Annotated in this window: 40 protein-coding genes and 2 pseudogenes; 18 read left to right on the top strand and 24 right to left on the bottom strand. The window is 59.5% G+C overall.

What is annotated here, in order from left to right; translation table 11 throughout:
* The first annotated feature begins 178 nt into the window (after nt 1-178).
* Nucleotides 179-2164 (top strand): M10 family metallopeptidase C-terminal domain-containing protein, encoded by a 1986-nt coding sequence (locus AA309_RS14650; RefSeq protein WP_047189770.1) that lies wholly within the window; start codon nt 179-181, stop codon nt 2162-2164.
* A gap of 336 nt (nt 2165-2500) precedes the next feature.
* Here AA309_RS14650 and AA309_RS14645 read toward each other — a convergent pair whose 3' ends face one another.
* Nucleotides 2501-3163: a LuxR C-terminal-related transcriptional regulator gene (locus tag AA309_RS14645; protein ID WP_047189769.1), complete on the bottom strand. Its 663-nt coding sequence runs from the start codon at nt 3161-3163 to the stop codon at nt 2501-2503.
* A 159-nt stretch (nt 3164-3322) separates the two neighbouring features.
* Between AA309_RS14645 and AA309_RS14640 the strand changes: the two genes are divergently transcribed.
* From AA309_RS14640 to AA309_RS33135, 10 genes are all read left to right on the top strand, one after another.
* Entirely contained in the window at nt 3323-3616 is a 294-nt protein-coding gene (locus AA309_RS14640) for a DUF6894 family protein (protein ID WP_047189768.1), read from the top strand.
* Nucleotides 3617-5078: 1462 nt separating this feature from the next.
* Nucleotides 5079-5831, top strand: coding sequence for a FadR/GntR family transcriptional regulator (locus AA309_RS14635; RefSeq protein WP_047189778.1), 753 nt, complete (start codon nt 5079-5081; stop codon nt 5829-5831).
* On the top strand, nt 5828-6760 hold the full coding sequence (locus tag AA309_RS14630) for an NAD(P)-dependent oxidoreductase (RefSeq protein ID WP_280136906.1): 933 nt from the start codon (nt 5828-5830) through the stop codon (nt 6758-6760). Before AA309_RS14635 ends, AA309_RS14630 begins: the two co-directional genes overlap by 4 nt.
* A gap of 16 nt (nt 6761-6776) precedes the next feature.
* Complete coding sequence (locus AA309_RS14625) at nt 6777-7460, top strand: amino acid ABC transporter permease (protein WP_047189777.1); 684 nt, start codon at nt 6777-6779, stop codon at nt 7458-7460.
* Nucleotides 7461-7473: 13 nt separating this feature from the next.
* On the top strand, nt 7474-8142 hold the full coding sequence (locus AA309_RS14620) for an amino acid ABC transporter permease (RefSeq protein ID WP_047189766.1): 669 nt from the start codon (nt 7474-7476) through the stop codon (nt 8140-8142).
* A 1-nt stretch (nt 8143) separates the two neighbouring features.
* Complete coding sequence (locus tag AA309_RS14615; protein ID WP_047189765.1) at nt 8144-8911, top strand: amino acid ABC transporter ATP-binding protein; 768 nt, start codon at nt 8144-8146, stop codon at nt 8909-8911.
* A 33-nt stretch (nt 8912-8944) separates the two neighbouring features.
* Nucleotides 8945-9736 carry a transporter substrate-binding domain-containing protein gene (locus AA309_RS14610; protein ID WP_425286883.1) on the top strand — a complete coding sequence of 264 codons (792 nt, stop codon included), beginning with the start codon at nt 8945-8947 and terminating at the stop codon, nt 9734-9736.
* Nucleotides 9737-9805: 69 nt separating this feature from the next.
* A complete protein-coding gene (gene rpiB / locus AA309_RS14605; RefSeq protein ID WP_047189763.1) occupies nt 9806-10252 on the top strand; it encodes a ribose 5-phosphate isomerase B in 447 nt (148 codons plus the stop codon).
* 30 nt (nt 10253-10282) lie between these two features.
* A complete protein-coding gene (locus AA309_RS14600) occupies nt 10283-11194 on the top strand; it encodes a ribokinase (protein ID WP_047189762.1) in 912 nt (303 codons plus the stop codon).
* A gap of 144 nt (nt 11195-11338) precedes the next feature.
* Nucleotides 11339-11587 (top strand): aldo/keto reductase, encoded by a 249-nt coding sequence (locus AA309_RS33135; protein WP_200901990.1) that lies wholly within the window; start codon nt 11339-11341, stop codon nt 11585-11587.
* A gap of 297 nt (nt 11588-11884) precedes the next feature.
* On the opposite strand, the gene AA309_RS14595 is transcribed toward AA309_RS33135, so the two are convergent.
* From AA309_RS14595 to AA309_RS14545, 11 genes are all read right to left on the bottom strand, one after another.
* Entirely contained in the window at nt 11885-16192 is a 4308-nt protein-coding gene (locus tag AA309_RS14595; RefSeq protein ID WP_047189761.1) for a translocation/assembly module TamB domain-containing protein, read from the bottom strand.
* Nucleotides 16192-18171, bottom strand: coding sequence for an autotransporter assembly complex protein TamA (locus tag AA309_RS14590; RefSeq protein ID WP_244470362.1), 1980 nt, complete (start codon nt 18169-18171; stop codon nt 16192-16194). The genes AA309_RS14595 and AA309_RS14590 overlap by 1 nt, the downstream gene beginning before the upstream one ends.
* A 211-nt stretch (nt 18172-18382) precedes the next feature.
* Nucleotides 18383-19780, bottom strand: coding sequence for a dihydrolipoyl dehydrogenase (lpdA, locus tag AA309_RS14585; protein WP_047189760.1), 1398 nt, complete (start codon nt 19778-19780; stop codon nt 18383-18385).
* 4 nt (nt 19781-19784) lie between these two features.
* Entirely contained in the window at nt 19785-21101 is a 1317-nt protein-coding gene (locus AA309_RS14580) for a dihydrolipoamide acetyltransferase family protein (protein WP_047189759.1), read from the bottom strand.
* Between the two features lies 1 nt (nt 21102).
* Nucleotides 21103-22116 carry an alpha-ketoacid dehydrogenase subunit beta gene (locus AA309_RS14575; RefSeq protein ID WP_047189758.1) on the bottom strand — a complete coding sequence of 338 codons (1014 nt, stop codon included), beginning with the start codon at nt 22114-22116 and terminating at the stop codon, nt 21103-21105.
* Between the two features lie 3 nt (nt 22117-22119).
* Nucleotides 22120-23352: a 3-methyl-2-oxobutanoate dehydrogenase (2-methylpropanoyl-transferring) subunit alpha gene (locus AA309_RS14570; RefSeq protein WP_047189757.1), complete on the bottom strand. Its 1233-nt coding sequence runs from the start codon at nt 23350-23352 to the stop codon at nt 22120-22122.
* A gap of 166 nt (nt 23353-23518) precedes the next feature.
* Nucleotides 23519-23815 (bottom strand): hypothetical protein, encoded by a 297-nt coding sequence (locus AA309_RS14565; protein ID WP_047189775.1) that lies wholly within the window; start codon nt 23813-23815, stop codon nt 23519-23521.
* Nucleotides 23816-23854: 39 nt separating this feature from the next.
* Nucleotides 23855-24229 carry an SPW repeat protein gene (locus tag AA309_RS14560; protein WP_047189756.1) on the bottom strand — a complete coding sequence of 125 codons (375 nt, stop codon included), beginning with the start codon at nt 24227-24229 and terminating at the stop codon, nt 23855-23857.
* Between the two features lie 67 nt (nt 24230-24296).
* On the bottom strand, nt 24297-25127 hold the full coding sequence (locus AA309_RS14555) for a universal stress protein (protein ID WP_047189774.1): 831 nt from the start codon (nt 25125-25127) through the stop codon (nt 24297-24299).
* 125 nt (nt 25128-25252) lie between these two features.
* Nucleotides 25253-27439 (bottom strand): CHASE2 domain-containing protein, encoded by a 2187-nt coding sequence (locus AA309_RS37230; RefSeq protein ID WP_047189755.1) that lies wholly within the window; start codon nt 27437-27439, stop codon nt 25253-25255.
* 150 nt (nt 27440-27589) lie between these two features.
* Nucleotides 27590-30145, bottom strand: a complete 2556-nt coding sequence (locus AA309_RS14545) for an Ig-like domain-containing protein (protein ID WP_150117566.1) — start codon at nt 30143-30145, stop codon at nt 27590-27592.
* Nucleotides 30146-30409: 264 nt separating this feature from the next.
* On the opposite strand from AA309_RS14545, the pseudogene AA309_RS36470 reads away from it, so the two are divergent.
* Together AA309_RS36470 and AA309_RS14540 are read left to right on the top strand one after the other, a co-directional pair.
* A pseudogene (locus AA309_RS36470) lies at nt 30410-30595 on the top strand (hypothetical protein); the annotation flags it as partial.
* Nucleotides 30558-31317, top strand: a pseudogene (locus AA309_RS14540) (iron ABC transporter ATP-binding protein). The pseudogenes AA309_RS36470 and AA309_RS14540, both read left to right, overlap by 38 nt.
* Nucleotides 31318-31500: 183 nt before the next feature.
* Here the strand turns inward: AA309_RS14540 and AA309_RS14535 are convergent.
* A complete protein-coding gene (locus tag AA309_RS14535) occupies nt 31501-33378 on the bottom strand; it encodes a tetratricopeptide repeat protein (RefSeq protein WP_047189753.1) in 1878 nt (625 codons plus the stop codon).
* Between the two features lie 455 nt (nt 33379-33833).
* Between AA309_RS14535 and AA309_RS14530 the strand changes: the two genes are divergently transcribed.
* A complete protein-coding gene (locus tag AA309_RS14530) occupies nt 33834-34889 on the top strand; it encodes a gluzincin family metallopeptidase (RefSeq protein WP_052954735.1) in 1056 nt (351 codons plus the stop codon).
* A 6-nt stretch (nt 34890-34895) separates the two neighbouring features.
* Here AA309_RS14530 and AA309_RS14525 read toward each other — a convergent pair whose 3' ends face one another.
* The 6 genes from AA309_RS14525 to AA309_RS14500 all read right to left on the bottom strand — a co-directional run bounded on the left by AA309_RS14525 (nt 34896) and on the right by AA309_RS14500 (nt 42516).
* A complete protein-coding gene (locus AA309_RS14525; protein ID WP_047189751.1) occupies nt 34896-35378 on the bottom strand; it encodes a hypothetical protein in 483 nt (160 codons plus the stop codon).
* Between the two features lie 17 nt (nt 35379-35395).
* Nucleotides 35396-35845, bottom strand: coding sequence for a hypothetical protein (locus tag AA309_RS14520; RefSeq protein ID WP_047189750.1), 450 nt, complete (start codon nt 35843-35845; stop codon nt 35396-35398).
* A gap of 44 nt (nt 35846-35889) precedes the next feature.
* Nucleotides 35890-37272 carry a TfuA-like protein gene (locus AA309_RS14515; protein WP_047189749.1) on the bottom strand — a complete coding sequence of 461 codons (1383 nt, stop codon included), beginning with the start codon at nt 37270-37272 and terminating at the stop codon, nt 35890-35892.
* Complete coding sequence (locus AA309_RS14510) at nt 37269-38543, bottom strand: YcaO-like family protein (protein WP_150117564.1); 1275 nt, start codon at nt 38541-38543, stop codon at nt 37269-37271. Before AA309_RS14510 ends, AA309_RS14515 begins: the two co-directional genes overlap by 4 nt.
* A 5-nt stretch (nt 38544-38548) precedes the next feature.
* Nucleotides 38549-41680 carry an ATP-binding protein gene (locus tag AA309_RS14505; RefSeq protein WP_084731245.1) on the bottom strand — a complete coding sequence of 1044 codons (3132 nt, stop codon included), beginning with the start codon at nt 41678-41680 and terminating at the stop codon, nt 38549-38551.
* Nucleotides 41681-42048: 368 nt separating this feature from the next.
* Nucleotides 42049-42516 carry an HU family DNA-binding protein gene (locus AA309_RS14500; RefSeq protein WP_084731243.1) on the bottom strand — a complete coding sequence of 156 codons (468 nt, stop codon included), beginning with the start codon at nt 42514-42516 and terminating at the stop codon, nt 42049-42051.
* 339 nt (nt 42517-42855) lie between these two features.
* Here AA309_RS14500 and AA309_RS14495 point away from each other — a divergent pair, with 339 nt between their 5' ends.
* On the top strand, nt 42856-43173 hold the full coding sequence (locus tag AA309_RS14495) for a hypothetical protein (protein WP_052954733.1): 318 nt from the start codon (nt 42856-42858) through the stop codon (nt 43171-43173).
* Nucleotides 43174-43221: 48 nt separating this feature from the next.
* Here AA309_RS14495 and denD read toward each other — a convergent pair whose 3' ends face one another.
* The 4 genes from denD to AA309_RS14475 all read right to left on the bottom strand — a co-directional run bounded on the left by denD (nt 43222) and on the right by AA309_RS14475 (nt 47148).
* A complete protein-coding gene (gene denD / locus AA309_RS14490) occupies nt 43222-44202 on the bottom strand; it encodes a D-erythronate dehydrogenase (RefSeq protein WP_047189747.1) in 981 nt (326 codons plus the stop codon).
* A gap of 122 nt (nt 44203-44324) precedes the next feature.
* On the bottom strand, nt 44325-45335 hold the full coding sequence (locus AA309_RS14485) for a TRAP transporter substrate-binding protein (RefSeq protein ID WP_047189746.1): 1011 nt from the start codon (nt 45333-45335) through the stop codon (nt 44325-44327).
* Nucleotides 45336-45370: 35 nt separating this feature from the next.
* Nucleotides 45371-46654: a TRAP transporter large permease subunit gene (locus tag AA309_RS14480; protein ID WP_047189745.1), complete on the bottom strand. Its 1284-nt coding sequence runs from the start codon at nt 46652-46654 to the stop codon at nt 45371-45373.
* Nucleotides 46651-47148 carry a TRAP transporter small permease gene (locus tag AA309_RS14475; protein ID WP_047189744.1) on the bottom strand — a complete coding sequence of 166 codons (498 nt, stop codon included), beginning with the start codon at nt 47146-47148 and terminating at the stop codon, nt 46651-46653. The genes AA309_RS14480 and AA309_RS14475 overlap by 4 nt, the downstream gene beginning before the upstream one ends.
* Nucleotides 47149-47586: 438 nt before the next feature.
* On the opposite strand from AA309_RS14475, the gene AA309_RS14470 reads away from it, so the two are divergent.
* From AA309_RS14470 to AA309_RS14460, 3 genes are all read left to right on the top strand, one after another.
* Complete coding sequence (locus tag AA309_RS14470) at nt 47587-48786, top strand: mandelate racemase/muconate lactonizing enzyme family protein (RefSeq protein ID WP_047189743.1); 1200 nt, start codon at nt 47587-47589, stop codon at nt 48784-48786.
* Nucleotides 48787-48834: 48 nt separating this feature from the next.
* Nucleotides 48835-50211 carry an FAD-binding oxidoreductase gene (locus tag AA309_RS14465; protein WP_047189742.1) on the top strand — a complete coding sequence of 459 codons (1377 nt, stop codon included), beginning with the start codon at nt 48835-48837 and terminating at the stop codon, nt 50209-50211.
* A 62-nt stretch (nt 50212-50273) separates the two neighbouring features.
* Nucleotides 50274-51224, top strand: coding sequence for a zinc-dependent alcohol dehydrogenase family protein (locus AA309_RS14460; protein WP_047189741.1), 951 nt, complete (start codon nt 50274-50276; stop codon nt 51222-51224).
* A 271-nt stretch (nt 51225-51495) separates the two neighbouring features.
* Here AA309_RS14460 and AA309_RS14455 read toward each other — a convergent pair.
* The coding region (locus tag AA309_RS14455) for an SDR family NAD(P)-dependent oxidoreductase (RefSeq protein WP_047189740.1) at nt 51496-52189 on the bottom strand (694 nt) is incomplete at its 5' end.

Raw genomic sequence — 52189 nt, 5'->3', positions numbered from 1 at the left:
CCCAATCCGTCCACACGGCCTAATCTGTCTGCCCGAATAGAATGGCCAGTCGGATCCAACTATATCATCCCCAACGAACATAGGCGGCCAGAGCCCTTTTTGTCGGCACGGCTTTCTGCAGCATGCCGCCTGCTCCGCTGCAGAAGAACAGACCTTACTTCTCGAACTGGATGGTTTTATGCCTGCGGTTGCTTCGTACATCTCGACCGGTAATGCTTACATTGATGGTGTCTTGGCGGACCTGAAATGGGCGGTCAACAGCTTTACCTACAGCTTTCCAACAAACGCCTCCTTCTACGGCGCTGGTTACGGCAGCGGTGAGACCGCAAACAAGTTTGGTGCGTTGAACACAACGCAGCAGGCGGTGGTTCGCTCATCCCTGAAGATGTATGCCTCGGTTGCAAATCTCAGCTTCACCGAGATGGTTGAGACCGCTACGCAGCATGCAGATCTGCGCTTTGCCGAGTCTGATTTGCCCGGCACGGCCTGGGCATACTTTCCAACGACCAGCGCCATCGGCGGGGATGCTTGGTTCAACAGCACCGACTACAATACTCCTGTGAAAGGCAACTACGCCCATCTCACCTTCATGCATGAGATCGGCCATGCGCTCGGCCTGGAGCATGCGCATGAGCACTTTGTCATGCCGGCAGACCGGGACTCGATAGAGTACACAGTGATGAGCTATCGCTCGTACGTCGGCGCCTCCACCACCAGCGGCTATGTCAATGAAACCTGGGGCTACTCGCAGTCGCTCATGATGTACGACATTGCAGCTCTCCAGCATATGTACGGCGCCAACCACACCACCAACAGCGGCAACACGACCTACAAGTGGAACCCGATCACCGGCGAGATGATGGTCAACGGCGTCGGCCAAGGGGCGCCCGGCGGCAAAAAGATCCTCCTGACGGTGTGGGATGGTGGCGGAACCGACACCTATGACTTCTCGAATTATACCAGCAACCTGAAGGTTGATCTGCGACCGGGACAGTGGACCACCACCTCGACAGCCCAGCTCGCACAACTGCACTATGACGGCTCGAAGGTCGCGGTTGGAAACATTGCAAACGCGTTGCTCTACAAGGGTGACGTCCGTTCCCTCATCGAGAACGCTGTTGGCGGCTCGGGCAGCGATAGCCTGACTGGAAATGACGCGGCAAACTCGCTCATTGGCGGGGATGGCAGTGACCGCCTTGTCGGCGGAAAGGGCAATGACGTCCTGGAAGGCGGTCCGGGGACAGACACCGTTGTGTTTAGTGGACTACGCTCGAATTACAGCGTCTCAAAGCTATCGGACGGATCGCTCCAGATCACGGATCTGCGCTCTGGCACACCGGATGGCAAGGATCGTGTCAAAAGCGCAGAGTGGTTCCGGTTCTCGGACAAGGCTTATTCTTTATCCGAGATAACGAGCAGTGCGATCACCACGGCTCCCAGGAATCTCAGCCTCAGCGGTGGAGCGGGAGACGACACGCGTTCTGGCGGAGCGGGAAATGATACACTCGACGGTAAAGGCGGCAATGACAAGCTCTATGGCAAGGATGGCGCTGATGTGCTGACCGGCGGGGTTGGTCGCGACTATCTTGATGGTGGGACCGGCACGGACACTGCCGGTTATGCGACAGCCATGAAGGGCCTTGTCGCCGACTTGATGTCCGCCTCCAACAATACCCGAGACGCGTACGGTGACACCTATGTGAGCATCGAGAACCTGACTGGCAGCAACTATGCCGATTCCCTACGAGGCAATGATGCTGCCAATGTGATTCGAGGCGGCGCGGGGAATGATTATCTGTACGGGCGCGGCGGCAACGATGTGCTGCGTGGCGGCGCTGGCGTCGACATGCTGTCCGGGGGCGCAGGTGCGGATGTCTTCGATTTCGACAGCATCAAGGACTCACTGCCAGGCATGCGAGATACGATCAAGGATTTCGTACGCGGGTTTGATCATATCGATCTGCGTACAATCGATGCCAATGTTGCAGCCGCCGGTGATCAGGCCTTTGTCTTTATCGACGGCAAGCCGTTCACTGGCCAAGCGGGTCAGCTGAAGATTGGCAGCGGTGTCCTGTCCGGAGATGTCAACGGCGACAAGATGGCGGATTTCCAGATCAACGTCTCAGGTGCGTCGTCCCTCGCAAAGGATGATTTCTATCTCTGAGCGAATGAGGAGGATTTCTCGATGAGTGAGTGGGTAGATTTCGATCAGTGGAAAGACTGCGCTCGGATAGAGCGCCCTGGTTTTGTTTTTGAAGTGAAGAATGCGGCTGGGCAGAGCCTGCTCACACCTTGCATATATCCACTGCAAACACCCTGGGACTGGGCCTCGGCCCCGGTGCAGTTCCGGCTTGTGCAAGAGGCCAAGCCACGCCACTCCGCACCAATCCCAAAGCCACAACGTCCCTGACTGAGGGCAGGAACCTAGCCGATAAGGCTATGGTGTCGCGGATCTCCCTGTCCCATCAAGCCTCCATTGCTCTGTGAAACCTCAGGACCACTAACTGGAAAGAAGTTGTGATCCTGCCGCTGCCACGGCAGCCCGCGACCTGGCTCCGAATACTCGAAACAGTGCCGCCATATGAACTTTGACCGTTCCCTCGCCAAGGTTCATGGTCTGCGCGATCTCTTTGTTTGATTTACCTTGCATCAGAAGCTTGAGGACTTCTCTTTGGCGCGGGCTTAGGTTGTCGATCGGAGGCTTCTTCGCCGGTACAGCCTTCAACTCCTGCACTCCTTCGGAGGCAGGTCGGATAGATGCAACCAATGGCGGAACATAAATCAGGCCATCCATGATCAGCCTCAATGCCGCTATGAGTTGAGTCGGACTGATCGTCTTCGGAACATAGCCATGAATTCCGGCTTCCAATGCTGCAAGGATATCCTCCTTGCGGTGCGACATTGATAAGACCGCCAGCCGAAGATTGGGGAAGCAATCTCGCACGGCCGTCAGACAAGCAACACTCTTAATCCCAGGCAGCGTGTGATCAAACAACGCCAGTGTCTTACCTGGTTTTTGAGAGAGTTGTTCCAGGGCCTCGTCGAGGGACGTGACGTGCACAATACCATTAAACCCAAGCTGGTCCGTCAGCATCGTCTGAAGAGCCAATCTGAAATATTCATCCTTGTCAGCGACCAGCGCGACTTGACCAGCCTTATCCATAAAACTCTCCTTTCGGAGTACTCACAGGAGCTTGTTTAGGAATGCATCCGGGAGTGCCGCGGTTCCTTAGGACAAATGGCCGAGGGGATGGGAACGGATTAGGCCGTTTAGCCAAATAGGCAAAGACGTCGAGTGAGCTTACTAAGATGAAGTGCAGCAGTGAAACATCAGACGGCAGGTGCCCAGACGGGGCTCTACCATTTCCATTTACGGGACGGGTTTGGCTTGATCGAAGATCAGGATGGCATTGAACCGTCCGCTAGTTTCGCATTGCTGATGGAGGCCATCCAAAGCGGAGATGAATTCATAAAAGAAGCGGTCAATCGGCCGGAGATGCACTTCGAAGTAGCCGATTCAGACGGGCGGACGGTTCTGATGATGCCCGTGCAACAAAGTACCGAGATCTGGGATCTCTTGCAGAGTTTGTCGGCTGCATCGAATGGCGTCCACTAGCCTGAAGAGGCTTCATCACAAACTTGGCACCCGCAAAGTCGTGCCAGAATGTCAGTTTTAGATCAGGTTCTGAAGTCTCCTTGCCCATCTCCAAGGTCTGCATAGGTCCGGATGCGGACTAAGCCCTAACCTGCGACAGGTGCAGGCACAGGCCATTGAAGTTTCCAACGAACAACAGCGGCGGCTGCTCACAGTTTGGGCCAAGGCTTGGCAACCGGGTTGATCCAGGAACGAGGCTTCCCCGAACCCGTTGTCTCGCATGTTCAATCAGCGGCCCGAGGTAACCTATGCTCAGGCTAAAAACCTTATCAGCCGCACTCGTGGGGTGCCTACTCACCAGTGGTCTCGCGGGGGGTGTTTCCGCACAGCCCCAGATGGATCAGGATTGGGATAGCCGCGATTGGCGGGACCGGGACTGGGACCGAGAGAGAGCTTGGGAGCGCGGCCCAAGATGGCGCGACCGGGATTGCTATTTTGAACGTCGGCGGGAGAGAAACCGCTTCGGCGACATTGTTATCAGACGCTACCGCGTTTGCGAGGAATAATGCTGAGTGATCGGCGGCGGTTATCGTCCAGCCACCGCCGATCTCCATCTATTATTGGGGGGCGGGAGGAGTCGGCGAACCCGTGGCGGCGCGAGGCTGTGATTGCACTCTGTCAAAGATCCGCAGGGCTGAATCGACGCAGGTCTGTGTGGACTCCCGATCACCACAGACGACGCGAAGCTGGGTATCGCCGCTTCGCACGAAGAACCGAGCGTTACGGCCCGAGCGATCGTCGTCCTCACGCATGGCGCGTCCGTGCCGTTCATCCCGTTCGCCCCGATCCCTGTCCCATCTGTCATAGTCATCATGCCAGCGGTCCCGACGATCATCATCGTTCCGCGACGAACTCTGGCTCCATGCTGATGTTCCAACGAGGGCCAATCCAACTGCCAAAAGAAGGACCTTCCGCATGTGAATCTCCATTGGGACGACACCAAGAAGAATGTGCGCGAACATTCCTGAGTCTGAGGTGGCGTCAAGGATCGTCCAGTAAAGGCGCCTAGGGTGAACTGAGGGGCAAGACCTAGGTTCCAACAGCGAGCATCGCCTGCAACACCGAAACAGTAACGCTCAATATCCACACAACTCTGTAGCGCAGTGGAAAGGGGCACCTTGGGGATCCGGACATCCCCTGCTCCCTTACGAATATCTGCCTGAGCCTAACGAGCGGACCAACGCGTAATTTCTGCTCCGTGCCAGTTGCGGACATTCTCCAAGTAGAAAATGGCTCAAAGCCAACATCCATTTTGCCTCTACTATCTTGCCTATCTTGGGAGCCAGCCCGGGCCTCATCCGTATCTCCGCTTCCCCCATGACGATCTGGAAGCCGTCTCAACACCATCGGGATCTATGAAAGCACGCTCCACGCTTGACTGGGCGACCGTGGTATGTATCTTGGTCTGACCAAGGTAAGATACATGACCGCTGATCTTGAAATCACGCGGCTTAGGGAGAGTGGCGGCAAAGGGTTTGAGAAGGTTTTCGCCTTCTTGCGCGAGCGCCTGCTCGCGGGCTCATTGCGACCGGGTGACCGCCTTATCCCTGAACGCGATCTCGCTGCGCAGCTCGGTGTCAGCCGACCTATCCTGCGCGAGGCGCTGCGCGCGCTGACGGTCCTCGGCGTCGTGGAAATTCGCGACCGGGTCGGCACCATCGTTCGCCGTCCTGATCTGTCTGTCCTCAACGACTTTTTCACCTTCGCGTTCGCGCAGCAATCCGACGTCATCGACGATGTGATGCAGGCGCGCATCGCGATCGAATGCCAAGCCGTCAGGCTTGCCGCCGAGCGGGCGACGGTGTCCGATTTCGAGAGATTGCAGCAAGCGCTCGCGCGCATCGTCGAAACAATCGACGATGCCGATACCGGTGGCGTGGCCGACTTCGAATTTCATCGCGCGGTGGTGATGGCGGGAAAATCCGAGACGCTCATCGTTTTGCACGACTCCATGTCCGGTATTCTGATGCGCTCCCATCGGGGACGGCGAGAACTCCTTCAGGTCTTTGACACGATGAAGACCTACCTGATCGAGGATCATCGCCGCATCTTTGACGCCATCGTAGGACGCGATCCCGAGCATGCGGAAAAGGTCATGCGCGAGCATTTCGCGATCGGCGACGATTTCCGCCGTCGTGCAGCAATCGGCGAATCCGGATCCCAGAACGCCCCGTGACAACACCACAAGAGCGAAACACCATGATGGAGCGAAACGACCATAAGGGAACAGTCGGCTTTGCGGGCCTCGGCACGATGGGGCGTGAAATGGCCCTCAATCTGCTCAAGGCAGGCTATGCCGTCCGTGCCTACGACGTCCGCAAGGAAGCCGTGGACGATCTCCTCCTCCATGGCGTTACGGGATTTGAAAGCCTGGCGGACGCCGCGCGAGACGCGGATGTTGTCATTTCCATGCTCCCGGACACGCCGCAGGTCGAGGAGATCGTCTATGGCGAAGGTGGCCTTCTTACGTCGCCGCCACGGGGCCGACTCTTCATTGACATGAGCACGATCTCGCCGGTCGCCGTCCGGCGCATGCATGCCGATCTCAAGGCTGCAGGCGTGTCGTTCCTCGACGCGCCCGTATCCGGCGGACCTGTCGGTGCCAAGAATGCCTCACTTTCGATCATGGTTGGGGGCGACAGGGATGCCTTCCTGTGTGCCGAGCCGTATTTCCGTGCCATGGGCACAACGATCACCCATGTGGGTGAGGCCGGAGCCGGACAGACGGTCAAGCTCTGCAACCAACTCGTTTGCGCCATCAACCTCCAGGCTATCTGCGAAGCGCTTGCGCTTGGCCGCGCCTCCGGGGTGGACCTCGATCAGCTCCGTAATGTGCTCCTCGGAGGCTCGGCCGCATCCTGGATGCTCGACAAGTTAGGGCCGGCAATGATCGCCGGCGATGCTTCCGCTGGTTTCCGCATCGACTTGATGCTGAAGGACCTGCGTCTCGTGCAGGAGCAGGCGCTCTCGCTCTCTGTCCCGCTGCCTGGAACTGCGCTCGTGACCAGCCAGTATGTCGAGGCACGCGCCCATGGCGAGGGCATGAACGGCAATCAGGCTCTTTTCCGGGTCTACGACCGGATGACCAATCAAACGGTTGCGTGATCAGGATCGGATTGGCATGAACCTCAATCTGGACTTCGCCAGCATCATCGAGCGATGGCCCACCTTCTTCGATGGGGCGCTTCTCACCCTTCAACTCGCCTTCATCGCGACCATGTTGGGCACGGCCATCGGCGTTCTTGGCGCCATCGGACGACGCAGCCACCATCCGATCGTTTCGCGGATCTGCGGTATCTATGTCGAGGCGATCCGCAATACACCGCTTCTGGTGCAGATATTCCTCGTCTATTTTGGACTGGCTAGCCTCGGGCTGAAGTTTTCCGCGTTCGTGGTCGCAGCAGCAGCCCTCACGATCAATGTCGGCGCATACACGACCGAAATCATCCGCGCGGGCTTCGACTCCATTCCCCGCGGACAGATCGAGGCCGCCGAAGGTCTGGCGTTGTCCCGTGCACAGATCTATTGGCACGTGGTCATGTGGCCGGCAATCGAGAAGGTCTACCCATCGTTGACCAGCCAGTTCGTGCTGCTGATGCTCGCTTCGTCGGTGACATCCCAGATCTCGGCGGAGGAACTGACGGCGGTTGCAAACTACGTGCAATCCGACACCTACCGCGCCTTTGAGACCTATATTCTCGTCGCGCTCGTCTACATTGTCCTGTCGCTGATCATGCGCGCCGGGTTCTGGCTCCTCGGCCTCGTCATTTTTCCGCGCCGTCGACGCCTCGGCACCCCTTTGTGAGGAGGATAATAAGATGGGCGGCACCCTGAATGCCAATCACCTCATGTTTCTGGGCTATGGAGCCCTGTGGACAATCGGTCTGTCGCTCATCGGCCTGCTGGGTGGTGGTATCGCCGGATTCATTATTGCCCTTTGCCGCATTTCGCCCAACAGGATCGTACGACTTCTCAGCGCCGGCTATGTCCAGCTCATCCAGGGCACCCCGCTTCTCGTCATTATGTTCCTGACCTATTTCGGCCTGCCGACGCTCGGCGTGACCGTCTCCCCCCTTACCGCCGCCAGCGCGTCGCTCACGATCTATGTCGGCGCATATCTGGGCGAAATCTGGCGTGGCAGCATCGAGTCGGTTCCGAGGCCGCAGTGGGAAGCGGCGGAAGGGCTTGCCCTCAGCCGCTCCCAGCGGATGATGAAGGTCATCCTGCCACAGGCAATCCGGATCGCTACGCCGCCGACTGTGGGCTTCATGGTGCAGATCATCAAGAACACCTCGCTGGCTTCGGTGGTCGGCTTCGTGGAGCTCGCGCGGTCGGGCCAGATCATCAACAACTCCCTGTTCGAGCCCTTCCTGATCTACACCATCATCGCCGGAATCTATTTTGCCCTTTGCTATCCGATCTCGCGCATCAGCCGCCGCCTGGAAACGCGCAGCGGCCCTGCCCGCCTCTCTCTCGGGACTGCCTGACATGCACAAGACTTTGAACGCAGCAACGAACGCAGCAACCCAATCGCCAGTCGTTTCCCTCAAGAACGTGCACAAGAGCTTCGGCACGCTCAAGGTTCTCGACGGTGTCAGTTTCGAGGTCGATCGGGGAGAGGTTCTCGTCCTCATCGGCCGTAGCGGATCCGGCAAGAGCACCGCCCTCCGCTGCATCGACCGGTTCGAGAGGATCGACAGCGGCGAGATCGTCGTGTGCGACCATCGCGTCAGCGATCCGAAGCTCGATCTGAGAGCTCTCCGTCAGGATGTCGGCATCGTCTTCCAGAGCTACAACTTGTTCCCCCACCTGACCATCGAGGAGAACATCACGCTCGCGCCGTGTTCCGTGAAGGGCGTTTCAAAGGCCGAAGCAAAGGAGGAGGCGCGGCGGGTCCTCGCTCAGGTAGGCCTGGAAGACAAGCTCCACCAGTATCCCGAACAACTCTCCGGCGGCCAGCAGCAGCGAGCAGCGATTGCCCGTTCGCTCGCCATGCAGCCCAAGGTGATGCTGTTCGATGAAGTGACTTCAGCCCTCGACCCGGAATTAACCGGCGAGGTCCTGAAAGTCATCGAGGCGCTCGCTGCGGACGGCATGACCATGGTGATGGTCACGCACGAGATGGGATTTGCCAGAGGTATCGCCAACCGGGTGGTGTTCATGCACCGTGGGAAGGTCCATGAGACCGGACCTGCCGCGATCCTAACCTCGCCCGCAACTCCGGAACTGGCCCAGTTCGTTGGTACAGGGCTGTAAACGACAACCAAGACTAGGGAGACAACGACGATGATGAAGCGTCCGCTTTCGGCTGCCGCAGTCGCAATGACCTGCATGGTAGCACTCGGCACCACCGCAGCACATGCTGACCTGCTCGACGATATCATGAAGGCGAAGAAGATCCGCATTGCGACCGACATGGCGATTCCGCCGTCCGGCATGATGGACGCGAATCTCAAGCCGACAGGATCGGACGTGGAGACAGCTCAGCTTCTGGCGAAAGACCTTGGTCTTGAGCTCGAATTCGTGCAAACCACCGGCGCGACCCGTATTCCGAACATCCAGACGAACAAGGCGGATATCATCATCTCGACCCTGTCGGTCACGCCAGAGCGTGCCAAGGTCATCGACTTCACCAAGGCCTATGCAGCGTTGCAGTCTGTCGTCGCGTGCCTGAAGACCGTTGAAGCGAAGAGCTGGGAAGACCTGAAGGGCAAGACCATTGCTGTCTCCCGCGGTACGACGCAGGATACCGAGCTGTCGAACATGAAGGATCGGAACCTCACTCTCGCCCGCTTCGATGACGACGCCACGATGGTGACGGCCGCCGTCTCCGGACAGGCGGACTGCGTTGCGACTTCGGCAACGATTGCGAACCAGATCGGCGTGAAGAACCCGTCCCGCACGTTCGAGCCGAAGGTTCTCATTCGCACCTTCGATCTTGCCATCGGTGTGCGCAAGGGTGAGCCGCGCTTGGTCGAGAAGCTCAATGAATGGATTTCGACCAACTTGAAGAACGGCAAGCTGAACGAGATCTACAAGAAGTTCCATGGCAGCGAGCTCCCGCAGGAAATGCGGAGCTGAGCCTGGAAGAATTCGAGTGGTGCCTCCGGCACCACTCGGCCTGCAATCACGAAACAAAAGGTTTTTTCAATGCGCGTCGTAATCGGATCGGACCACGCCGGATGGCCTCTCAAGAATGCGGTGGTCGAGCACGTACGCACACTCGGACATGAGGTCATCGACGTAGGATCCTTCGATGACAAACCTGTCGATTTTCCGGACATCGCCCGCGCACTGACCGAGAAAGTGAAGTCCGGCGAAGCCGAGCGCGGCATCATGGTCTGCGGCACAGGCGTCGGCGCGTCGATCGCTGCCAACAAGGTCAAGGGCATTCGCGCTGCTGTTTGCCACGACATCCACTCGGCGCACCAATCCGTTGAGCATGACGACGTCAATGTGATGTGTATCGGTGCCAAGATCGTCGGTTCCTGGCTCGCACAGGATCTCGTCTCGTCCTACCTGTCGGCGGAATTCTCCACCGATGAGGACTGCCGCCGTCGCGTGGAAAAGCTTCACGCCATGGACGCCGAAGACTGAAAACGACCTAGGAAAGGGAGCGCGTGCGACATGATCCTTGTTTTTGGTTCGATCAACATTGATCTTGTTGCCCGCGTGGCCTCAATCCCGCGCCCGGGCGAAACTGTCCTCTCGCCGGGCTATGAGACCTTATTCGGCGGAAAGGGCGCTAACCAAGCGATCGCTGCCGCGAGAGCATCATTGCCGCATCGGGTAGCGCTCGCAGGCTGCATCGGTGACGATGCCTTCGGCCGATCCGCGCGCGACAATCTCAGTCGCAATGGTGTCGTGGCTGATCTGGTCGCCAACAGTACTGAGCCGACCGGCTGTGCCTTCATCACCGTTGATGAGCACGGCGAAAATGCGATCACCGTTGCGAGCGGGGCGAATGCTACGCTAACGGAAGCATCGATCCGCAATTTCGCGATCGATGCCTCTACTGTTGCCGTCTTCCAGATGGAGGTCCCCTTCCCTGGATCTCTCAGCGTCGCCCAGCGTGTCCGCGCTGCCGGCGGCCGCGTTGTCTGGAACTTCGCGCCGGCTCCCTCGAAGTTCTCGGAGCCGGATCTCTCGGATCTCGTCAATGCGACCGATATCTTCGTCGTCAACGAGCACGAGGCTATCGCGGCGGCAGCACTCCTCGGGTGCGAGACGGCCGCTTTAGAAGAAGCCGGAGCCCATCTGTCGCGAACCGGCTGCATATGTGTTGTGACGGCAGGGGCGCGCGGAGCCTTTGCGTTTCACCCCGATGGGCACCATGAGACCGTTGAAGCGAAGCCCATACGACCTGTCGACACGACTGGGGCGGGCGACACTTTCGTCGGTATCCTGGCCAGCAGCCTCGATGAGGGGTTTCCCTTCACGACAGCCCTTGAACGAGCCTGCCTTGGGGCATCGCTGGCCTGCCTGGCCCATGGTGCTCAGACAGGCATGCCGACACGGGAGCAACTTGGAATTGATTGAGCGGCTCGGTAACAGGCCTCGCTCGGAGCCGAGACCGATCGGATCAACCCTGTCTCTGAGCCCGATCTGCGCAACGTCGTGGGCGAGATACGTCGAACCCGGAGTTTCTCATGGCCTCTGTTCCTTCCGTAAAGCCTGGAGCCCTTGGCGAAGGGCGCAGTCGATGAACCCATTATCTGCGCAGTTGCTGAGAAACATCGGAAAAGTTCTGCTCAGGTAATCCTGCGCTGGCACATGCAGAAGGGCAATATTGCAATTCCAGAGTCGGCGACCCCTTCTCGCATCGTTGAGAATATTACAATTTTCGACTTTGAGCTGGATAGATTCGATATGCTTGCGATCGATGCTCTCGATTGCGGCAATCGTTTGGGACCGTATCCGGATCTACGCTGAACGTGCTTCGAAGGGCCGCAGGAGCCCACAACAAACGATTTAATAGGGCACCCTCTCTGCCATCATTCCTGGCCAACTGGCTAATTATCTGGATAAAGCTCTGACCGTACAAGGCTGGCCCTAATAGTGATGCATCACTGCGGCAGCTTGGCGGAACTCAACACTGACCGAACTCGCCCGGCGAATGGTGAGGTTGCGACCCCACCCGGAAGTCCAGCGTAGTCCAGCTTTAGACGTTTGACCTCAAAGACAAATCTGCTGTTGGCGAGAGCTGGAAAGAGGACTGAGAGCGTCTCTTCAGTACTCCCATTCGAAGCCCACGCCGACGGAGGTTCCACCCTCGGCGTCGACGGCACCTTGCGCCTTGAGGCGCCGCGTCAGATCCACATCGACCGTGACACCGCTTTCTTCAGGTCGCGCCCCCGCCCTGACACCTACGCGGACATTGTCGCTGATATAACGCGACACACCGACGGCAGGGCCGCCGGAGGCATCGACGGTGATGTCGAGGCTGTCGACACCAAGCGAGCGGCGCAGGCTTTCGAAGGCTTCCGTCCCGGTTCCTCCGGAGAGCTGTGCCACGGTCTGCGCGAGCTGTAGCGCCTGACCCGCCGAGAGGCCACCAGAGGGACGCTGGAACAGAATGCGCGAGAGCACTTCGTCCTGGGGCAGATCGGGGCTTGAGCTGAAGGCGAATTCGGGTCGCGAGGCAGGCCCGCTCACTGCGATGCGGGCCGTCACCTCACCCGCCTGGGTCTCAGCCAGGAAGTCGAGCGACGGCGTGAGATCGCCTGTGAAATCCAGCCGCCCTCGCACGAAATCGATACGGCGGCCGATAAGATCGAGACGCCCCCGTCGAAGCTCGAAAGCACCGATGGCAACAGGATCCCGGGACGTGCCCTGGAGGCGCAGGTCGCCGCCGAGTTCGGCATTGATTCCACGCCCCCGCACGAAGATGCGATTCTGCGCAGTAATGACGAGATCGAGGTCGGCGCTGAATGGACGCCCGCGTGAACTGGCGTCCTGCCGCTTGCGCGCCAAGGCGAGCCGCGCCGCAGCCGCTGGGGGCGGCTGAACGTGCTTGGTTCCCGGTAACGGCCTAAAGGTCGTTGGCAGGCGGTCTGGCACGGAAACATTCATCGTGATGATATCGACCCGGCCAGCTACGCGCGGCCTGCTCGTGAGCGGTCCGGAAATCGCGAGATCGAGGTCGGCACTCGTGTCTACGATCTCGCTCGATACGAGTTGGGCACGAGTGCCTGTGATTCGAATGTCGGCAGGCCATCCGGCAGCAGCATCAATGGTCACCTGTCCGCTGGCCGCGAGCGATCCGCCATTCGGGGTGCGGGCGCTCAGACGCTCGATGACGAAGGTCTGGCCACGTGCGGCAAACCGTCCATCGATGGCGTTCAGTTGGATTCCTTGCAGGGAATCGACGAAGCTGCCACCGGCGAGCGTGACGATGCCTTGAACCCTTGGTTCCGCGGCTGGGCCGGCAATCGTCAGATCGAGCGCGATGCTTCCGGTCAGGCGTTGGCCGCCAGCCGAAAGGAACGAGTTCGCTACCGCGAGGTCGGTTCGCCCCGATATTTTTAGGGCAAGTTCATCCGTCAGATCGAGAGGGACGCTGCCCGAGAGCTTCAGCGTTCCGAAACGTCCCTCAGCAATTTCCGCGTCAATCGTCGCTCTCTGGTCGGCGATCCGACCTTGTGCCGTCACTGCGAGCGGGGGCAGACCGGCTTGACGTGTTTCCGAAGTTGCAAGCCCCGCAATTCTCAAGTCATAGGTTCCGCTCGGATTGCTTGCCTCCCCTCCGACCGTGGCGCTTCCGTTCACAGTGCCTGCGAGACCCAGATTGGGAACGGCGATTTCGGCGATCTGTAAAGGCAGGTTGCGGATATCGACCGACAGATCGAGCCGATTACCCACGATGCCGGACACGCCGACACGACCCTGGTCGGCCGCTATCACGAGGCCGTTAATGGTAGCCGTGCCGTTCTGCAGGGAAATGCTGGCGGGCTGCGCCAGGGCGAGGCGCCTGCCGCCACGCCGCGCCGTGAAGCTCGCGAGTTCGACGCGCGTTGCGTCGCCTGGCACCAAGCGTGCCTGTGCATTGAGATCGAAGCCCTGCCCCACGGCAGAGGCAATGATAATCGATGCGTCTGGCGAGCCCTCTGCCGTAAGGCGCACAGTCCTGAAGGTTTGCCCGGCCGCAGTCAGCGAATCGGCTTGGATTGTGCCGTCGATCATGGGGCGCGCGTAGAGGTTGGAGACGGTAAGCCGCGCATCAAAATCCTGTACCGTCACGTTAGTAACGGCCACGCGAGAGCCTCTTGCAGCTATCGAGATCTCTTGCCGCCCGTTCGGGGCGTTGAGTGTGATGTCAGCGCCGACCGATCCATCGAGCTTGGTCAGCAGCAGCGGACTGAGATCGTCGAGATTGCTTCCGGAAAGAGAGATCCGCCCCTGCGCCAACCGGTCAGAGCCGATGCGCAGATCCCCGTTCAGCGATACAGAGCCGACATTCACATTGAGCCGGTCCAGAAGCCAGCCGCCTTCGGCCGGTCGGGCAAGATGAACGGTGCCGTTCGCTGGCTTTGCACCCACCTGCCCCTCGAGATCGAGAGCGGCATCGAGGGTGCCCGTCACATTCTTCGCGTTCAGCGTGACTACGAGGCGAGGGATCGGCCGATTGAGCGCACGCACATCGGCCAATGTCGCGGTCGCTCTCACATCCGGCCTTTCCAGAGAGCCCGATAGACGCGCCGCAACCTCCGCTCGACCTGCGCTGATGCGCGGGTCCACACGCCTGAGGTCGTCGACGGTCATGTCAAGCCCGATGTCGGCTGTGCTTTGCGTGGCGCGACCATCCGCGCGCGCATCGAGATGTGCTCCATCGACACGGAAATTTTCGAAGGCGAACCCACCTGGGATCCGGTGCACGACGCCGTTCGCTGTCACTGAGCGGCCGAGAAGACCATCGAGCGACGGCGTCCCTGTCGAGAGTTCCCGCAGGTTGGCATCGACCGCTGCCGCGATATCGGCCCGTCGCGGATTGCCCGATAGTTTCGCCTGAAGTGATGCTGAGCCGCGCAGCGTCCGGCCGGCAACGCCAGAAAAGGCAGCAAGCATCGGGATCTTGGCATCGAGGTTGCCGTCCAGAACCGTCGCGCCGATCCGACCGGTGAAGCCAGCTTGGGCGGTGGATGTTTCGAGGCGGGCCGCATCAACGCTGGCAATGCCGTCGCGGTCGAATGTGCCGTTGGCGGTCAGCGATAAGGTCGGGCCCATTGCGCGAGCGAAAGCTCTGTCGGCGGGCTGGATGCCGTTCGCTCTTGCATCGACGGTAAAGGAGAAGCGATCAGGGATAGCCACATCCCTCAACGGGATCATCGCGATGCGGGCACTGAGAGTGTCCAGCGATCCCTGCGGCAGCCGGACTCCTGTAGCGTCGAGAGAGCCGTTGATGCGAGGAGCCGTCATGGTTCCCTGCACGGTGCCGTCAAAGTCGAGACGACGGATCTCCGCGTCACCCGCACGGGTCATGAAACCATCGGTCGGCAATGCGCGGGCCTGCACGGTCAGATCGAGAGCATGACTCGCACTGACGGTGCCCGCCAAGTCGAAGCTGGCCACACTCGAGGTGATGCGAACCGGCTGGAGTCGTAGGCTGCCGTCATCACCGACCGCCACGTTCCCCAGGACCTGGGTCGTCCCCGAGAAGACGGGCGCAACCGGTGCGGGCAGAAGCCCCTCGATCCGTGCCGCCAGATTGGCATCGATAGTGTAGGCCGCACCTGCTCGCCTGACGGTTGTTGCGCCTGCAGCACCAATGGTTGGGCCGGCGTAAAAATCGAGACGCGCGATGAACCCACTCAAGGGACCTTCGCCAGCAAGCTTGAGATCGACCGGCGGTAGGCCAGGAAGGTCGATTAGACGAGCGGCAATGCCGCCCGCTGGCTCCTGATGTGTCAGGTCGAGCGCAAGGCGGTTGGTTTGTGGCACATAATTGAGATTGATCGAGAGGCGTCCGGGCGCATCGAGGCGCTGCGCGGCGAAATCGAGCTTGAGTCCTTCCGATGGATCGCCGAGATCGGCCGAGCCTTGAGCCGAGAGTCGTGCGGCCGTCCCGAGCACTGGCTCTCCGAGAGCAAGTTCCTGCAAGGTCAATCTCTCCACGATCACCTTTACAGGCAGGTCGGGAAGGATCGGCTCGTCGGAAACGGCGGCCTCCTCCTCTTCCGTTGACACCGGCTTGCGCGGAATCTGCAGACGGTCGATCTGTAGCTCGTTGACCTCAAGACGTCCCCGCAGCAGCGCCGTGCGTGTCCAGACCAGACGCGCACGATCGAGCGACAGCCAGACGCCGTTACGGTCCGAGATACGGACGTCCCTGATCACTGCATTCGAGGACAGCGCGCCTTCGATGCTGCCGATGCTGACCCGTGTGGTGGGCGTTGACAGCAAACGCGAGATCAGATTGGCCAGAACGCTCTGATCGGTCTGGGCCCGGCTGGGCGAGCCAGCGGCGATCCACCAGAGGAAGCCGAGAACCAGAGCCACGGTGATAGCAAAGAGAGCGAGATGGCGGCGCAGCTTGATCATCAGAAAGCCTGTCCGATGCCGACATAGATGGCAAAGGAACGGTCGTCCCCTCTGTCGCGGCGAAGAGGTGTCGCGATATCGAGGCGGATCGGCCCGATCCCGGTGTAATAGCGCAGGCCCAGGCCTGCCGAGACGCGGATGGTCTCGTCGAAATCCGGAAAACTCGACTCGAAGGCGGTTCCCGCATCGACGAAAGGCACGATGCCGATGGTGTCGGTGACCTTGATGCGCGCCTCAAGGGAGGCCTCAAGCAGGCTGCGCCCTCCGATAGGCTCTCCTAAGAATGTCGGGCTCAAAGAGCGATAGCCGAAGCCCCGCACCGAACCGCCGCCGCCGGCGAAGAAGCGCCGGTTGGCCGGGATCTCCTCGAGCTCTGCTCCGACGATCGAACCAAGGCCAAGGCGGCCTGCAAGCACATAGCGGGACTCGTCATCGATGGACCAATAGGCAGAGGCCGTTCCCCTCGCGACCGTCATCGGAACCGACGAGCCGAGGAAATCCGGGTAAGGTGTCACCGATGCCAGCAGCTTCATGCCGCGCGTGGGATCGAGCGTGTTGTCCGTGGAATCGTAGGTGACGGAAAGCGGCAATCCGACGAGGGTGTAGTCGACCTGCCCGAGAACGTCCGACGCCTGCCCCTTCTCGTACTCGATGCCGCCCTGAATCGAGAAGGTTTCGCTGAAGCGGTGGCGAATACCCGCCGTTGCGTTGACGAGGCGGCTTGTGTAGCCCTCCGTGCGTTCGCGTTCGACCAAAGCCTCGGCCAGGAAGTCGTTGCGCGTTCCCCACAGTGCCGGTTTCAGGAAGCTCGCGCGAAAGCGGCCACCGAGATCGTCCCAATCGAACTCATCGTCGTCATCCAGACGGCCGCCATTCTCCGTGAGATAGAAAAGACTGCCTTCTAATCTTAGCCGCTCGGCGCCCCCAAACAGATTCCGGTGCGCCCAATAGGCTCGGACCGCCGGGCCATCGGTTGTCGAGTACTGCACCGAGGCACCGATGACACGAGGCTGGCGCTCCGTAATATCGATGAAGAGAGGCAGATTGCCATAGGCATCGAGCATCTCTCCCTCGCGTATGCGAACGGAGGACAGCGCCTCGATGCTCAGGATCGACTTGCGCATCGAGGCGAGTTCTGCGGGCGAATAGGGATCGCCCGGGTCGGTGTAGATGAACGAGCGCACCACCGCCGGGTCCACATTCTCTGCGCCTCGGACGGTGATCTCCCCGATGCCCGCCTGTGGTCCCGGGTCGACCGTCAGACTGATGTCCATGACGTGGGCTGGATGAACGACCACAGGGTTCTGCTCGGTCACTTTGGCGAAGGGCCGCGACTGGGCGCGAAAGTGATCAACTATCCGCGCCTGGGCCGCCACGATATCGGCTGCGCGCGCGGCATCGCCGGGCCCGATCCTGGCGATGCGAGGCGGCAGCTCATTTGGCAGAAACGGGCGACCGGTCCTTGCATCCAGAACGGTGACATTCCGGAGAACGAATTGCGCCCCGGGATCGACTGCGACCTGGATGGGCACGAGCGCCCGCGATCGATAGAATGTCGCGGCGCGGGTAGCAGCTTCAGGACGCAGTGCCTGGAGTGTCAGAGGAACCCCTGCGACCGTGATAGCGATGCGAGCATTGTAGTAGCCTGCTCCCCAGAGCGCATCGTTGAGGCGAGGCAGATCGGCTTCCGCACGGCGCACCAGAGCGTCTGCATCCGGAGGTGGATCGTTCTTCAGGCTTTGGAGCGTTGAAACATCCTTGAGGATTTGGACGATCTTCCTGTCTCTGCCTGCGACCGCAAAATCGAGAGAGTACGGCAGCGTGTCCGCGTTCGGAGGTGGTGGCGTCTCATCCCTCCCGAAGAGGCCGAAGAAGTCGAATGCAACGGCATGCGGAATAAATACCCCGCCGGACAAAAGTCCCACAAGAAGAACCAGAGAGGCGCATTTCCTGGTTCCCGACCATACCGACTGAGCCACGAGCACCCTAACTACAAACTATCAAAATGAACCTTCGCTACGTCTCATGACTTCGCGTTCAAATAGGGCAGAATCTAGGACGCTCAGACCGCAATTCGCCATAATCCACTCTGAGTGACGCGAAACCTGTTTCCCAACGAGGAGCGCATGCACAAGGTATCCCCGTGGCCTTTATCGAGCCATAAAGGCGGACTGACGTGTCATGATAACATCAAATATGAAGCTCACGTCCTAGAGCCTTCAGAGCTGCCTCCTGGAATGCTTCTCCCTGTGTCGGATGCGCGTGAATCGTGCCTGCAATATCTTCGAGGCGCGCGCCCATCTCGACGGCGAGGCTAAAGGCAGCGGCGAGTTCAGATACGCCCTGCCCCACTGCCTGAATTCCGAGCACCAGATGATTATCCGCTCGTGCGACCACGCGCACGAATCCATCTTCACCCAACCTCGTCATCGCGCGGCCATTGGCCGAAAAGGGGAAATGCCCCACCCGAACCTCCGTCCCGGCCCTACCCGCTTCGTCTGGTGTCAGGCCAGCGATGACGATCTCGGGATCGGTGAAGCATATGGCTGGAATGCCCCGCTTATCCCAAACGCGTTTGTGACCAGCGACGATCTCGGCCACCATTTCTCCCTGCGCCATGGCGCGATGAGCCAGCATCGGCTCGCCTGTGACGTCACCGATGGCATAGATCCCCCGCATCGAGGTTTCGCATCGCTCTCCGATCCGAATGAAGGGTCCGTCCATATCGAGGACAAGCTCCTCCAGTCCCCAGCCCTGCGTGACCGGCCTTCGCCCAACCGTGACGAGAATCCTGTCCGCAGGAAGCGACGTCTCGGCCCCACTTCCGTTTTCCACCAAGAGTGCGCTGTCTCCTTTCGCTAAGCCTCTTGCCTTCGCGCCGGTCACGATCTTCACGCCGAGAGCCTGCAGCCTCTTCGCAACGGGCCGGGTCAGCTCGGCATCGTATTGCGGAAGGATGCGAGCCTGCGCTTCGACGACGGTTACTTGTGCACCCAACTTGGAAAAGGCGGTCCCAAGCTCCAGGCCGATATAGCCTCCCCCAACGACAACAAGCTTCTCTGGAACCTCAGTCAGTGCCAACGCCTCGGTCGAAGAAATCACGGGCCCTCCAAAGGGCAGGTTCGGCAGCTCGGCCGGGGCCGATCCCGTTGCAATCACAACATTCTCAGCGCGGATGATCTGCCGTCCGGTTTCCGTCTCCACCTCGACCGTTTTGCCATCGCGGAAGCGCGCCCAGCCCTCGACCACCTTCACCCGCGAGCGCTTGAGCAGGCCTGACACGCCGCTGTTGAGGCGGCTGACGATGCCGTCCTTCCAAGCAACGGTCCGGGCAAGATCGATCCCCGGTTTCGTTGTTGTGATCCCGAGAGGATTCCGGCCGGACGCCAAGTGAACGATCCTGTCATACTCTTCGGCCGCATGGATGATTGCCTTGGAGGGGATGCAGCCGACATTGAGGCAGGTTCCGCCAGGTTTTCTGATGTCGACGATCACCGTATCCATGCCAAGCTGCCCAGCGCGGATGGCGCAAACATAGCCCCCTGGTCCCGCGCCGATGACGAGGAGCTTGCACGACATGTCTTTCATCGGTTCAAGCCTCCACGAAGATCATCGCCGGCGTTTCCAGAAGCGTCTTGATGCGCTGCACGAAGACAGCTGCATCCCAACCATCGACGACCCGGTGATCGAAGCTGGACGACAGATTCATCATTTTGCGAGGGGTGAAGTCCGATCCATTCCACACTGGTCGCACCACGATCTTGTTGACGCCGATGATGGCGACCTCGGGATGATTGATCACTGGCGTTGTGACGATGCCGCCCATCGCGCCCAGCGACGTGATGGTGATGGTTGACCCGCTCAAATCCTCACGCGTCGCCGTGCCGGATTTCGCGGCCTCTGCAAGCCGGTTCAGTTCGGCGGCACAGCCCCAAAGATCGAGTGCTTCCGCATGCCGGACGACAGGCACGACAAGACCGGAAGCGGTCTGCGTCGCGATGCCGATATGGACGCCCGCATGCTGGTGGACGATGCCAGCTTCGTCGTCGTAGAGCGCATTCAGATGCGGGTGCTCGGCAATCGCCCTCACCATGGCCCTCATGAGGAACGGCAAGATAGTGAGCTTCGGCCTGTCGGAACGCTTGTTCGCATTGAGCGCCGAGCGCAAATCCTCGAGAGTCGTCACGTCGACTTCTTCCACGTAGGTGATGTGAGGAATACGCGACTTCGAGATCGCCATCCTCTCCGCGATCTTGCGGCGCAGACCAACAACCTTGATCTGCTCGACGGACGTTTTCGGCATGAGACCCGGCTCACGAGCCCCCTGCGGCCCGTGTGCGAAGAAGGCATCGAGATCATCATGCGTGATGCGTCCCCCAGGGCCCGTGCCGGGCACCTGCCGCAGATCGATGCCTGCTTCGCGTGCCCTCAGGCGCACGGCTGGCGATGCGATCGGCCTTTCACCCTCCGCTCGCGCAAGAGCTGGACGGGGCATTCTCGGGGCATGATTCCGGGCCGCCTCGCCAGGTGTGCGCGGCGTCATGAGCCTGATTGGGGCACCGGGCTCCGCAGGTGGCTCGACGGCCACCGGCTTGCTTGCAGCCACCTGCGCCGGAACCTTGTCCTTCTTCTCTTCAATTGGAGCCGACGATGCGACCGAGCCCTCGCCTTCGACCTTGAGACGGATCAGAGGCGAGCCAATTGCGACCACGTCTCCGATCTCGGCGCCAAGCCAGAGAACCTCGCCTTCGACGGGAGAGGGAATTTCTACCGTCGCCTTGTCGGTCATGACAGCGGCCAGCAGCGTATCCTCGCGGACGAGATCGCCAACCTTGACGTGCCACTCGACGAGTTCGGCCTCGGCGATCCCCTCGCCCACATCGGGCATCTTGATGACGTGCTCACCCATGTCAGGCCTCCATCGTCTCGACGAGCGCGCGCCCGACGCGAGCAGGTCCTGGGAAATAATCCCATTCCTGCGCATGGGGATAAGGCGTGTCCCATCCGGTCACTCGCGTAATCGGCGCCTCCAGCTGGAAGAAGCACGCCTCCTGGACAAGGGCAGCCAGTTCCGCACCAAAACCTGATGTGAGCGTGGCCTCATGAACGACCACGCAGCGACCTGTCTTCTTGACCGAAGCCGCAATGGTCTCCATGTCGAGAGGAACCAGGGTTCGCAGGTCGATGATCTCCGCATCGATACCAATCTCCGCCACGGCCGCCTGAGCCACATAGACCATAGTGCCATAGGCCAGCACGGTCATGGCTGACCCTTCTCGCACGACCGATGCCTTGCCGAGGGGATGGATGAAATACCCTGACGGGACCTCCCCGAGTTCATGCTTCGACCAAGGCGTGACCGGGCGGTCGTGATGACCGTCGAAGGGACCGTTGTAGAGCCGCTTCGGCTCCAGGAAGATGACCGGATCCGGATCCTCAATGGCCGCGATCAGAAGGCCCTTGGCATCATAAGGGTTCGACGGCACCACGGTTTTCAATCCCGCGACATGGGTGAACAACGCCTCGGGGCTCTGACTGTGAGTCTGGCCACCGAAAATGCCGCCGCCAGTCGGCATTCTGATCACCAGCGGGCAGGTGAACTCACCATTCGAGCGATAGCGCAGGCGAGCGGCCTCGGACACGATCTGGTCGTAGGCCGGATACATATAATCGGCGAACTGGATCTCAATGCAGGGACGAAGACCATAGGTCGCCATACCGATGGCGGTGCCGACAATACCGGACTCGCTGATCGGGGCGTCGAAGCATCGTGTCTTGCCGTATTTCTGCTGAAGGCCTGCCGTGCAGCGAAAGACGCCACCGAAGTATCCCACATCCTCGCCGAAGACAACGACGCGCTCGTCGCGCGCCATCATCACGTCCATCGCATCGCGAATGGCCTCGATCATGGTCATGCGTGCCATGGCTCAAACTCCCGCCTGCTGACGCTGTCGGCGCAGATGCGGCGGCATCTCGGCATAGACCCCCTCGAACATGTCCCGCGCTGAAGGCTTTCCTCCGGCATGAAGCGTGCCGTAGCTTTCGGCCTCCTTCTGAGCCGCGATCACGCTATCGAGGATTTCAGCCTCGGCCTGCTTGTGCCGCTCCTCGGACCAGACTCCACGAATGACCAGGTGGTTTTTCAGGCGGATGATGGGATCGCCGAGGGGCCAGGCATCAGATTCTGTCTTGGGACGATAGGCAGAGGGATCGTCAGAGGTCGAATGCGCTCCGGCCCGATAGGTCACGTATTCGACGAGTGTCGGCCCGAGATTGCGGCGGGCGCGCTCTGCGGCCCATTTCGCGACAGCATAAACGGCGAGATAGTCATTGCCGTCGACCCGGAGCGACGGGATGCCGAAGCCCAATCCCCGTGCCGCGAAGGTTCCCGCACCGCCCCGCGCGATGCCCTGAAACGTCGATATCGCCCATTGATTATTGACGATATTGAGGATCACAGGCGCTTTGTAAGTGGAGGCGAAGACAAGGGCAGCGTGAAAGTCCGACTCCGCTGTCGAACCATCACCGATCCAGGCTGCTGCGATCCTGGTGTCGTTCCGGATCGCCGATGCCATCGCCCAGCCGACGGCCTGGACGTATTGGGTCGCGAGATTGCCCGAAATCGTGAAGAACCCGTGCTCCTTCGAGGAATACATGACGGGGAGCTGACGGCCTTTTAGCGGGTCGCGCGAGTTTGAGTACACTTGGCACATCATGTCGACCATGGGATAGCCGCTGGCAATCAGGAGCCCAGCCTGCCGGTAAGTCGGAAAGTTCATGTCCCCAGGCAGGAGCGCTTTACGGAAGGCGCAGCTGATCGCTTCCTCGCCTAGATGTTGCATGTAGAAGGACGTTTTTCCCTGCCTCTGGGCGATCAGCATCCTCGCGTCGAAGGTGCGCAGCGTCATCATGTTCCGCATGCCCTCGACGAGTTCCTCGTCGCTCAGGAGACCTGCCCATGGCCCGACGGCTTCTCCAGCCCGGTTCAGGACGCGGATGATGGAGAAGGCGAGGTCACGGATATCTTCCGGATTTGCATCCACCTCGGGCCGAGGCACAGCCCCGGCCTTGGGAATCTTCACATTGGAAAAATCAGGAGTTCCTCCCGGACGAACGGCTGGCTCCGGAACATGGAGGGTCAAGGGTCGGAAGTCATTCATGGCGTTTCGTTCTCCCGTAGACAAAACTAGGAACGAAACACCCTCCGGCTATAGGCGTGGCTGTTTCCATCAAGCGCGCCTTCGATGCCCCGCGTCTCGAGCAGCTCCGTAGCCAACGTTGCGGTCTGCTCAACGAGAGTGGGTCCTTCGGGCCAGCGGCTTTGCCTCATCCCTGTGGTTTGACCACGGCTAGGACCTCACCGGCCGTGATTTCCGGCTGCCCTTGAACCAGATCCGCCAGACTTGCACGGATCCATGACAAGGCCTTCTCGTTGGCCGCAAGAGCGGTGTCCCGACTGTCGAACAGGGTCACCGATCCACCTACCCCGTTGCCACCGTCGAATACATAATAGCCCTGGAAACCCGGGGATTGCCGCAGAATTTGGCCAATCCCACTTTCGGCCCGCCGCGCTGCCTCATGCACGTTATGCATGTGAGTGAACTTCCGAATGACGACATACATAAATGCCTCCATTGGTCGCCGACGAGTGTGGTGTCTCTCCTACCTCTGCGAGATCATCATATCCTTCGGCGCCAGATAGAGATGGCGCAGCTCTAGCGCTGTGAAAACGATGATGCAGAGGCCGATGATGATATGTGTCCAGCGCGCAGGGACTACGTCTTCGAACCACAAAAGCCATGGCGAGGCTGTGATCCAAAGACCGGCTATGACGTTGAGCCACTCCTCCCAATCGTAGGTCCGAACCAATGCCAGAAGCGCCAGGAGAACAACCACACCTCCGCTGACCCAAGCATTACGCGAAGCCCAAGTCTCATCTGTGAAGCCGAGCAGCCATGGAGCCGCAATCAAGAGAACACCGAGTGCAACATTCGTGATGCTGAAGGTCGTGTCGACGCGATCATTGACGGTACCCATCCTCTCCTCCTCTGTAAGCAGCTGCTCCCAGGAAATCATCAGAGGTATTTGGTAAATGTATTCATTCCTAATGCGCCATCAGAACCGGCACCCTTGCATGGGCAAGGATATGGCTCGTCGCCCCGCCGAAGATGAACTGCCTCAAACGGCTCTGAGTGTAGGCACCCTTGATGAGCAGATCCGCATGGAACGCCGCCGCCTGCTCCAAGATCCCCTCGCCTGGGGAATGCGCTTTCATACTGTGTGTTACGGCTTCAGCCTTGATGCCGTTTCTCTGGAGGCGGCTGGTCAATTCCTCACCGGATGGGCCATCTGCACCCCAGCCCTCCAACGTCAGGACAATGACTTGGCTGGCCTTCGCAAGAAGAGGCATCGCAAACGCGATAGTGCGAGCTGTCTCTGTGCTGCCGTTCCATGCGATCATGATCTTCTCGCCGATCGATGCCGGCGCTGCGGGCGGAACCAGCAGAATGGGTCGGCCACTTTCGAACAGCGCCGCTTCAACCGTAGCCAGTCGCGGTGGCTCGTCACGGATTCCGGGCTGGCCGAGCACAATGAGGTCGAACACCCTGCCGAAGCTGCCGATATAGCTATCTCCGAACAGCTGCCGCCCTAGCCAGCTGTAAGACGCCTCGTCAGCTACGCCAGCCTGCTGGACCCCGCAGGAGAGCATGAAGCCCTCAAACAGCTGTCGGGACTGTTCCACGAGATCACGCTGTTCCTTCTCACTGAGTATGGCCCAGCTGGTTGGGACGTCGAAGGCAATGCTCGCAGGAATATCAGGGCCGAGCGCCAGCCCCTCAATACGGCTTCCGAACCGACCAGCTATCAACAATGCGGCGTCAAGAACAGACCGGATAGAGGCATGTGGCTCAACCGGAACAAGGATGGCTTTCATGAGAACCACCTCAGTAGTCTCTGACCTGTGGCTTGATAATAATACGGAATCCAGCATTCCGCATGCCTGCTCTTTAAGTTGACCAGCACAACTGCCGCGGCTCCTGCTCAGCTATGAATCGTAAATTAATGAGACGATGCAGGAGTCTCGACTAGACGCCGGATCCGTTGAATGTAGAGATCGTAGTAGTCATCGAGCCCGAAGTTCTTCCCCAGCTCCCGACAGAGAAGGATCATCTCGAGAGCCTGCTGCCACTCTTGGCTACGATACGCGGCGAGCATGGCGCGGTTTCTCTCGTTCAGTGTCACAAAATCGGAACTGGTGGCTGCATCGGCCCGTCCCACGATTGTGAAGATCCGCTCCAGCTCCCGCTTTCCCTTCGCCTGCATATGATCGATTTCGAGAACAGAGAACCGAGTGTGAACGGCCCGAGCCGTTTTTTCCCCGATGATGATGGGAACTCCGTAATGCTTTGTCAGACCCTCAAGCCGGGAGGCCAAGTTCACCGCGTCCCCCAATGCAGAATAGTTGAAGTGGCGGTCAGAACCAAAATTGCCAACGACGCACAGACCGGTATTCAGGCCAATACCGATTCTAAGTGATGGAACCGACTGATCACCACCGGCGTCACGCTGGCGTTGCTCATTGAGTTCCCGGAGGCTGTCCAGCATCGCAAGGGCGGCTTCGCATGCGTTCACCTCGTGGGAGGGATCGGTGAGCGGCGCGTTCCAGAAGGCCATGATCGCGTCGCCCATATATTTGTCGACCGTCCCATGTCGGTCCATGATGTCCCGGGTGAGCGGGGTGAACAGCCGATTGATCAGGGCCGTTAATCCCTGCGGATCATCCTTGTACGATTCGGCAATCGACGTGAAGCCACGAACGTCCGAGAAGAGAACGGTCAGTTCCCGCTGCTCTCCGCCAAGGGTCAGCTTTTCCGGCGATTTTGCCAGCTGTTCTACCAGATCGGGTGATAGATATTGGCTGAAAGCCGACCTGATCCGGTAGCGGTCTGCGGAAACAGTCACATAATTCGTACAGACCAGAACCGCATAGACCAGAAAACTTGCGATCATTGGAAAGGTGTAATCGATCAGAAGATCGAGAACGGTGAAACAATGCCATGACAGGCCCAGGGTCACAGCGGCGATTATACCGCCGAGCACGAAGAGGGTTCCGGCATTCACCCTTGGGGCCGATGCAATCAGGATCAAGCTCATGAGCGTCGCGAGGGAGAGCTCGACAAAAGCCGTGTAGCTCGGCCGGCTCAGGGTGGATCCCGTGAGGGCACTCTCCAGGAGTTGGGCGTGCAGCTCGACTCCTGGAAGCGCAGGGTGAATTGGGGTGACCTTGAGATCGAGAAGACCGGCGGCAGAGGTCCCGATCAGTACCATTTTGCCCGCAAGGCTGTCGGCGGACACCCGGCCCTGCAGTAGATCGATGGCAGAAATGTATCTGCCAGGGTTGTGGTGTGAGAAATGAATCCAGACCCGACCTTTGCCGTCTGTGGGGATAGCGAGATCGTGAATACCTACGCTCCGGACTCCGCTCGCATCCGTCTTTATCAGCGTGGCCGCTGATCCTGCGGTGACACGAAGCATTTCTAGAGCAAGCGACGGAACAACGACTCCATCTGCGACCGCCACGAGAGGTACGCGACGGACAGTACCGTCCAGTTCGGGGATGATCGAGAAAATGCCGTGTCCTTGAGCAGCGTTATCAAGGATAGGAAGATTCCGCAGCAAGCGCGGAAAATCGACCAGGAATGAGCGTGGATCTGGACCGAGAGTTGCGATCCCCGACTGAGACACTGGTCTTGCGATTGGCGCGCTTCCTGAAACACGATAACCTGACTGCCCGAGCACTACTTTGGACGCTCGAATGGCCTCAGCGAAGACGGCGTCGTTGCCGGGCAGGCTCTGAAGTTTCACCCGCATGTCGGGATCCAGCCCTCGAAAAGTTTCGGCTGCGACCTCCGGCGAGCTACGATCCGGTTCAGGAAACAGAACATCAAAGCCAATGACGGTGCCACCCCGTTCGACGATCTTCAAGACTATGTCGGCCATGATCGTGCGCGGCCACGGCCATTGCCCGAGAGCCCGAAGACTCTGCTCGTCGATATCCACGATTGAGACGAGAACTTGGCCGGCAACGCGCGGATAGATGAGCTGATAGATATCGAAGGACTTGTGGCGAAGGGCCTCAACGGGACCAGGATCCCAAACCCGCAAGGCAAGGAGTTCAACTAGAAGCAGGAGGCCTACGATTCGTCCCACTCCGAAGCGCCGTATGCTTCTCAGAAGAGAGGTCATGGCTAACGCTCCGCCAAGCCACGGATCCATGCTCGGAAGTCATGGCCCCTATTCCCATCACGATACGATGGCTCCTGATATTGCTCCTGATATCTGATCAGGCCGCCGTTGAGAATGTCGGAGAGACTCGACGGCCTTGGCATCACCGCCTCACAGCACGAGATCAGTGGAGCGGGGAAGAGCGCCTGCAATGGTCAGCTCGGTCCTCAACACTTCTCCACTTTCGAAGGTGACGACGGCCGCTACCGTGTTCCGGCCGCCCGCAAGCCGTTCGAGATCTCCAATTGTGGCATCCAGCGCAAAGCCTTGAGACCTCGGGATCAAATCCTCACGGCCGATCTCGGCGATCTCCTTGCCGTTCACGAATACGTCGAGATCGGCGACCTCTCCCCGCGGAACTGGCGATCCGAGAACAGAGGTTTCGATCTGACCCGGGGATGTCAGTCGCAAGGCTCCACCGGTGTTGTCGATTTCATTCAGCCGAGAGAGAGTAGCGCCTTCTCCGACGCCGATCGCGGCGATCCTGGCTCCAAACTCATCGTTCAATCTCGCAAGATCGGCCTCGACCGAGCCCTGTCCGGCCCCATCGGAGAGGAAATACAAAACGTTCTTCTCGTTGCCCTGATCCAAGCCCTGCAATCGCTCGTTGGCCGCTCGCAGTGCATCGGCGAAGTTTGTTTGTCCGCCTGCGTCAAGGCCTCTCAGGTAATTGACGATCGTCTTCTCGCCTGCGCCCTCGAGGTTGAAGGTGGTTGCGGTCACGGGCTGGTTGTCGCCAGAACCCGTAGTCGGGTCGGCGCTGCCGTTGAAGGGAATCACCGTCACCTCGACATCGGTGGGAGAGAAGCCGAGTCCGCTTATCCGCTCGGTCAGCGTGATCAAGCTGGCGATTTCCGCATCCAGAACGGTGTTGGACCGACCGTCGGCATTCAGATCGCCAACCGGCTGCCCCTCGAACCGTTCGGATGTGCTGCCCGAAACGTCGATGAGGTACAGGATATTCATCTGTGGCTGCACAACCGGACCAAGACGGATGATGAGATCCAGAGCCGCAGTTGGTGTCGTCGTTGCAGACGGTGCTGTGATCGTGAGTACCACTGGCTGATTGTTAAACTCGAGAATATCTCTCGCCGAAGCAGACTTCTGGGGAGACGAAAATTCCCCTGCCCCGGCGACTTTCAGAGTTGCATTTGCGGTATCGGTCTCTCCCTTGGGGTCGGAGACCGTGTAGGTGAAGGAGATAGTGGCGGTTTGACCTGCGCTGAGCGCTTGAAAGTCATCGCCTGGGTCAAAGACCAGATTCCCGGATGCGTCGAGATGAAGAGAGCCCTCGAGCGGGTTTGTCCAGCGAACGACGTGAAGAGGATCTCCGTCCACATCGTGGTCATTGGCGCGCAAGGAAAGGATCGTCTGTGTCACCTCACCGACAGCACGTACCGCGTCATTCTCTGCAACGGGAGCATCGTTCCGACCGGCGATAGTCCAAGAAACCGTTGTTGGAATCCGAACATCGCCAATCACCAGACTGTAATTGACGATAACCGTCGTAGTCTCCCCCTCTCCCAGATGCTGATAGGCAGGATGGGAGGGATCTAGAAAGAAACTTCGCGAACTTTCGATGTATCTGACGCCTGGTGGCAACGATGCCGGCACGCTCACCAGTGGAGGTGTGATACCGTTCGCTGAAGTGGCGGCTTCTATCAAGACACCGAGCTGCGCGACAGGGCCGTCCTCGACTGCCGTGCCACGGATCTGCTCTGGTAGGAATGTGGTGGTCGGAATGGGCTGATCGCGCGCCGCCGCACGCTCCGGTGTCAAAAGCCTGACGTCAAACGGCATCAGGTCCGGCAGGTCTATCGACATTGGCAGGTTTATCGGAATTATCAGTGTATCCTCAACGTCGCTGCTGCCCCTCCTCTGAGGTTGGGGTGAAAAAATCTGAAAGAGATCCCTTACGAAATCGCTTTCGCCACGGAGGTCGTCGGCCGTTTTGGTGATCTGCGTGATTTGCGGGTCGGAGGCCCCGATAGGCGTGAGAAGTGTCGCGACTCGAGGGTTCGATACCGACGTCAGCACCCGTAACGGGTTGTTCTTGTCGAGGAGCAGGACCGATCCTACGGAGCCATCCGGTTCGGTGAGAACCGAAATTTTCGTAACTCCGCTGAATGCGGAGACCTCAGTCTGAACGGCAGTTCCTCTGATCGCCATGGTGGCGACAGGCGTGTCGACCTTCAGGTCGCCGGTCTTGGCGATCCGTCCTGCAACGAACCCGATGACACCTTGAACAAGGGTGAACAGCGCCGAGTTTGAAGTCGCATCCGCCGCGTACACCATGTCGTTGAGCACGATGCGGGCATTGGAAGAAAGGCCGAACACTGTTCCGTCGTTGAATCGTATCGCCAGCGTCGAGTCCGATCCGGTCTGTACGACATCTCCTTTGGCGACCATGTCGCCGAGGTGCAGTTCGACAGGGACGCCATTTCGCAGGACAGTCGCAGATCCGGAAACTTTCTCCACGCGTCCAATCGGCACTCGCGTGGACGCCATGTTGGTTGCTTGCACGTAATGTTCCGGCACACCGGCGCCCGCCAGCGCCTCAACGGTTTCGCCTGTCAAGCTGGCGCCTTCGGGAGTCGTGAGGCTCGGGTGCCGTCCATGCGTGAAGTAGTCGAGGATGACCGCTGTCCGATCGTGCCCTATGAGCAAAAGATCAGCTCCCGATCTTCTAAAATCAGCGGTGAAAAGGAGGTTTCGGTCAGGAAAAAGAATTGACGGCTCGGCATTGGCACGTCGGCTCGACGCTTCCGCGGCATCAATTTGAATATCGAAGACACTGGTACCAACCGCGGATTGCAACACGGCGGAGCCCTCAATTTATGCGATGATAATCCTTTCACCAGCTTATTCCTACCGGAATAAATCTCATTGGCTGGATCGAAACAGCTCAATGGTTATGAAACGAGATAACAGCCTATTGCGGCACTTCTCGCTGTCATCTGCCTCATCGGTGGTCAGCTTATCCTCGAGCGGGTCTTCGCTTTCGATACCGTCCTGAGCGTCGTTATTGAATTCGTGGGCGGAATCGTCTTCCTCGCCCTGCTGATCGAGGAGCAGCCCGTTGATCGAGATTTCCAACGTGCGCAAGAGCTATGGTGACACCATCGTGGTGCGTGACGTGTCGTTGCGGATCCCCCGCTAGGCCATCACGTCCATCATTGGCCCGAACGGCGCCGGCAAATCGACCCTCCTGTCGATGATCAGCCGCCTCGTGCCTATGACAGCCGGAGCGGTAACCGTCAATGAGCTCGACGTCACCAAGAAGCGATCCGACATTCTGGCGCAGCGACTGTCCATTCTCAGACAGGACAATCGGGTTCGGCTCTCGTCTGACGGTTCGGGACCTGGTCGAGTTCGGCTGCTATCCATATTCTAAAGGCCGCCTCACGGCCAACGACCGAGCCCATGCTTCGAAGGCCATAGGCTTCCTCGGCCTGGAGCCACTCGCTGACCGCTTCCGCGACGAACTGTTAGGCGGGCAGCGCCAGCGCGCCTATGTAGCCATGGTGCTCTGTCAGGACACGGATTACGTGCTGTTCGACGAGCCACTGAATAATCTCGACATGAAGCATGCAGTTAGCATGACGAAGCTGCTGCGGCAGGCGGCCGACGCGCTCGGCAAAACCATTGTCCTCGTACTGCACGACATCAACTTTGCCTCGTGCTACTCGGACTACATTGTGGCCATGCGCGATGGAGCAATCGTTCGTCACGGCATGCCCGGCGAGATCATGACGAGCGACGTGATCCGGGAAGTCTATGGGATGGATGTGGAAGTCCAAGACGTCCAGGGATGGAGGATCTCGATCTACTACATCTGATCATATTGGCCTGAGTCCGACCGTAGGCTCCGACCGGCATCGCATCCATTCACAACAAAAGGAGGCTTCGTGTCCGAAGCCTCCCTTTCGGTGCCTGTCTAGGATCTGTCAGGCATCACGCGTAATGAAGTTTCTTGGGCCGGAGACAAATGAAGCTCCAGTCCAAAATCGTGGGAAGCGAGATCAGAGACGATCTAGCGAAGGTGTGTCTCCGCCAAACCAATTTCTCTTCATGAGTGCCCTCGCCTCCTCGGCAACTGCATTATCAACGCGCTTCTCGGCGGCTTGAAGCAGCCCCGCGACAGCCCACCCATTGTTGGGCGACCGCTGCAGCGCTACGCGGAAGGCAGCTTCCGCTTCCTCGACTTTTCCCTCCTGCAGCAAGGCTGCTCCGAGGGACTGGTGCACCGGGTAGTACCAGAAGGGCGGCTCCATGTAGGGCAATCGATCCTGGATCTCGACCGCCTCCGCGAAGCGAGCCGCAGCTTGCGCGTGATCGCCTTTGACCTGCGCAATCCGCGCCTCAATCACTTTCCCAGCAATGGCGAGCACGCTCGGGCCTGGCACGCCGACATCCGGCATTGCCGTGATCTCAGGTGCGCGCGCCAGCTCTGCGATGGCCGCCGCCTCGGTCCGTGCATCCTCCTCCCGTCCGAGACGCGCCAACGCCACACCGCGAGCGTAGTGCCACGAAGCCCGCACGAACGGGAAACCCGCATCCGGTGCCGGCAGAGACAGCACTTTCTCAGGTTCCGAGAAGCGGGCATGGGTCGTATAAGGCGCTGCCGCAATAGGCTGTGTCCAAGGCACTTCGCGCTTGGTGCGGTCCGATACAAGACCGGCCAGCTTCTCAGCTGCCGCAAGAGCTGTCCCCCCATCGCCCCCCATGAGGGCCGAGGCCATCACGAAATGAAGGTTATGAGCGTAATAGCCCTCCGAATAGAGCAGGCTTGCGCCACCTTGCTTGAGCTGCGCTTCGTCGACGGCGGCCGCCTGCACATTCGCGTCCAGGCTCTCGCGCCAGCGACCGAGGCGATACCAGATGTGGCTCGGCATATGCACGAGATGCCCGGCCCCGGGCATCAATGCCGCCAGTCGGGCCGCGTGAGGTGCGGCGCGTTCCGGCCGGTCGGAGGCCTCGACGGCATGGATGTAGAGGTGGATAGCCCCGGGGTGGTCTGGATCCGTCTTAAGAGACCCGACCTTTCTGTCGCCGAGCACACCTTCGATAAGCTCGACCATTCGCGCGGTCTTCCCCTTCGGCATTCGCCCACCGTCCGTCCAGTAATCCCAGGGGCTGAGATTCATGAGCGCATCAGCGGTCAGGAGCGCGACGTGCGTATCCTCCGGGAAGCGGGCTTGCACCGCCTCCATCGCATCGGCGTAGGCCTGATCCAGTGCCTTGCGATCTGCCTTTGGATCGGAGGAATGCCGCCGCAAGAGGGCATCGATGAGAGCAACCTGCAATTCACCAGCAGTTGGAGCAAGGCGCTTAGCCTGTTCGAGCGCAACAAGCGCACGGGCGTTGGCACCGGCATCCATGGGATAATTGATGTGCGGCCCAAGCACCCAGGCCTCTCCCCAGAGGCACATGGCACAGTTCGGATCGAGCTCCTGTGCCGCCCTGAATGCACGGGCTGCTTCGGCATGGTTGAAGCCCCAGCCAAGACGATAGCCCTGGTCGAAATAGGCTCGCGCATCCTGTCCTGATGGACCGACGGCAGACCATGTGAAATGGCCCAGGTTTTCGTAGATGGGCGGACGAATCTCAGCGCTTGGTGCCGCCGCTCCTTTCGGAAGATCGCGGCTATAGGCTCCAAGTTCATTACGTGCCGGAGGATGAGGATGAGCCTGATGATCTGCTTGCGCTATCTTCACTTCCGATACCGGCTGCGAGTGCCCTGCATGGATCATCCTGTGGAGGAGTTTCACTCTCGGAGAATTGTGATCGCCAAGGGGGCAAGCCGCTGCTGACGTAGCAATTATAAGGGCTGCCGTTGCAGTGGTGGTCAGGAGACGGATGCGCGCCAGGAGGCGCAGACGTATCGCAATATAGGTCATTCCAGACCTCCCCTGCTGGAGAACAGTTTCAGTTTGCTCCTAGGGCAAGCGAGGGTCTGTGACCTATCTCACAGTCCCGGGAGGTTCGGGAGCAGCCATGCCGGAAGGCGATGCGTAGCTGTCTGAACGGGACATGCGGATGAAAATTCTTGTTCGCGCCAAAGGCGGTTCCCTAGCGCGACCATATAAGGAACTGTGCTTATCCGCCGTGGGAACGTGATCAGAACCGCAGCAGTTGCATATTCGGCGATTCGGGCCCACTCTGTCGCAATCGATCAAACCCTGCCGACCTCGAGTTTGCTATGGTGCTTTACTACGCTGATCGAGACCGGGAATTCGGAACACGCGTACGCCTCTTCCCGCAGGCACCTTTCCTAGCTGGGTTTGCCGAACCTGAAATCGTTTGGCTGTCACCACCGGCTGGGAGTATCGCGCCCGGGCCGGCAGATGATCGCATGTATGTCATCGATGCCATCGATAAGGATGAGCCCTACGCATTCCCCTATCTCCCTCCCTATTATGGTCCCACTCGTGCTCCCGTCGAGCCGGATGAGAACGGGCACTTCGCCCACTTTGCTCCCGGCTCCCGCGAGTTTCTCGCAGTTCACATGTACGGCTCTGTGCGCCGTGTCCTCGACATCTTTGAAAGCTATCTCGGGCGAAGGATCGAATGGCCGTTCCGTCTAGACTATCCGCGCCTTGAGATCATTCCGTTGATCAATTGGGACAATGCTCAATCCGGTTACGGCTATGTCGAGTTCGGCAGGTTTTCCTCGGCCGAAGGAGTCATCCATCCCTATGGGCTGAACTTCGACGTCATCGCTCACGAGATAGGCCATACCATCGTCTTCTCACTCGTCGGGTTCCCTACAAGCGGCGAGATGCCACTCGCATTCCGCGCTTTCCATGAGGCCTGCGCCGACGTCACGGCTCTGATCGGTCTCCTGCACTTCGACTCCGTTCTTGACAGGCTGCTGCGTTCTTGCCGAGGCAACATCTACACGCTCAACGAACTCAACCGTCTGGCCGAAGTTTCGGAGACGAAGCAGATCCGTATTGCGAGCAACGATGCGAAGATGTGGGAGGTGCGTCCCGAGCCCCATGACCTTTCCCGTCCCCTCACCGGCGCGTGCTTCGATATCATCGTTTATCTGTATGCCGCGGAACTCGAGTACCGTGGGCTCATCCCGCCGGATCTATGGATGAGAGCTTTCGAGACGAAGACCAATGAACAATGGGCTGATCAAGTCTCTGAAACCTTTGCCCGCCGCTACGAAAACCGCCACTTTGCTTTCAAGGCCGCCCTCATGGAGGCGCGCGATATCTTCGGACATTGCCTCGTCTCAGCCTGGCAGGCGATGTCACCCAATCAGTTGACGTTCGAAACGTTTGGAGGGGCGCTCCAGGATGCCATTCGGACCATCGCGGGAGAACGTCACCTGGACGAAATCAGCTCGATCTTTCAATGGAGAGGAATTGACGTGTCAGTGAGAGCGCCTGAGTTCCGATGACACAACCTACCCATCGCTGAGGGCAATGACGCCCTTGATGTTGGTCCCGGCCGGGAGAGCTTGAATGTTAAGATGTATCTCGACCAGGAAACCGACGGAAGACACAGGTGGAGAGATGTTCAGCGGCTCAGCCTCACAATCTTCATTGCAAACCTCATATTCCGGCAGGCAAGCGTAGAGATCGACTCTCTCCCTTCTCACGTTGCCCTCACAGAAACTTTCAGGCAATTGGGGCACCTGCCTCAAGTCATGATAATCCTGGTACTCCGAGTATATGACGCGCTCGATTGCGCGTTCGGCCCCACGAACGGTTGCGGTCACCTCCGCATAAAGAGTATCCTCATCCGGGTTTCGAGGTGGTGGGCTGACGAGCTTCACCCTAAATTTCCGGGCGGTGACACTGGTGATACCCGTTGGAACATTGACGATTTTCGTGAACCGACGCCGCCCATCCAGCCTGCCGAAGAAAAAGCCGAACACGCTTGTCATCGCAGCATCCCCACGAATTATTCGGAAAGCTTCCCGCCCCGATGTGCCATTTGATGAGCAATCGAATAGGCGATCGGCTGCTTCGTGGTGTTGAGGTTGCGATTGAGGATCAATTCCTCGAACGAGTCCCCGCGAGCTTGGAGCTGGATGGTTTGGTTGGACTTGTCGACATCCCAGGCAAAGTAGTCCTGGTTCTCCCATCCGCAGCCATCCGCAGCTCTTCCAACCCCTTGGACGAGGACGATCACCGGCTCAGGAAGGGAATAGCAATGCCCCTGGTAACAGAAGCCATAGATCAGAGCCAATGTCTGGTCTGGATGGGGAGGATCAGGAGTACAGATGATCGTTCCCTGGTCACCTAGTTCCAGTGCCAAGATGGGAACGCCATAGAGCGTGATGCGTGCAGGGCTGTACTGGTAGCTCGCTGGGACAGGTCTGCTCCGGGTGACTTCGACCAAGTTGGTCATTGGCGCCTCTCCTGCTGCTCGACTATGTCAGGTTAAGATCAACCTCAAGTCAAGCCGCTACTCCTTATTGGAATACAATGCTCTTCGCTGTATTTGCGAAAGAGATACTCCCGAAGAAGCGCTCTATTCATCTCGGATACGTCAGAAAACCCCATCTTTTGCGCCAGTGTCTCTGAGGACGCCGTCTGAATCTGTCCAGGGAACGTCTGCCGCCAGAACCAGCCGAGCAGAGCGGTGGGGGATATGCCGCTTGTTTGCGTCGTTGCTCCTTCTTTGCCCAGCGCACGAAGAGCGAGCTGCTTTGCCTCGGCACGCTCGATGAGAGCAGCAAGCCATCCACGGGAGCGCAGCGTGTTGAGAAGATTGTTTTGAACGGCTTGCTCCAACGCTGTTTCCGTCCAGTGGACGAGCGCCTCCTCGCTGAGGAAATTCTCCAACTCCGCATCACCAAGCCGGTTGTCTTCGAGAGCCCGCTGCAATCCTGCGCGACGCTCGCGAAGCCATGTTCGGAGCGCCTTCTCCTTTTCGTCGGAACCGGGATCGATCCCCTGTCTGCGCGCTTCTCGGATTGAAAGGGCGCGGGCCAGAGCCTCCCGCTGTGCCCGTGCATAATCGCCCGGGATCAACCGGAGCTCGTCTAGAATGTCCTGCACGAGAAGCGCACGGGATGCGCCACCAATGAGCTGTGGAAGACTATGCGCGGCCTCGTAATCGAGCTCCCAGACCTCCGTCCGCTCGAAGGTAAAGTTCGGCTCGAAGGGCGGAGGATCCGTATCGAGAAAACCGCGGATTGCTGCCAGCATTTCCAGCGCATCCCTGCGCTTGAGGTTGACACGCCCTGTGGGGAGCCACGCCTCCAGTGCATCGAGTCCCGCGATATCGCATCCCGATGCCCTGGCGAGTGTGATGAGATCCGGCCAAGCACGATCTGCATAGAAAAGCTGTTTCGCCTGATTGATCAGGTGATCTTTCGCGGCTTGGTCAATGATGTCACCACGAAAAGCCGCATCAAGGGTTGCCCGAACGTCGACCATCGCTTCGTTGAGCGGCATGAAGCCGAGTTCCGGGGGGCCATGCTCCACCGCCACCTCATCGTCGTCCTCGATCTGTCCGGAGCGGTACCCGGAAAAGATGGAGCCGATACCCACCATCCCAAATTCGCAGAGTTCCGCTGCTCGTAAGGCGCCCATGCTGGCTGCACCGAAAACGTGAGTGCCCTGATGCAGAGCCCAGAGAATTTCCTTGTGCCGCACGGCCGGAACATTTCGGAAGGATCCATCGATGATCGCAATCACGCGCGGTTTCGGGGACATTTCCACCGCCCGAAGAATATCACCATGCTTGGCCGGTGGGAGGCACGTCGCGTCAATCCGTTCACGAACCTCCGCAGCCGAGATGGTCGGACCGCAGAATACAACCACGCTCATGAGATCCGCTCCATCTGAACGCGGGCGCGGTGTCCCAGGGCGACATCAATGCCAAGAGGCCCTTCAAGGCCCGGCACGACCACACGGACGACGGCGGCTGGAATGGAATTGTCTGGTTGAAGGTCGGAGACGATGACGTCGTTGAGCCCTGCTCTCCAGAGGCGCTCCACGATGTGTTCGATGTCCTCGTCCACAGTCGCATGGTAGGCATGGGGAACATTGCCGAAGCTGCAGGCTGCCGCCTCCGAGCCGAGGCGTTCACGCCAGCGGGCCAGATCCGCCATATCATCGAACCGCGTATAGAGAGCGGGCCCCACATCGTCCCGGCTGCCCGCGATGATCGTGGCGCGGGATTGGACGGCTTCGAGAACCGCTCGCAAGAGTGCGATTCCCTTGTCGGGATGACACCCATGCCCTTCGGCAGGCAAAGGCATGAGGCCTGGACCACCATGCCGCTCCATGATGTGGCACTTGAAGGCCGCGATGCCGATATCCGTGGTTAGATCCCATACGGCTACGACGAAGCCTCTCTCCGAGATCTGTAACAGCACAGACGCTGCATTCGGATCGTCAACCGATGTGAGATCGAGGCGCCGACTGTCGATGCCTCTCGAATCCAGCGAGAAGAGAACCTGCGCATCACGTTCGATCAGCTCGCAGAGGCTATGGACGAACGCTTCACGGCGGTCGTTTCCCGATGCGAGGCCATTCGTGCTCGCCACGAAGTAGCCACTGCCGGCAGGCGCTGGAAGGGTGAAATTCGTGTGAACGCACTCGAATGGCAGCCAGCAGCTCCCTCCACCGGCTAAGTGCTGCCCTTCGAACCACAGAATGCGGGTTTCCCCCGAGAAACGTGCCCCTAGACGATAGCTGAGACGGCTGAAATTCACGATTTGTCGACCTGCTTGCCGCATCTCACTTGCGCAGGCCCAGACCAGAGGGCCAAATGCGCGCTCCGCACAACAGGTCTCAATAGATTCCATGACAGCGGAGACTCTTGCGGCTGTTCGATCCAGCCCCTTGCCTTGGAACGTGATGTTCGAGCGCGAACCGGGACGAATAGCGACCGCAACCGGAATCCCGATGGAGTCGAGGCCCGTGATATCCGCGATACGGGTGATGCCGAATGCTCCGAAGAAGGGACGCAACCGATCCAGGGTCTCTTTTGGCTCAACTGCGCGATGCGTTCCTGACCGGTAGACCTTCGACAGCGCCGCCTCCCTGGAAGGAACTCCGGTTTCGTCGACTGTCGCGGCGAAGGTCTTGCTCATGTCATTCACCGCAGCCGGCCCAGAAGATCCATCGCCAGAGCTTTGTCCCGTGTCGGCGTTGCCTCGGGTATTCTCGCAAGAGCAGTTTCGAGCTGTGAAACGCCCGCCCCCCTCAAATCTGTGTCTGCGAGAGCAGCCGCCCGGCTGGTCGCGGAACGCAGGAGAAGGGCGTTCGCATTCTGGGATTCTGCAGCCGCGATAGCCTCGTCATAACAGCGAAGAGCCTCATCCCCTCGACCAAGGGAGGAGAGGAGATCGCCCTTCCGTCGCAGAATTTCCGCGATCCAGTAACGCAAGCCGGTTCCGTTCGCGATGCTGATGGCTTCCTCGATCACCTCAAGTCCGCGGGAAAATTCACCCGAAAGTCCATAGACTTCTGCAAGCATCTCCAGATAGGCCGGGAAGTCCTCCTGCGTGCCGATGATCCTCTGGGTCTCAAGACCACGCTCGATTGATACAACGCCTTCGGCGAGATCGCCGCTCAGCGATGCCGCCCATCCACCGAAGATCTCTGCCTTCGCAGCAATGTCCCGGAAGCTCAGTTTCTCCGCGAAACGATGCATGCGCGAAGCTCGGTCCTTCACAGCCTCCACGTCGTGGCGATAGTGAAGGAGATTGATTTCAGCCTCTTCGAAATGGGTCTTGCTGGCAAGGTGATCGAGCGTTGCAGCGTGCCGGGCGCAAGCCTTGATGATAGCCAGAGAACGTCTGGGGAATCCCTGTAGCCAAAGGGACAACGCCTGTTCGCCCAGACCACAGACCTTCGGGTCGTGACCGCCATAAAGGATGGCGTCGTGCCGATGCTCCACTACATCATAGAGAGCAAGTCCCTCCTTGATGTGCTCGCAGCAGCGCTCCTGCTCCCCCAACATGAAGAGCGTCGCCCATTGGCAGTGGTGGGCCTGCAGAGCCAGATGCGGATTGGCAAGATCTTGGACTATGGCAGACAGCTGATCAGCGCGCTCGCGCATGGCTTTGAAATCCGGAGCCGTGCGCCACCATCCCCAATAAGCCGTGAAGCGACGTTGATCGGTCGGAAGACTGTCTGAAAGCGCAATGGCCTGTCTGTAAAGCTCCTGGACTTCATCGGCGCCAGGGCCAACACTGGAAATTAGGAGCGGGCCGAGAGCAAGGCAGATGTCGAGTTCGATCTCGTTCTGCTCCTCTCCCGGCTCAACGTCGCTGCAGAGGGACAGAGCCCGCCGCAGCAGACTGATGGCCTCGAGATTAGCGGAACGTAACGCGGCACGCTGGCCGGCGAGCTGGAGCTGAACGATAGCCTCGCGGGGCATGCCGGCCTCGGTGAAATGACGCGCGAGGATTTCGGGCTCGGCGGAGGCTGTTTCCAGAAGATGGGCCAACCGTCGGTGGATTTTCTGGCGAGTGGCCTTCACCATGCTGTCATAGGCGCATTGCTGCAAGAGAGCATGCCTGAAGCTATACGAATGCTGTGGCACGTCGTGCTCGGGAGCGATCACACCGCGTTCGTACAATCGGGCGAGACCGGCATTGAGTTCCTCTTCATCGAGTTGCGTTGCATCCTGCAGCAGATTGTGCGGAAACCTTCGTCCGATCGCGCTTGCCACTTGTGCAATCTGCTTGCCAGGCCCGGACTGATCGAGGCGCGCTGCCAGCACATCCATCAGCGATATGGGCAGTTCGCTTGTTTGCCCGGTAGTTGCCTCCCGATCCGCCGTAGCCTTCTGCTCCAGAAACGTTCGCGTCAGTTCTTCTAGGAAAAAGGGATTTCCCTCGGAGCGGTCGATAATGCGCAGCAGCTCTGCATTGGGAATTTGAGATGGGCCAGCAACGTGCTGGACGAGGGCAATTGCCGCCTGTTCCGCCAAGGGCGAGAGCTCAATTCTCGTCAGATGCCGTGTGTCCGACGGTTCAAGAGCCGTGAAGGTTGGACGCGCCGTCGCGATCAGGAGAACGGGCAGGTCCACGATTGTGGAAATCAGACGATCCAGCAGCTCCAGCGAACTCGGATCTATCCACTGCACATCCTCGACGATGATCAGGAGAGGACCACGAGCGGTCAGACGCGCGATGATTTCGATCAGGATCGTAAAGGTCTCTTCCTTGATCTGCTCCGCTTTGTCCTGTGGCCCGACCTCCCCCCTCTCCTCCTGAAGCGGAAAAAGGACCCCCATGAGGATAGGAGCTGCATCCGGCATGGGAGGCACCGGAAGATTAAGAAGGCGGCTCAACCTCCCCTTCGGCAGATGATGCAGCCGTCCTGTGCGCATCAGCAAGGCCCGTTCGAGAAAGGTCTTAACTGGATGGAGCGGTGTCGACACATGGAGGGGCGAACATTGGAAGCTGAGCACGAGAGCGGCATCGTGATCCATGATCGCGCGAATTTCGGCTGCGACGCGTGATTTACCGATGCCGGGATCGCCGGTGAGGAGAATCGTTTGCCCCTGCCCGTTCTGCACGCGTTGCCAACGTTCCGATATGGCTGCGAGTTCGGCACCCCTTCCGAGAAAGGGGGTATCGCCCCGTGAATGGAACCCCTCGAAACGTGTTTGCGGCCGTCGAGCACGCAGGACGGTCCAGGCCTGCTGCAATTGAGAGAAACCGGCCAGCTGCAGCTCCTGGCGGTGACCGAAGCGGAACATGGTGCCGACGAGCCGACGAGTCGCTTCGCTGACAAAAACGGAGTTCGGTGCTGCCGCACTCTGAAGGCGGGCAGCAAGATGGGGCGCGATGCCAACAACCTCATCGGTTCCGAAGCCCCGATCCCCAGCCATGTCGCCCGCAACGACCCTGCTCGTGGCGATGCCGACACGGACGCTCAATGCGATCCTGCCGCCATATCCCGCAGGGCTGAGATGAGCGCATCTTTCTATGATGGCGAGGCCTGCCTGGATGGCCCTTTCGGCCGCATTCTCATAAGTCGTGGGATAGCCGAAATAAGCCATCCCGCCATCGCCAATGTACCGGTTGACCTTGCCCCCAAACTCCTCGACGGCGGCAGTGCACATCCGGTGGAACCCCTGGAGGAGTTCGTGCATATCCTCCGGATCAAGCCGCTCGGCGAGGCGGGTCGAGCCGACGAGATCGTACGCGAGCGCAGTGACCTGCCGTCTCTCGGCCGTACTCGCCAATTGCGCCGATGGGACGTGCTGTGGCATCCGCTGCGACCCCGTTGCGGCGCAATATAGCACGATTCATTCAGCAGGTGTCAGGCGGCTCGTTCTTATAGAGCCGGCTAAATCGAGTTTAATATCTAAGGAAAATTCAGAGGCCGAGGGAGTGATCGAGGCCAGTTCGGGAGTGCTGCAGCCCTCGGAAGTCAGAGGTTATAAAATCTGCTTGAGGTATCGAGGGCGCTAGACCTTCAAGCCGAGATAACCAGTAGGATTTCGGCTACGTGATCAGCAGGGATTAGTGCCGCCTTGAGCCGCCGCCTGCCCGAAACAATGAAGCGATAATGCGTGCGGGAACGGCCCGAAATGGCGTTAGCGGTGCAGCACGTCATGCTGCACCGCTGCCTTGAGGCTTAGATGGACTCCTTGAGGTCCTTCGCAGCGCGGAAAGCGATCTTCTTCGAAGCCTTGATCTTCACAGGTTCGCCGGTCTGCGGGTTGCGGCCCATGCGAGCAGCGCGCTTGCGAACCTGCAGGATGCCGAGGCCGGAGAGGCGGATCTTCTCACCCTTCTTCAGGCTCTTGGCGATGAAGTCGATGACCTGGGTCATCATCTCGTTCACTTGGCGCTTCGGAAGCTCGTGCGCTTCAGACAGTGCCTCAGCGATGTGACGCAGCGTGAGGATGCCGTTCGTCGTCGGACCCTTGGCAGGCTTCTTCACGGCCTTCACGGCAGCCTTCGCCGTGGTCTTGGAAGCGGCCGCCTTAGCGGGCTTCTTGGCGACTGTCTTGGCAGCCGTCTTGGCGGTGGTCTTCTTTGCTGCGGTCTTCGTAGCTGCGGCCTTGCGGGCCGGGGCTTTCTTCGTTGCTGCTTTTGCCACTGGAAACTCCTTTTGAGGCCATGCGCATACTGAATAGCATTATCTGCATAGTGCTTGGGAACAAAGTTCCAAGTTGTCAGAATCGTGTTTCCACAAGGCAAATGTCGCAAAAACACGTCAATAACCTTGGTCGATGTCGCTACAGGCCAGGAGAGCCCGCCAGGATGCCCATGATTAGGCCCCAAAAGCCTTATACGCCACTATCGGCCGGAGACCTTTCCATCGAAGGTCAGAATCACCAATTCGCATCGGACAAGCCAAGCTGAAACGCTCTGCGGTCAACTGCCGTTAAGTAAGCAGGAAACGCAATCCGCGATTGGCTCACATGGAGAAGCACCGATGCGTATCAGCATGAAAACCACTCTTGTTGCGGTAACCTTGATATTCCCGACGCTAGCCATGGCAGAGACCGGAGGGGCCGCAGCGGGCGCGGCGGCCGGTGGCGCGGCTGGCGCCGCAGTTGGAGGACCCGTTGGGGCAGCGGTGGGCGCCGGCGTCGGTGGCGCCGTTGGCGGCGCGGCTTCCGGCCCGGATCAGCAGAATGTCACGATTGAACATCGGGATGTCGGCACGACAGGAAACGTCGGATGCTCGACTACCACACAGCAAGAGACCGATGCGACGGGCACGACCACAAAGCAACAGACCAACTGCTAAGGACACGCTTGCTTGGCGGCGCCTTTCATAGCGCTGCCCCTGCAACCATCAGCTGACGATCCTGCCGCCGAGCTCGTCCTCGATGTGCTGGCGGATGATCTCGTCGAAGCTCTTCTCTGCCTGGAAGCCGAGGCTCTCGGCTCGGCTGGCGTCGAAGCGGCGCGCCCATCCTGACACCATGCGCATGATGTCAGGATCGGGCTCACGGCGGATCCTCGCCGCCGCCTTCTCGCCTGCAATACGCCGCAGGGCATCGATCTGCTCCGCTACGGTCACCGAGACACTCGGCATCGTCAGATTGCGCCGGGGACCGATCTTCGCGGTGTCGATGTTGGCCGCATGCATGAGAAAGCCAACGGCGGAGCGCGGCGACGCGTGGGCGTGTCGCACATCCTCGGGCACCGGCAACACGGCCTCCTGCCCGCTCAACGGCTCGCGAATGATGCTCGAGAAAAAGCCCGAGGCCGCCTTGTTGGGCCTGCCCGGCCTGACACAGATCGTGGGTAGGCGAATGCCGATACCGTCGAAGAACCCGCGCCTCGTGTAGTCAGCCAGCAGCAACTCACCAATGGCCTTCTGCGTACCGTAGCTCGTAAGCGGCGTGAGGAAGAATTCATCACCAATCGCCTCCGGGAACGGGGCACCGAAGACGGCGATGGAGGATGTGAAAACGAGGCGCGGACAATAGCCGTCGCCAATATGACGAATGGCGTCGAAGAGAAAACGCGTTCCATCGAGATTGATCCGGTAGCCCTTCTCCAGATCAGCTTCAGCCTCGCCGGACACGATGGCGGCGAGATGGAAGATGATGTCGGGCCGGCTCGCCACAAGCTTCTCCGCCTCACCCGGTTGGGAGAAATCGGAGGTGAGCGTCGAAATTTCGAAGGAGGCCTTTGGTGCTTGGGGCTCCACCACATCATGCAAGACCATGCGTGTGATGGCCTGTCCGTTCAGCTGGCCTTCCTTGATAAGCCGCTCGGTGAGCTTGCGGCCGACCATGCCGGCCGCTCCGAGAATGAGAATCTGCATCGATCAAAAACTTCGTTCAAAACACCCCGGCCCAGCGAAGACCGGGACAGAAGGAAAGGACAGGCAAACTGCCCAGGGCGTCGGCACCCCGGGCAGTACCGTGCGAGTTGGATCAGGACGGCTTACTTCTTGCGCATCTTGTCCAGTTCATCCTGCATCATCTTCACCGTCTCCGGGCCGATGGTGGAGGCATGCTTTTCCCACACAGGCTTCGCCTGCTCGCGCATGCGGTTCGCCTCCTGCTCGTTGAGCTCGTTGACGACGACGCCAGAGCCCTTGATCTTCTCGAGCGAGGCCTGACCGAGCTCGCGGGAGGCCTTGCGCTGCTCGTCGCGGGCAACGACGGCGCATTCCTTCAGGGCCGCCTGCTCATCCTTCGACAGCCCGTCCCACAGCTTCTTGGAGTAGAGGGTCAGGAACGGCGTATAGGCGTGGCGGGTGACCGACAGATACTTCTGCACCTCGTAGAACTTGGAGGTGTCGATGGTCACGAACGGGTTCTCCTGGCCGTCAATGGCCTTGGTCTCAAGAGCCGTGAACACCTCGCCGAAGGCCATCGGCACGGCATTGGCGCCCATGTTCTTGAACGTGTCAAGGAACACGTTGTTCTGCATGACGCGAACTTTGAGGCCCTTGAAGTCCTCCCACTTCTCCACGGGGCGGCGGGAGTTCGTGAGATTGCGGAAGCCGTTTTCCCAATAGGCCAGATTGACGAGCCCGACCGTCTCGAGCTTGCCGTTGATATAGTTTCCGAACGGACCGTCGAGGATGGTGTCGGCCTCCTTCTCGTTGGCGAAAAGGAACGGCAGATCGAAGACGCCGAGGTCGGGCAGAATGCCGATGAGCGGCGAGCTGGAGGTGACAACCATCTCCTGCGTGCCAGAACGCAGGGCCTGCGTTGCCTGGAGGTCGCCGCCCAAAGCGTTGCCCCAGAAGCCCTGGACCTTCAGCTTGCCGCCGGACTTGTCAGCGAGACAGGTTCTGAACTTCTCGACGCCCTTGCCGTTGGGATGGTCCTCGTTCACGCCGTTGGACAGGCGGATATTGCGCTCCGTGAACTGCGCGGCGGCCGGCACCGCGGACAGGAGCGTCATGGCGACGCCTGCAGCAAGTGCGAATTTCAATGTCTTCATGGTAGTTTCCTCTCTCGGTTCTTCTTCCCCCCTGCTCACCGCCCCCGCAGCCATGACAGGGGCACCATCACCAAGTCTGGGAAAATGATGAGCAGGACGAGCACTATGAGCTGCGCGATCAGGAAAGGGTTGACCCCCTTGATCACAGCTCCCATCGGAACGCGGGCGACGCCACTCACCACATTGAGCACGATGCCCACCGGCGGCGTGATCAGCCCGATTGCATTGTTGATGATGAACAGGACGCCGAAATAGACCGGATCGATCCCTGCCTGCTTGACGATAGGCATGAGGACCGGCGTCAGGATCAGCACCGTCGGCGAGAAATCCAAGGCCGTGCCGACGATGACGACCAGGAACATCAGCGCGAACATGAGCAGGGTCTTGTTGCCCATGAGTGGCTGGATCAGGCTCCCGATTTCCGCCGGAATGTTCGCTTGGGTGATGAGCCAGGCCGAAACCAGCGCTGCCGCCACGAGGAACATCACCACAGCCGTCGTCTTGGCAGCCGTCAGGAAGATCCCATAGAGCATCGACGGCTTCAACTCGCGATAGACGAACATGCCGATGATCAGTGCATAGACCGCCGCCAGCACGGCCGCTTCCGTTGGCGTAACGATGCCCCATTTGATACCGCCAAGGATCATCACGGGCATCAGGAGGGCGTAGAAGCCGTCGACGAAGGCCTTTCCCCGCTCGCGCATGGTAGTCCGAGGCGTGGTCTTCAGCTTGTCCTTCCTGCTGACGATCCACCACGCGGCGACAAGCGAAAATCCCATCATCAGGCCGGGAGCGACGCCTGCCAGGAACAGCTGCGAAATCGACACATTGGCGGCAACGCCAAAGACGATGAAGCCAATGGAAGGCGGGATCACCGGAGCGATAATGCCCCCAGCGGCGATGAGGCCGGCAGAACGCGGGATATCGTAGCCCGCATTGCGCATCATTGGGATCAGGATGGCCGCAAGCGCCGCCGTATCCGCGGCAGCCGAACCTGACAGGGCGGCCAGGATCAAGGCCGCGACGATGGCGACATAGCCCAGGCCACCATGGATATGCCCCAGGCAAGCGAGCGCGAAGTTGACGATTCGCTTCGACAAGCCGCCGACATTCATTATCTCGCCGGCGAGCAGAAAGAACGGAACGGCCAGAAGCTGGAAGTTGTCCGCGCCGATGATCATGTTCTGAGCCACGATCTGGCTGTCGAAATTGCCGAGCCAGAGCATGAGAGCAAGCGCGCAGACGATGAGCGCAAAGGCAATCGGCATGCCGGTTGCCATGGCACCAAGCAGGGAGACGAGAAAAACGACGATCGTCACTCGAGACGCTCCCTCAAGGCATGTGCTTCGTCATCGCTGTAGTCGCCAGCAAACGCCCGGAGCTCATGCTCGCTGATTCGACCAGTCAGCACGCGCAGAATTCTGAACAGGGCCATCAGCCCAAGGCCGAGGCTCGTGAAGTAGCCGACGCCGTAAACCCAGAGCATGGAGATTTCAGTGATAGGCGCATAATTCGTGGCGTTGATCTCGGCCTGCAGCCAGGTTCCCCAGAAGAAAACAGCGCAACAGATGATCACAAACAGATCGGACAGGATCATGCAGACCTTGCGGCCGTTATCGCCGAGCTTGGCCACTAGGGTCTCGACACCAAGGTGCGCGTTCTCACGCCCAACCACTACGGCGCCGATGAAGGTCAACCAGACAAAGAAGAAGCGCGACAGCTCCTCGGAAATGTCGATGCCTGTATCGAAGAGATAACGCAGCACGACGTTGCCGAAGACCATGACAACCATGGCGGCCAACAGAAGGACCATGAGTCCCTCCAAGCCCTTGAAAAAGAAGGCCCCAACCCTGTTCACATTTCCTCCCACCCTGCTGTGCCGGTTCCGCTATTATTCTGTTCGTCAAGGGTGATTATTCAAGTCAACCCGCCAGCGAAGATGTTCCCGTGCCCAAGCATCAATCTTGGAGCGCAACTTGAGCAGATGAACGCATCTTACGCAAGGATCCCTGGGGGGAGGCTTCCACAGGTGCTTTCACCCTCTCCTCTTTGCAATGCCCCAAACTGGCGGCGGCGCAAGAGCCACACGAAGTGTTTCTTTGTTTCATATTAGACTTATGACTACCTGACTGCGTTCTTCACGTTGGTGGATATCATCAAGGCTGCATGCATATGGATGGCACACCAGGTGAGCAGCCAATCTCTTCTGCTGACTGCCGTGAACTAGAAGGCTTAGCCATAAGAGGATCCCATGAAGATCACCCACGTCGAAACCATCCGGCTTCAGGAATTCGCGAACATTGTCTGGGTTCGCCTTCACACAGATGAAGGACTTATCGGACTCGGAGAAACCTTCATGGGAGCCGCTGCCGTGGAGGCCTATATTCACGAGACCGTAGCGGCGAAGCTGATCGGTCGCGATCCGCTCCAGATCGAAGGCATCAATAGCGATCTTCAGAACTATCTCGGCTGGCGCTCCGCGGGAGTGGAAACGCGCGGCAACTCGGCCATCGACATTGCTCTGTGGGATATCTTCGGCAAGGCGCATGGCAAGCCCATCTGCGACATGCTCGGCGGCCGCTCGCGCGACAGGATCCGCGTGTATAACACCTGTGCCGGCTACCGATACATTCGTGACAGCCGCGCTCAGAGAGTCGCGAACTGGGGCATCGGACAGGCGGAGGGAGACTACGAGGATCTTGAAGCCTTCCTGCATCATGCCGACGATTTGGCTCACTCACTGCTCGAGCAAGGCATCACCGGGATGAAGATCTGGCCATTCGATGTCGCCGCAGAGCGCAGCCAGGGCTATGACATTTCACCCGACGAGCTACGAACTGCGCTCGAACCCTTCGCTAAGATCCGCAAAGCCGTCGGCGACAAGATGGATATCATGGTGGAGTTCCACTCCCTGTGGAGCCTACCGATGGCCAAGAAACTGGCCGGCGCTCTTAGGGAGTTCAACACCTACTGGCACGAGGATCCCTTCCGTCTCGACAATATCGGCGACCTGAAGGAGTACGCGCAGCACTCGAAAGCGTGGGTCTGCGCCTCGGAGACTCTGTCCTATACCCATGCCTTCCGAGAGTATCTCGAAACCGGCGTTGCCGGCGTAGCCATGCTCGACCTGTCCTGGTGCGGGGGCCTCACGGAAGCCCGCAAGATCGCAGCCTTGGCGGAAGCTTGGCATGTCCCGGTCGCCCCTCACGATTGCACAGGCCCGGTTGTCTATGCCGCCTCCTGCCATTTCTCGCTTCATGCTCGCAACGCGCTGATCCAGGAAAGCGTCCGCGCGTTCTATACAGGCTGGTATACCGAGCTCGTGACGGAGCTGCCGACCGTCTCGAAGGGAGAAGTGACGGTGAACATGAAGCCCGGTCTCGGGCTTGAATTACTGCCGGATCTCTGGAAACGGCCGGATGCCATCGTGCGTATGACGGACGCTTCCTGATCGTGCTAGGCCCGAATACCCGCTCCATAGTTTCAAAACGTGAATTCAATGAGCAATGTACTTGAAGCCCTCGTCGCCGCTCTCGGTCCCCAGGTTCGTCTCGGAGCCGACATCCCTGGCCGCAACCATACCGATGCAAGCGGTTTGCAGCCCGTTGCCCCACAGGCCTTGATCCTTCCCCAGAGCACGGAAGATGTCGCGACAGCGCTGCGGATCTGCCATGAGCACGGCCAGTCGGTGGTTACCCAAGGCGGATTGACTGGCCTTGCCGGCGGCGCCCATCCCCAAAGCGGTGAAGTTGCGTTGTCGCTTGAGCGCATGACTGGGATCGAGGAGATCGATCCGGCCAGCGCCACACTCACGGCTCTTGCAGGCACCCCTCTCGCGATTGTGCAGCAGGCTGCCGAGGACGCGGGTTTCCTCTGTGGCATTGATCTCGGGGCGCGCGGCAGCTGCACGATCGGTGGCAACATTGCCACGAATGCAGGCGGCAACCAGGTGCTGCGCTATGGCATGGCCCGACGCAATACGCTCGGCTTGGAAGCGGTGCTTGCGGATGGCACCGTCGTCCGCTCGCTCAACAAGATGTTGAAGAACAATGCCGGATACGATTGGACGCAGCTCTTCATCGGCAGCGAAGGAACCTTGGGCGTCATCACCCGCGTCGTGATCGGCCTTCATCCAAAGCCTCAAGGTGTGCAGACGGCCCTATGCGCCGTCAGCAGCTTCGATGATGCCCTCGCGGTATTGCGCAGGTTCCAGCAATCCTACCCGGGACGCCTGCTCGTCTTCGAGGCCATGTGGCGGGAATTCATGACAGTCGCGACACAGATCTGCGGCCTTTCGCCAGCTTTCGAAGAAGACCATGACCTGACGCTTCTCATCGAAGCCGATATGGGCGAAGAGTCCACAGGGAGCGAAGCCTTCTCGACCCTTTTGAGCGATTTCTACGAGCAGGGCCTCATCAAGGATGCTGTCGTCGCCCAATCGCGGGCTGACCGCAACCGCTTCTGGGCCTATCGGGAAACGCCTTACGAATATGGCCGCTTCCTGCCGGAGGAAATTCGTTTCGACGTCAGCGTGCCTCTCGATCGCATGACAGAGGCCGTGGAGTATCTGCGCCAAGAGATGCCCCGGCAATATCCGGATTCGGTCTGGGTCGTGTTCGGCCATGTGGCCGACAGCAACATCCACATCAACGTGGCCATCAAGGACATGACGAGCGACACCAAGAAAGGCGTTCAGAACCTCGTCTATGGCATGGTCTCGAGACTCGGCGGCTCGATCTCGGCCGAGCACGGCATTGGACGCATCAAGCGGCCCTATCTCAATCGAAGCCGCACCGAGCCTGAGCTTGCTCTGATGGCCAAGATGAAGCAGACCCTCGATCCAAAAGGTATCCTCAACCCGGGACGGGTGCTTTGAAAGGTGCCACCCGTAGGACCCTACAGAGACCACCAAGCATCCGACACGCAGAGGAAAGCAGCATGCGCGCAATGGTGATCACTCAGTTTGGCGGCCCGGACGTATTCAAGGTGCAGGAACGGGAGCGCCCGGCTCCAGGACCGGGCGAGGTTCTCGTGCGCGTGGTCGCCTCCGGCACCAACCCTGTTGATGCGAGGATCCGGCAAGCGGGCTCCTGGGCTCAAATCCCATTCCCGGCCGTGCTCGGCTACGATGTCTCAGGCGTCATTGAGGAAGTCGGACTAGGTGTCACCGAGTTTCAGGTCGGTGACGAGGTGTTTTACACGCCAGAGATCTTCGGCAACCCGCATGGGAGCTATGCCGAGTACACGGTCGCTTCTGCCACGATCGTCGCCCGCAAGCCTGCAAATCTCAGCCATGTCGAAGCTGCAGGGATTCCGTTGGCGGGAGGCACGGCTTGGGAGGCTATCGTTCGTCGCCTGAACGTCAGGCCCGGTGAGACTGTACTCATCCATGGTGGGGCCGGAGGTGTCGGCTCCTTCGCAATCCAGTTTGCCAAGGCCGCAGGGGCGCGGATCATCGCGACGGCCAGCAAGGCTAATCACCCTGCTCTGCGTGAGCTGGGTGCGGATGTCGCGATCGATTACCACGATGCCGATGCGGCCGATCAGATCATGCGCGAAACCGGCAGCCGCGGTGCCGATGCCTCGTTCGACACGGCTGGAGGCAATGTCTCCATGAGCACCCTGGTGACACGACCGTTTGGTCGGATTGCCACGATCCTTCCACCGGATGGCGACCTGAGTGCCCTCTATACCAAGAACCAAACGCTGTTCGGCACCTTCCTGACACGGGAGAGTGCAAGGTTGCGCGAGATGATACCGCTGTTCGAGCGCGGACAGGCTAAGGCCGTTGTCGATACCATTCTTCCTCTGGATGAAGTCGCAAAAGCTCATGAGCGGCTGGACTCAGGGCACGGCAGGGGAAAAATCATCCTTCAGGTCGAACGTTGAGAATTTCATAGGAACATTCTCAAGTCGGATATGAACGCCCGCCATTTTGCCCAAGGGAATGGCCTACTTCGGCATGCTCGTGGTGTTGCCGGTTCTCGGCTACACGACTTGGCATCTCTATCGAAGGTTTGTCGCTTAGCGCATCGTGCGGAAAAGTGGACCCGGTTTTCCGCTCAAACGATGCTCATTCTTTAGAGGGACCGACGCCCTTCACGAAAAAGGCCGGCTTACAATGCCGGCCTTTTGCCTCGCAAAAAGAGGGTTTCCTGTCTCAGACCCAGCCACCGTCGACCAGGTAGGTCTGGGCCGACATGGCACCGGAATCGTCCGAGCCGAGAAACAGGGCGAAATTGGCGATGTCCTGCGGCACGAGCTTGCGCTTCACGCACTGGCGCTTCAGCAGCTCCTTCTCGCCTTCAGGGGTGAGCCAAAGATCGATCTGGCGCTGCGTCATGATCCAGCCTGGCACGATGCAGTTCACGCGGATGTTCCTGGGGCCCAGCTCACGGGCCAAGGCGCGCGTGAGGCCGACCACGGCAGATTTGGCGGTCTTGTAGGCCGCGAAGGAATCCTCGCTCACCAAGTAGCTGGTCGAGCCCATGTTGACGATCGAGCCGCTGCCCGCCTTTTCCATATCCGGCAGCACGGCCTGAGCTGCGAAGAACTGATGGTCGAGGTTGGTGGCGAAGCGCTCGCGCCAGTATTCCGGCGTCACCTGATCGATCGTGTGACGATCATCGCGGGCGGCGTTGTTGACGAGGATGGTAATGGGGCCGAGCCTTTCGCTGGCGCGGCGGATCGCGGCCTGAAGAGCCGGGATGTCGCGCACGTCGTTATGCTCGAAATGCGCCCGCTCGCCGAGCTCCTTCGCCAGTGCCTCGCCAGCCCCGGCATTGTAGTCGAGGATAGCGACCTTGCTGCCTTGAGCATGGAAGGACCGCGCAATGCTCTCGCCGATGCCGCTG

The organism is Microvirga vignae (assembly GCF_001017175.1).
Lineage (GTDB): Bacteria > Pseudomonadota > Alphaproteobacteria > Rhizobiales > Beijerinckiaceae > Microvirga > Microvirga vignae.
Note: the sequence above shows the minus strand (reverse complement) of the source record. Positions and strands in the feature narration are given on the sequence as shown.

Coding starts and splice junctions, on each gene's coding strand:
- AA309_RS14650 (WP_047189770.1), top strand. CDS start 179: ATGCCTGCGGTTGCTTCGTACATCTCGACCGGTAATGCTTACATTGAT.
- AA309_RS14645 (WP_047189769.1), bottom strand. CDS start 3,163: ATGGATAAGGCTGGTCAAGTCGCGCTGGTCGCTGACAAGGATGAATAT.
- AA309_RS14635 (WP_047189778.1), top strand. CDS start 5,079: ATGACCGCTGATCTTGAAATCACGCGGCTTAGGGAGAGTGGCGGCAAA.
- AA309_RS14625 (WP_047189777.1), top strand. CDS start 6,777: ATGAACCTCAATCTGGACTTCGCCAGCATCATCGAGCGATGGCCCACC.
- AA309_RS14620 (WP_047189766.1), top strand. CDS start 7,474: ATGGGCGGCACCCTGAATGCCAATCACCTCATGTTTCTGGGCTATGGA.
- AA309_RS14615 (WP_047189765.1), top strand. CDS start 8,144: ATGCACAAGACTTTGAACGCAGCAACGAACGCAGCAACCCAATCGCCA.
- AA309_RS14610 (WP_425286883.1), top strand. CDS start 8,945: ATGAAGCGTCCGCTTTCGGCTGCCGCAGTCGCAATGACCTGCATGGTA.
- rpiB (WP_047189763.1), top strand. CDS start 9,806: ATGCGCGTCGTAATCGGATCGGACCACGCCGGATGGCCTCTCAAGAAT.
- AA309_RS14600 (WP_047189762.1), top strand. CDS start 10,283: ATGATCCTTGTTTTTGGTTCGATCAACATTGATCTTGTTGCCCGCGTG.
- AA309_RS14595 (WP_047189761.1), bottom strand. CDS start 16,192: ATGATCAAGCTGCGCCGCCATCTCGCTCTCTTTGCTATCACCGTGGCT.
- lpdA (WP_047189760.1), bottom strand. CDS start 19,780: ATGAAAGACATGTCGTGCAAGCTCCTCGTCATCGGCGCGGGACCAGGG.
- AA309_RS14580 (WP_047189759.1), bottom strand. CDS start 21,101: ATGGGTGAGCACGTCATCAAGATGCCCGATGTGGGCGAGGGGATCGCC.
- AA309_RS14575 (WP_047189758.1), bottom strand. CDS start 22,116: ATGGCACGCATGACCATGATCGAGGCCATTCGCGATGCGATGGACGTG.
- AA309_RS14570 (WP_047189757.1), bottom strand. CDS start 23,352: ATGAATGACTTCCGACCCTTGACCCTCCATGTTCCGGAGCCAGCCGTT.
- AA309_RS14565 (WP_047189775.1), bottom strand. CDS start 23,815: ATGTATGTCGTCATTCGGAAGTTCACTCACATGCATAACGTGCATGAG.
- AA309_RS14560 (WP_047189756.1), bottom strand. CDS start 24,229: ATGGGTACCGTCAATGATCGCGTCGACACGACCTTCAGCATCACGAAT.
- AA309_RS14555 (WP_047189774.1), bottom strand. CDS start 25,127: ATGAAAGCCATCCTTGTTCCGGTTGAGCCACATGCCTCTATCCGGTCT.
- AA309_RS37230 (WP_047189755.1), bottom strand. CDS start 27,439: ATGACCTCTCTTCTGAGAAGCATACGGCGCTTCGGAGTGGGACGAATC.
- AA309_RS14535 (WP_047189753.1), bottom strand. CDS start 33,378: ATGACCTATATTGCGATACGTCTGCGCCTCCTGGCGCGCATCCGTCTC.
- AA309_RS14530 (WP_052954735.1), top strand. CDS start 33,834: ATGTATGTCATCGATGCCATCGATAAGGATGAGCCCTACGCATTCCCC.
- AA309_RS14525 (WP_047189751.1), bottom strand. CDS start 35,378: ATGACAAGCGTGTTCGGCTTTTTCTTCGGCAGGCTGGATGGGCGGCGT.
- AA309_RS14520 (WP_047189750.1), bottom strand. CDS start 35,845: ATGACCAACTTGGTCGAAGTCACCCGGAGCAGACCTGTCCCAGCGAGC.
- AA309_RS14515 (WP_047189749.1), bottom strand. CDS start 37,272: ATGAGCGTGGTTGTATTCTGCGGTCCGACCATCTCGGCTGCGGAGGTT.
- AA309_RS14510 (WP_150117564.1), bottom strand. CDS start 38,543: ATGAGCAAGACCTTCGCCGCGACAGTCGACGAAACCGGAGTTCCTTCC.
- AA309_RS14505 (WP_084731245.1), bottom strand. CDS start 41,680: ATGCCACAGCACGTCCCATCGGCGCAATTGGCGAGTACGGCCGAGAGA.
- AA309_RS14495 (WP_052954733.1), top strand. CDS start 42,856: ATGCGTATCAGCATGAAAACCACTCTTGTTGCGGTAACCTTGATATTC.
- denD (WP_047189747.1), bottom strand. CDS start 44,202: ATGCAGATTCTCATTCTCGGAGCGGCCGGCATGGTCGGCCGCAAGCTC.
- AA309_RS14485 (WP_047189746.1), bottom strand. CDS start 45,335: ATGAAGACATTGAAATTCGCACTTGCTGCAGGCGTCGCCATGACGCTC.
- AA309_RS14475 (WP_047189744.1), bottom strand. CDS start 47,148: ATGGTCCTTCTGTTGGCCGCCATGGTTGTCATGGTCTTCGGCAACGTC.
- AA309_RS14470 (WP_047189743.1), top strand. CDS start 47,587: ATGAAGATCACCCACGTCGAAACCATCCGGCTTCAGGAATTCGCGAAC.
- AA309_RS14465 (WP_047189742.1), top strand. CDS start 48,835: ATGAGCAATGTACTTGAAGCCCTCGTCGCCGCTCTCGGTCCCCAGGTT.
- AA309_RS14460 (WP_047189741.1), top strand. CDS start 50,274: ATGCGCGCAATGGTGATCACTCAGTTTGGCGGCCCGGACGTATTCAAG.